The organism is Pseudomonas sp. UBA6310 (assembly GCF_002438225.1).
Classification (GTDB): domain Bacteria; phylum Pseudomonadota; class Gammaproteobacteria; order Pseudomonadales; family Pseudomonadaceae; genus Pseudomonas_O; species Pseudomonas_O kuykendallii.
The window spans coordinates 2,201-59,047 of sequence record NZ_DJTK01000035.1 but is presented as its reverse complement, the minus strand read 5'-3'; the positions used below and the strand labels follow the sequence as shown (position 1 = coordinate 59,047).

The following is a 56,847-nucleotide window of genomic DNA, read 5'->3' as shown; positions in this document are numbered from 1 at the left end:
TGGTGATGAGCAACGTCAACGTTTCCTATGATTCGGACCAATTGCCTGGAAGCGCCTTTTCCACCTCATTCACCAGCGACCTGAGTGGACTCGACGTTGCTGCTCAGGCAAACGCAATTACCGCGACCGAGCCCTCTATCCCCGGCCCCAAATTCATCGGCGCGGTTGGCGCTAACGAAGACTATGCCCCCACGGTGAAAACGGTGACGAGTCTTTCCAACTTGCGCGGCCTGGCTCCGGAAGAGCCCAGCAAGCAGGGAAGCTACTACTCGGCATCGGTTGCCCGATTCGGGGCCACTACCGACCTGAATACATCGCTCACTGGCGATCAGAAGACCGATACCTACGTCGTTGCGCTCGCCTCTCCACTTCCAAAGTTCGAGTTCACGGTCGGCGGCAGAAAAATCTCTCTTGTTCCATTCGCCAAGACGATCAATGGGTCGAGCACTAATAGATCCAAGAGCGCCTATCAGCCGACCGACCCAATCGTCGATCTTTATGTAGAACAGTACTCAGCGACAGGCGCCGTTTTCCGCGTCAATTACGAAGCAGATGAGCAAGGCAACGACTTCGACAGTGACGTCATCGTAAGTTACGCAATTGTCGTGAACGCCAACGGGACCATCACCGTCACGGTCAAACCGACTGCGCAATCCACTGGCAGTAACCAGAACCTGGGATACGTAATCTCTGGCACCAACAGGGATGGAACCTACCTGGTGGTTCAGGATAAACAGCAGAATCTGAAGTATTTTCTGAACGTGCCTCCAGACCAGAACGCCGGATACTGCGACTACACCAACGAAGCCAACATGCCCTCAGCCTGCGCCCAGCTCCCCTGGATTAACGGCACTCCGACAGCAACCAAAAGCGCAAGCACCCAGACATTTAGCCCAAGTACCTCAGCCGCAGCGACGGTACTAAACAATCCTCTGTGGTATGCCGCGAAATACGGGATTTCCGGTCGAGATACCACCACCATATCCGGTGACCCGGATAACTACTTTCTGGTAACCAACGCATCCACTCTGAAGGAACAATTACGCAGCGCTTTCAATAAAATTCTTCAAAACAACTTTTCCGTGAGCACGCCTTCAGTCACAGGGGCTACCACCACCGCTGACGGTTCCGCATTCATATATCGCACGGACTTCAAGACCGATAAGTGGACGGGGGATGTAATCAAACAGAAGCTGGTAACATCCCAAGGAACCACAACATCAACAACGTTATGGAAAGCTAGCGAGCATATTCCCGCACCCGACTCACGCTCGATCAAGATGGCTGACGCGGCGGGAACGGCGTTAACTAACTTCGCGTGGGGCAATCTGGCGAACAAGTCATTCGGCGGCCAAAACTTACAAGCGGCGCTTAATAAAGCCACTCCTAGCTCGAGCACAAGCGACAACTACGGGCAGGCCCGCGTGGATTTCGTCAGAGGTAGCTGCTCTGGCCAGAGCGGCTGCTCCACATTCAGAAGCAGGACATCGCTACTGGGCGACATCATCAATTCCTCGCCCATATTGGTGAAAGGCGCCCAATATCTCGCCTATCGAGCGGGCGCTCTGGATGGAACAATCGCCAAGTACACCACGTTCAAAAGCGGCGCCAGCACCCGAACCCCTGTGGTTTATGTCGGTGCCAACGATGGAATGCTGCATGCTTTCAATGCCACCACGGGCGCCGAAATCTTCGCATTCATTCCAACCCCAGTCATAGCAAACCTGAACCTGCTTACCGCCGCCAACTATGGCGCTAGCGGTGGGCAACACCAGTACTACGTTGACGGTTCAATCAGCGTCACCGACGTGTATTACGGTGATGATTGGCATACCGTTCTGGTCGGAAGCCTCGCCGGCGGCGGAAGAGGCGTTTTTGCACTGGACGTTACCAACCCTTCATCGCCGTCCCTTCTATGGGAATTCACCAGCGACACCGATAGTGACATGGGTTATAGCTTGCCGAAACCCGTAGTGGCTAGACTGCACAGCGGACAATGGGCGGCACTTATCCCTAATGGGTACAACAGTGGCTCAGGCAAGGCCGTACTGTTCGCACTTGATATCCAAACGGGCACGAGACTGGCAAAACTCGAAGCACAAACGTCCGCCACAGATAACTACACGGACACCACAGGTTCGAGCAACGGCCTCTCTAACATCCGCACCGCCGATTTCAACTCGGATGGAGTAGTGGACTACGTCTACGCGGGCGACATGCTCGGTAATGTTTGGCGTTTCGACCTTTACGACCGAAGTAACAGCACCATCTTCGGTAAATGCTCGTCGAACTGTAATACGATTAAGGAACAGTTCCGTGTGTCGTTTGGCGGCAACCCGCTGTACATAGCGAAAGACGCCGATGGCGCCCGCCAACCTATCACCGCCGCCCCGACATTAGTTCGCCACCCTACCAACGTAGGATATCTGGTGACCGTGGGAACTGGCCGTTATGTAAACCTCGCAGACAAGACCAGCCCGTTCCAGACTCAAACCCTCTACTCGATCTGGGACCGGCAAACTGCGGGTGAAAGTGCGAACAGCAGTGCGACCAGCGACAAGGCGCGCGATAGTCTGCAGGAGCAGACCATCAGCGAATCTGATATGACGATAAATGGCACTAGTACAGTGGTGCGACTCTTGAGCCAAGAGCCTTTCAAATGGTACGCAGAGGGGGCAGCAGGCACCGCAGATACGGATGTCAGTAAATGGGGCTGGTATATCGATCTTAAAACGGGGGATGCCTCCGCAGGGGAGCGCTTGATCAACCCCATGACCCTGTACGGTCAAGGCCTGATCTTTTCCACGATTCAGCCAGACAACAACGCCTGCGAAGCCGATCTTAAAGGCTTCACTTATGGCATTAACCCCTACACAGGTGGACGCACCGCCTTCAACCTGTTCGACATGAATGGCGATGGAGTGATCAATGCCAGTGACAGCCTAAACGGGGCGGTAGTTTCGGGTTACAGCTCCCCTGCCGGTGGATCGGCTATCAGTGGAGGCCTGCAATACAGTACGGACGGGAAGACCAAGGGTATCACTTCGGGCAGCGCAACCAGTGGTAGACAACTCTGGCGTCTGATGCCATCGAACGATGAACTTTGACATGGAGAAAAGACAATGAAGCGCGAAAGCGGCTTCACCCTGATTGAACTGATGACTACCGTAGTAGTTATCGGTATTTTGGCGTCCATTGCCTATCCGAGTTACCAGCAATATGTACTGCGCAGCAACCGCACCGAGGGGCAGGCGCTACTGAACGAAGCTGCTGCGCGGGAGGAGCGCTATTTCGCGCAGAACAATACTTATGTCAGTGCCTCTGGAGAACTTGGAAAGTTGAATCTTCCAAACACCACCACCAGTGGAACTGGCAACAACGCAACCTCATCGGCCCTGTCGTCCACTGGCAAATACCAACTCAGCGTGGGCAAGGTCAACAACGACGGCGGTTACACCTTGACCGCCACCCCTCAGGGCTCCCAGACCGCCGACACCAAATGCGGGAACCTCACCCTGAATGCAATCGGCACCCGCGGTGTCAGCGTTTCGGGGGCTAGCGTCAACGACTGCTGGAAGTGATTTGCGGAGCGGGTAAAGCGGTCAGATCGCCTTTACCCGCAACTCCTTCGGCATGGAGAACGTGATGTTTTCCGGCCTGCCGAGCAACTCCTCGGCGCCGCTGGCGCCCCAGGCGTGGAGTTGTTCGATTACCCCGCGCACAAGTACTTCCGGGGCCGAGGCGCCGGCGGTGATGCCGATCTTCTGGCAACCTTCGAACCACTCGCGCTTCATGTCTTCGGCACCATCGATGAGATAGGCCGGAGTGCTCATGCGTTCTGCCAACTCGCGCAGGCGGTTGGAGTTGGAGCTGTTGGGGCTACCCACCACCAGCACCAGGTCGCAGTCGGCAGCGAGCTGCTTGACCGCATCCTGGCGGTTCTGGGTGGCGTAGCAGATGTCGTCCTTGCGCGGACCGCCGATGGCGGGAAACTTCGTCCGCAGGGCGTCGATCACCCGGCTGGTGTCATCCATCGACAACGTGGTCTGGGTGACGAACGCCAGCGACTCGGGATCGCGCACGGTCAGGGAGGCGACGTCCTCCTCGTCTTCCACCAGGTAGATCGAGCCGCCGTTGGCGGTGTCGTACTGGCCCATGGTGCCCTCCACTTCCGGGTGACCGGCGTGGCCGATGAGGATGCACTCGCGGCCGTCGCGGCTGTAGCGGGCGACCTCAAGATGCACCTTGGTCACCAGCGGGCAGGTCGCATCGAACACCTTCAGGCCGCGTCTTTCGGCTTCCTGGCGCACCGCCTGGGATACGCCATGGGCGCTGAAGATGACGATGACGTTGTCCGGCACCTGATCCAGCTCGTCGACGAAGATCGCCCCGCGCGAACGCAGATCCTCCACCACGAACTTGTTGTGCACGACTTCATGGCGCACGTAGATCGGCGGACCGAACACCTCGAGGGCACGATTGACGATCTCGATGGCGCGGTCGACACCGGCGCAGAAGCCACGGGGATTGGCGAGTTTGATGAGCATGACGAATCTCGGCGCACGGGGCTTGGACGGGCAGTTTAACTGCCTCTGCTCCCCCTGGGTTCAAAGGGGCTGCGGCGGGGCGATCGCCCCACCGTCTCGTAAAGGTGTTACAGGGCGACGACGTCGATGATCTCGACATCGAAGGTCAGCTGCTTGCCGGCCAGGGGGTGGTTGAAATCGACGGTCACCTGCTTGTCGTCGAACGCTTTGACCACGCCCGGCAGTTCGGTATTGGCGGCATCGTTGAAAATCACCAGCAGCCCCTCGGACAGCTCCATGCCCTCGAACTGCCCGCGCGGCATGACCTGCACGTTCTGCACGTTGGGCTGGCCGAAGCCATGCTCGGGCTCCACGGTCAGGCTGCGCTTGTCGCCCGCCTTGAGGCCATAGAGCGCCTGCTCGAATCCCGGCAACAGGTTGCCGTCGCCGACGCTGAAGGTGGCGGGCTGCTTGTCGAAGGTCGTGTCCACCACATCGCCGCTCGCCAGCTTGAGGGCGAAATGTAGGGTGACGCGGGTGTCCGAGCCGATACGCTGCTCAGTCATGTACGGTTTCTCCAGACTTCTTGGTCTTGAACATGTCCAGCGCCAGCATGAGGGCGCCTACGGTGATCCCGCTATCGGCGAGATTGAAGGCCGGGAAGTACCAACGGTTCTGCCAGTGCACCAGGATGAAGTCGACCACGTGGCCGAGCAGCATGCGATCGAGCAGGTTGCCCAGCGCGCCGCCCAGCACTAGCGCGAGCGCGATCGCCAGCCAGGTTTCGTCGCTCTTCAGGCGTTTCATCCAGACCACCAGCACGGCGCTGACGCCGACCGCGATCAGCGCGAACAGCCAGCGCTGCCAGCCGGACTCGTCGGCGAGGAAACTGAACGCGGCGCCGGTGTTGTAGGCCAGGGTCCAGCTGAAATAGTCAGGGATCACCACGATCTGCTGATACAGCCGCAGGGTTCCCTCGAAGTAGAACTTCGTCGCCTGGTCCAGAACGAACACCAGCACGCTGATCCATAGCCAGGGAAGTTTGCCGAAGCGGGACGTCATACAGTCTCCAGATGCAACCAAGGGGCCTGGGGCACGCGGGCGCGCCCCGTCTATCGGACGATGTTCGATCAGGCGAAGTGCCGGACCTCACCCGAACCGAACGCATTGCTTGCGCAACGTCCACAGATGTCAGGATGCGCCGGGTCGACGCCGATGTCGTCGCGGAAGTGCCAGCAGCGCGGGCATTTCTCGAAGGTCGACTTACGCACCAGCAGCTTGAGGCCCGGCAATTCGCTCTGCACCGCATCGGCCGGCGCCTGCTCCAGCGGCTGCACCTCGACGCGCGAGGTGATCAGCACGAAGCGCAGGTCCTCGCCCAGCTTGTTCAGCACCTCGACCAGCGCCCCTTCACCGAACAGCACGATGTCCGCCTGTAGGTTGCCGCCAATCGTCTTGGCATTGCGCTGGTTTTCCAGCTCCTTGTTGACCGCGACCTTCACGGCCATGACCTGCTCCCAGAAGGCACGGTCCAGGTCGAAGCCCAGCGGCAATTCGGCAAGGCCCTCGTACCAGGTGTTGAGCATCACCGACTCGTTGCGCTCGCCCGGCAGGTACTGCCAGATCTCGTCGGCGGTGAAGGACAGGATCGGCGCGATCCAGCGCACCAGGGCTTCGGCGATGTGGTACATCGCGGTCTGGCAGGAGCGCCGCGCCACGCTGTCCGCCGCGGTGGTGTACTGGCGGTCCTTGATGATGTCGAGGTAGAAGCCGCCCAGCTCCTGCACGCAGAAGTTGTGCACCTTCTGGTAGACGTTCCAGAAACGGTACTCGTCGTAGGCTTCGACGATCTCGCGCTGCAGCAACAGTGTGCGGTCCACCGCCCAGCGATCCAGCGCGAGCATGTCCTCGGCCGGCAGCAGATGCTGCTGCGGGTCGAAGCCATTGAGGTTCGAGAGCAGGAAGCGCGCGGTGTTGCGGATGCGCCGGTAGGCGTCGGCGCTGCGCTGGAGAATCTGGTCGGACACCGCCATCTCGCCCGAATAGTCGGTGGACGAGACCCACAGGCGCAGGATGTCGGCGCCCAGGCTGTCGATGACTTTCTGCGGCGCAACCACGTTGCCCAGGGATTTGGATTGCTTGCGGCCCTGCTCGTCGACGGTGAAGCCGTGGGTCAGCAGCTCCTTGTACGGCGCGTGGCCGTCGATGGCGCAGCCGGTGAGCAGCGAGGAATGGAACCAGCCGCGGTGCTGGTCGGAGCCTTCCAGGTAGAGGTCGGCCGCCGGACCGTCGCGGTGCGCCAGGTCGGCATGCGAGCCGCGCAGCACGTGCCAGTGGGTGGTGCCGGAGTCGAACCACACGTCCAGGGTGTCGCGGCTCTTGTCGTACTGGGCGGCTTCGTCACCGAGCAACTCGGCGGCGTCGAGCTTGAACCAGGCCTCGATGCCTTCCTGCTCGACGCGCCTGGCGACTTCTTCCATCAGTTCGACGGTGCGCGGGTGCAGCTCGCCGCTCTCCTTGTGGGTGAAGAACGGGATCGGCACGCCCCAGTTGCGCTGGCGCGAGATGCACCAGTCAGGACGGCCGGCGATCATGCTGTGCAGGCGCGCCTGGCCCCAGGCCGGGACGAATTTGGTTTGCTCGATGGCTGCCAGGGAACGCTCGCGCAGCGTAGCGCCCTGGTTCGGCTGCTTGTCCATGCCGACGAACCACTGCGCCGTGGCGCGGTAGATCAGCGGCGTCTTGTGCCGCCAGCAGTGCATGTAGCTGTGGTTGATCACGTCGTGCCGGAGCAGCGCGCCGACTTCCTCGAGCTTGGCGACGACCGCCGGGTTGGCCTTCCAGATGAACTGGCCGCCGAAGAACGGCAGCGAGTCGACGTACACGCCGTTGCTCTGCACCGGATTGAGGATCTCGTCGTTGCTCATGCCGTAGCGCTTGCAACTGTAGAAGTCGTCCTCGCCATAGGCGGGCGCCGAGTGAACCACCCCGGTGCCGGCGCCCAGTTCGACATAATCGGCCAGGTACAACGGCGACAGCCGCTCGTAGAACGGATGGCGGAAGCGGATCAGCTCCAGCGCGGCACCCGGAGCCGTGGCGACGACCTCACCCTGCAGGCCATAGCGCTGCAGGCAGCTTTCGACCAGTTCTTCGGCGAGCAGCAGCAGACGATCACCGACATCCACCAGCGCATAGGTGAATTCGGGGTGCACGTTGAGCGCCTGGTTGGCCGGAATGGTCCAGGGCGTGGTGGTCCAGATGACGATGCTGGTCGGCTTCGACAGGCGCTCCAGGCCGAATGCGGCGGCCAGCTTGTCGGCGTCCTCGATCGGGAAGGCCACGTCGATGGCATCGGACTTCTTGTCCTGATATTCCACTTCGGCCTCGGCCAGCGCCGAGCCGCAATCGAAGCAGAAGTTGACCGGCTTCAGGCCCTTGAACACGAAGCCGTTGCCGACCATCTCGGCCAGCGCGCGGATCTCGCCGGCTTCGTTGGCGAAGTTCATGGTCAGGTACGGGTTGTCCCACTCACCCAGCACGCCGAGGCGGATGAAGCCGGCCTTCTGTTCGGCGACCTGCTCGGTGGCATAGGCACGGCAACGCTCGCGGGTGAGGTCGGCCGGCTGGTTCTTGCCGAAGGTGGTCTCGACCTTGTGCTCGATCGGCAGGCCATGGCAGTCCCAGCCCGGCACGTAGGGGGCGTCGAAGCCGCTCAGGGTCTTGGAGCGGGTGATGATGTCCTTGAGGATCTTGTTCAGCGCGTGACCGATATGGATGCTGCCGTTGGCGTACGGCGGGCCGTCGTGAAGCACGAACTTAGGACGCCCGGCGCCGATCTGGCGCAGCTTCTGGTACAGGCCGATCTCGTCCCAGCGCTGCAGGATCTGGGGTTCGCGCTGCGGCAAACCGGCCTTCATCGGGAATGCCGTTTCCGGCAGGTTCAGCGTCGCTTTGTAATCGGTCATGTCATCGGCCTGTTCAAATTCAGTTTTGCTTGCGCGGGGCCGCGGCCCCGCCGGTGCTGCTGATCGTGTGTATTGCGGATGCCAGCGCGCTCACTGCAGCGGCGCGCCCAGCCAGTAAACCTGGGCGGCGGCGACATCGGCGGCGATCGCCGTCTTGAGTTCGTCCAGCGAGGCGAACCTGCGCTCGTTGCGCAGCTTGTGGTGGAAGGCCACGCGCATGCGCTTGCCGTAGAGGTCGCCGGCGAAGTTCAACAGGTGCACCTCCAGGTGCGCGCGGCCGTCGCCGTCGACGCTGGGCCGCGTACCGATGTTGGCCACGCCCGGCCATTTGCGCCCGTCCACATAGGCGCTGACAAGATAAACCCCGGAAAACGGCGCCCGCACGCGCTTGAGCTGAACGTTCGCCGTCGGCCAGCCCAACTGCCGGGCTAGCTTCTGCCCGTGCAGCACGCGGCCGTCGATGACGTAATGGCGACCGAGCAGGCGCTGGGCCTGCGGGAAGTCGCCCTCGGCCAGCGCCTCGCGAACCCGCGTGCTGCTGACCCGCAGGCCGTCCACCTCGATGGTGGTCGCCGCCTCCACGGTGAAACCGGCCGCCGCGCCGGCACGCTGGAGAAACGCGAAGTCGCCGGCGCGATCGCAGCCGAAACGGAAATCGTCGCCGACCTCCAGATGGCGCACGCCGAGCCCGTCGATCAGCACCTGGCGGACGAACGCCTCGGCGCTCAGCTCGCGCAAGCGCGGGTTGAAGGCCAGGCACAGGACGCGGTCCACGCCTTCCGCGGCGAACAGCTCGAGCTTGTCACGCAGGCGGGCCAGACGCGGCGGCGCCGTATTCGGGGTGAAGAACTCACGCGGCTGCGGCTCGAAAATCACTACGCAGCTAGGCAGCGACAATTCCGCGGCGCGCTCACGCAAACGCATCAGGATGGCCTGATGGCCGCGGTGGACACCGTCGAAATTCCCGATCGTGGCGACGCAACCCCGATGTTGGGGCCGCAGATTGTGTAGGCCTCGAACCAGCTGCATAGCGCGCATCTTGCTCACAAAGTGGCCGATTATACGCACAGCGGGCGCCGGGTGACAGGCGCAGCGGCGGCATTCGGCCGGCTCGCCACCCAGGGCGACAACGCTTCAGTGCAGCGAGCGGCGCGCGAAGTGATGCAGACGGAAGCCGAGCAGCGCCAGGCTACCGAAATAGGCCAGCACCCCGGCGGCGACCAGTCCGCCGAGGCGCAGCAAGCGCACCAGCATGTCACCCTGGTCCCAGCCAGGCAGCAGCTGGATGCCCGCAAGCAACACCCCGCACATCACCCCCACCGCCACCACCAGCTTGACCAGGAACGGCATCCAGCCCGGCTGCAGGTCGAACATCCGCTGCTTGCGCATCTGCCAATACAGCAAGCCGGCGTTCAGGCAGGCACCCAGGCTGATGGCCAGGGCCAGCCCGGCATGCCGCAACGGGACGACGAACGCCAGGTTCATCAATTGCGTGACGACCAGAATGAAGATGGCTATGCGCACCGGCGTGCGGATGTTCTGCCGCGCGTAGAAGCCCGGCGCAAGAATCTTGATCAGGATGAGGCCGACCAGTCCTATCGAATAAGCGATCAGTGCGCGCTGGGTCATCGCGGCGTCGTGGGCGCTGAATGCGCCGTACTGGAACAACGAGGCGGTCAGCGGCTCGGCGATGATCGCCAGCGCCAGCGCGCACGGCAGCGCCAGCAACAGACACAGGCGCAGGCCCCAGTCGAGCAGCCGCGAATACTCGCCGCGGTCGCCCAGCGCATGGGTCTTGGAAAGTGCAGGGAGCAGGATGGTACCCAGCGCCACGCCGAGCACCCCGGTGGGCAGCTCCATCAGGCGATCGGCGTAGTACATCCAGGACACCGACCCGGTCGGCAGGAAAGAGGCGAATGCCGTATTGATGATCAGCGAGACCTGCGCCACGGACACCCCGAGGATCGCCGGCCCCATCTGCCGCATCACCCGCCACACGCCACTGTCGCGAAGGTTCAGCCGCGGCAGCACCAGCATGCCGATCTTCCTCAGGTGCGGCAGTTGGTAGAGCAGCTGCAACAGGCCGCCGGCAAGCACCGCCCAGCCGAGCGCCATGACCGGCGGATCGAAGTACGGCGTGAGGAACACGGCGAAGAAGATCATGCTCAGGTTGAGCAGCGTCGGCACGAAGGCCGGTACGGCGAAGCGATTCCAGGTATTGAGGATCGCTCCGGCCAGCGACGACAGCGAGATCAGCAGGATGTAGGGAAAGGTCACCCGCAGCAGCGAGCTGGTCAGCTCGAAGCGCTGCACATCGTCGGCGAACCCTGGCGCGCTGATCCACACCACCCAGGGCGCGGCGAGCACGCCGAGCGCCGTCACCAGCGCCAGCACCAGCGTGAGAAGGCCGGACACGTAGGCCACGAAGGTGCGTGCCGCCTCATCGCCGCGCTGGCTCTTGTACTCCGCGAGGATCGGCACGAACGCCTGGGAGAACGCGCCCTCGGCGAAGATGCGCCGCAGCAGGTTGGGCAGCTTGAAGGCGACGACGAAGGCGTCGGTAGCGACGCCCGCACCGAAGATCCTCGCCATGATGGTGTCGCGCACGAAGCCCAGCACACGGGACACCATGGTCAGCGAACTCACCGCAGCCAGGGATTTGAGTAGATTCATAGGGTATGGATAGCCATGCAGTTCGACCGCGCTGCGCAGCGCGAAACTCGCGACGCCGCGCCGAAAGAAGCCGCCGAGTTTAGGGCTGGCCTGGAAATAAAGCACCCGTTAGCGTGCCCACGCATCGCCAGTGCGCCGATCTCCAGACAAAGGCACGACCGACAGGCGACGCTCGTCGCCGAAGTCGAGACGGGCATCGAACAGGCTTGACAAGCGACCCCGGCGGCGGCAAGATTCGCGGCCTTATTTGTTTGCATCCCCCCAAAGTTTCGAGGAGTTCGACGGTGGCCAACAGCCCTTCCGCCAAAAAACGCGCAAAACAGGCTGAGAAGCGTCGCAGCCACAATGCCAGCCTGCGCTCCATGGTTCGCACCTACATCAAGAACGTAGTCAAGGCGCTCGACGCCAAAGACCTGGAAAAATCCCAGGCTGCCTACACCTTGGCTGTACCGGTAATCGACCGCATGGCCGACAAAGGCATCATCCACAAGAACAAGGCTGCTCGTCACAAGAGCCGCCTGAACGCTCACATCAAGGCACTCGGCGAAGCCGCTGCAGCCTGAGCGTGATGTTCTTGAAAAAACCGGCCACTGGCCGGTTTTTTTATGACCGCGCACATAGCCCTTGCGAGCAGAGCGAAGACAGGCGCTGGGCCTGAGCGAGCACCCTGTCGATCAATGCATCCCGAGAAACGTCGAGACCTGGGCAGCTCGCACCCGGCGAGCCAACGCCGAGACCGATCGACTCACTTCCAGGGAAGAATCGGAATGGCGGTCACCGCATTCTGCGGACTGCCTTCGATGATGCGGTCGCTGTAAACCAGGTAGACCAGCGTGTTGCGCTTCTCGTCGAAGAAACGCACCACCTGCATGCTCTTGAACACCAGCGAGGTGCGCTCCTTGAACACCTCCTCGCCATCCTTGAGCTCGCCCTTGAAGCGGATGGCGCCGACCTGACGACAGGCAATGGACGCCTCCGCACGATCCTCGGCCAGGCCCAGCCCACCTTTCACACCGCCGGTCTTGGCCCGCGACAGATAGCAGGTCACGCCCTCAACCTTCGGATCGTCGAAAGCCTCGACGACGATCTTGTCGTTGGGGCCAACCCACTTGAAGACGGTAGCGACTTCGCCGATCTGCTCGGCCGCCGCCAGGGCGGGAACCGCCAAAAACACAGCAAGCCACAGGCGCTTCATTCGGCACTCCTGAGCAGAATCAGGTTGTCGCGATGCACCAGCTCGGGCTCATTCACGTAACCGAGCAGCGACTCGATGGCGTCGGACGAGCGACCGAGGATCTTCTGCGCCTCGATCGCGCTGTAGTTGACCAGGCCACGAGCCACTTCGCGCCCTTCGAGATCGACGCAGACGACCATCTCGCCCCGGCGAAAGCTACCCTGGATCGCCTTCACACCCACCGAAAGCAGGCTCTTGTGATCCTGGCGCAGTGCCTTGACCGCACCGGCGTCCAGCACCAGCGTGCCACGCGTCTGCAGCTGGCCGGCCAGCCACTGCTTGCGCGCCGCCAGCGGATCACGCTCGGGCGCCAGCAGCGTACCGAGCAGCTCCCCCGCCTTGAGGCGCGCCAGTACCTGCTCGATGCGCCCGCCGACGATGACGGTGTAGGCACCCGAACGCGCCGCCAGACGCGCCGCGCGCAGCTTGGTCTGCATGCCGCCACGCCCCAAGGCGCCGCCGGTGCCGCCCGCGACGGCATCCAGCGCCGGATCGTCGGCACGGGCTTCGGAAATCAGTACGGCATCGGGATTCAGACGGGGATCGGCATCGAACATGCCGTCGCGGTCGGTGAGGATCACCAGTAGATCGGCCTCGACCAGGTTGGCGACCAGCGCCGCCAGCGTGTCGTTGTCGCCAAAACGGATTTCGTCGGTGACCACCGTGTCGTTCTCGTTGATCACCGGGATCACGTCGACGTCGACCAGAGTGCGCAGGGTGCTGCGCGCGTTCAGGTAACGCTTGCGGTCGGACAGATCGTCATGCGTCAGCAGGATCTGCGCGGTCTGCCGCTCGTGCTCGGCGAAGCTCGATTCCCAGGCGCGGATCAGGCTCATCTGCCCGACGGCGGCCGCCGCCTGCAGCTCGTTCATCGCCTTGGGACGAGCCGTCCAGCCGAGACGACTCATGCCCGCCGCCACCGCGCCGGACGACACCAGCACCAGCTCCACGCCCGCCGCCCGCAGCGCGACCATCTGCTCGACCCACACCGCCATGGCCGCGCGATCCAGTCCACGCCCGTCGGCGGTCAGCAGCGCGCTGCCGATCTTCACCACCCAGCGCTGCGCGCCGGTCACCTTGTCCCGCATGATTCCATCCCAGTCCAGATGCAAACAGCGGGAAGGACCGGCCATCCCGCTCCCGAGAAATCTCAGCGCACGTAGAAGATTTCCGGCCCGTCGCCGTCATCCTCGTCATCGTCGAAGTCGTCTTCGTCCTCGACGGTGCCGACACTCTTCAGCCCGGCACGGCGCAGGGCGCGCTGGTCGTCCAGCGCCTGCAGACGGGCGCGCGCCTCGTCCTCGATGCGCTGATCGAGCTCGGCCAGCGCCTCGGCGTATTCGGGCTCTTCGGCCAGGCGCACGGTGCGCTCGTCGAGGTAACGCATGATGTCCTGGCTGAGCGCCTCGGTTCCTTCGCGCTCCAGCGCGGAGATCACATACACCGGGCCTTTCCAGTCGAGCCGCTCGACCACCGCCTTGACCCGCGCCTCACGCTCCTCCTCGAGGATCTGGTCGGCCTTGTTCAGCACCAGCCAACGGTCGCGCTCGGCCAGCGACGGGCTGAATTTCTCCAGCTCGTGGATGATAACCGCAGCAGCCTCGGCCGGATCGCTCTCGTCCAGCGGCGCCATGTCCACCAGATGCAGCAGCAGACGCGTGCGCGCCAGGTGCTTGAGGAAGCGGATACCCAGACCGGCACCCTCGGCGGCGCCCTCGATCAGGCCGGGGATGTCGGCGATGACGAAGCTCTTGTAGCGACCGACGCTGACCACGCCCAGGTTCGGCACCAGCGTGGTGAAGGGGTAATCCGCCACCTTCGGCTTGGCCGCCGACACCGAGCGGATGAAGGTGCTCTTGCCGGCATTCGGCAGACCGAGCAGGCCAACATCGGCAAGCACCTTCAGCTCCAGCTTGAGATCGCGCATCTCGCCCGGCTTGCCCGGCGAAGTCTGCCGCGGCGCCCGGTTGGTGCTCGACTTGAAGCGGGTGTTGCCCAGACCATGCCAGCCACCCTGCGCCACCAGCAGCCGCTGACCGGGCTTGGTCAGGTCGCCGATGATTTCCTGGGTATTGGCATCGATGACCGTGGTGCCCACCGGGACCGGCAGCACCAGATCGTCACCCTTGTGACCGGTGCAGTCCTTGCTGCCGCCGTTCTCGCCACGCTGCGCGTCGAAACGACGGGTGTAGCGGTAGTCGACCAGGGTGTTGAGATTCTCGTCGGCTTCCATATAGATGGAGCCTCCATCGCCACCGTCGCCGCCGTTGGGGCCACCCTTCTCGATGAATTTTTCGCGACGAAAGCTCATCAAGCCATTGCCGCCGTCACCTGCTTTTACAACGATCGATACTTCATCGACGAATTTCATGGAACGCCTCCCGCCCTCGGGCGGGCTGAAAAAAACGATAGGATACAGAAACGAAAAAGCCCCGTCGCAAGACAGGGCTTCTTCAGCAACGCCGCGATCAGGCCGCGACGACGCTCACGTAGCGACGGCCGAACTCGCCCTTCACTTCGAACTTGACCACGCCAGCCACTTTCGCGAACAGGGTGTGATCCTTGCCCATGCCAACGCCATAACCGGCGTGGAACTGGGTACCGCGCTGACGCACGATGATGTTACCGGCCTTGATGACCTGGCCGCCGAACAGCTTAACGCCAAGGCGTTTGCTTTCTGAGTCGCGACCGTTGCGGGTAGAACCGCCAGCTTTTTTGTGTGCCATGAGTCATAGCCTCCTAAAAGGGATCAGGCCTGAATGCCAGTGATCTTGATTTCGGTGAACCACTGACGGTGGCCCTGACGTTTCATGTGGTGCTTACGACGACGGAACTTGATGATGCGGATCTTATCGTGACGGCCTTGGGAGACCACTTCAGCGACGACCTTGGCACCGTCGACTACCGGCGCACCGATGGTGACGTCGTCACCATTGCCGACCAGCAGAACGCGATCGAAAGTCACGGATTCGCCAGTGGCGATCTCCAGCTTCTCGACCTTGAGGAATTCACCTTCGGCGACTTTGTATTGCTTGCCACCGGTAACGATTACAGCGTACATGGAATATCTCCGTTGATCCTGCTCACCCAGCGCTTTGTAGGAAGAGTTGGCGGCTGGCATGGCTGCCTGGGGCCGGATAGACACCAGGCAATTGCGTAAGGCAGGGAAATGCCCAGGGAAGTTCGGGGTGCGCGATTGTACGCAAGCCAGGTTGTACGCGCAAGCACCGCCCGGCCTCGCCTTGACAGTGCCGGACCCGGCCCCTAGCATGCCGCGCAATCCATAGGAGTACGACTCGCCAATGCACCCCCAGGCCTTCTATAACGTGGTGGCGGACGATTTTACCGCTGTCGACGGAATCATCCGTAAACAGCTCAGCTCCCGCGTCCCCCTGGTGGAAAAGATCGGCGATTACATCATCTCCGCGGGCGGCAAACGCATGCGCCCCCTGCTGGTGCTGCTGTCCGGCAAGGCCCTCGGCCTGGAAGGCGACTCGCTGCGCCTGCTGGCAGCCACCATCGAATTCCTGCACACCTCGACCCTGTTGCACGATGACGTCGTCGACATGTCCGGCATGCGCCGCGGCCGCTCGACCGCCAACGCCATGTGGGGCAATGCGCCCAGCGTGCTGGTCGGCGACTTTCTTTATGCACGCTCCTTCGAAATGATGGTGGAGCTGGGCTCGATGCAGGTCATGCGCATCATCTCCCAGGCGACCCGCGTGATCGCCGAAGGCGAAGTGCTGCAGCTCTCGAAGATTCGCGACGCCAGCACCACCGAAGAGACCTACATGGAAGTCATCCGCGGCAAGACCGCGATGCTCTTCGAGGCCTCGACCCACAGTGCCGCCGCCCTGGCCGAAGCGAGCCCCGAGCAGAGCGAGGCCCTGCAGACGTTTGGCGATCATCTGGGAATCGCCTTCCAGTTGGTCGACGACCTGCTCGACTACAAGGGCGACGCCGAAACCCTCGGCAAGAACGTCGGCGACGACCTCGCCGAAGGCAAGCCGACACTGCCACTGATCTACACCCTGCGCGAAGGCACCGCCGAGCAGGCCGCCCTGGTGCGCCATGCGATCCAGAAAGGCGGCATCGAAGACCTCGACAGCATCCGTGAAGCCGTCGAAGCCTCCGGCGCCCTCGACTACACCGCCCGCCTCGCCCGCGAACACGCGGATCGCGCCATCGCCTGCCTGGAAGCGCTGCCCGCCAGCGTCTATCGCGATGCACTGGTCGAACTGACCCGCTTCGCCGTCGCCCGCACGCACTGAATCCAGCCGCTCATCACACCGCGCCAACTGGCACTCGCGCCCGGTATTTCCGGGCGTGACATCCGGGCGCACGCCCGAAAGCGCGCGCCTGCAAAGGGTTTGGCGCGCACGGACGGCGGATTGTGAAATAGGCGCTTGCTATTCCTGTAATAGGAATTATTCTCATCTCTAACCACTCACCGGAGATGAACCCATGACCTATCTGATCGATGCCTGGCTGGAACGCCCGCACCCCTACCTGCGCATCCTGCATTGGGAAACCGGGGAAGTCTGTGCGGTACTGGAGGAGGAGGCGCTCGACGAGCTGCGGGATCAGGGCGACCTCGATCTGGCCGGCCTGAATTCCTGCGAACCCATGATCGTCAAGGAGCTGGTGCGCAACCTGTTCCTGTTCTGCTACGCGCGAGCATTGCGCCCCAATAGCGAACTGAACTGCGCCAGTTGCGGCAAGCGCCAATGCAGGGAATCCGAAGGTGCTCTGCTGAGCCGCCTGCCTGCCTGAGCGATGACCGTCGGCGGACGGTCATCGGCGGATTCGACTCAGAGGATGTCGAGCAGCTCGACGTCGAACACCAGCACACTGTGCGGCGGAATGCTGCCCGCCGCCTGGCCGCCGTAGGCCAGCTCGCTCGGCACGTGCAGGCGCCATTTGCTGCCGGTGCCCATCAGTTGCAGCGCCTCGGTCCAGCCGGCGATCACGCCACCCACCGGAAACTCGGCCGGCTCGCCACGGGCGTAGGAGCTGTCGAACACGCTGCCGTCGATCAGGGTGCCGTGGTAGTGGGTGCGAACGCTGTCTTCACGCGTCGGCTTGGCACCCTCGCCCGCTGTCAGCACTTCGTACTGCAGCCCGGAAGGCAGCGTAATCACGCCTTCGCGCTTGGCGTTCTTCACAAGATAGGCACGACCTTCGCCAGCGGCGGCATCGGCCCTCGCCTGGGCCTCGGCCTGCATGCGCTCGCGAATCACCTTGAAGCTGGCGGCCATGGCAGCCTGGTCGACACGGCTCGGCTGGCCGGCGAAGGCGTCGGTCAGACCGGCGAGCACCGCGTCGATGCTCACGCCGGGCGGCGGGTTGTCACGCAGCTGGTCGCCGAGCTGGCGGCCGATGCCGTAACTGACGCGGGTTTCGTCGCTGTTCAGGTCCACTGTGCTCATCTGCTGTCTCCGTAAAAAAGGCCAGCAGACTACCACACCCGCCACGCGCGCTCAGCCGTCGAGGGCGCGGGCGCTGACTTTCACCTTGAGCGGCGACTCGCTGCGCGGAGCCATGCCGACCATTTCGTCGTAGGCGGAGAACTGCACCAGATACAGCGGCAGTTCGGGCACCTCGCGCAGCACGAAGCGCGCGTGGTCCAGCGAGCGCAGGTGCGACACGCGCCCCTGATCGTCCTCGAGACGCGCATTGCCGTCGGCGGTGAGTGCCTGCAGGACGTAGAAACCGCCCTCGAGCGAGAGCAGGTTCAGCTCATGGATGTCACCGGCCAAGGCCAGTTGCTGCAGTTGAGCGAGGGTCATCACGGTCTCCTGGCAGGTGGGACGATAGCTATGAGACCGGAGAAATCAGTGTTTGGTCAGTCGGTCCAGGTAACCCATGGCGAAGGCGGACAGGACGAAGGTCATGTGGATCACCACGTACCAGAGCAGCTTGTCGTTTTCGATCTTCTGCGCGTCCATGAAGACACGCAGCAGGTGGATCGAGGAAATCGCCACGATCGAAGCCGCCACCTTCATTTTCAGCGAGCTGGAGTCCATCTTGCCCAGCCAGTCGAGCTTTTCCTTGTCCTCGTCGATGTCCAGCTGCGAGACGAAGTTCTCGTAGCCGGAGATCATCACCATCACGATCAGGCCACCGACCAGCGCCATATCGATCAGTGAGAGCAGCACCAGGATCAGATCGGATTCGGCCTTCTCGAAGACGTTCGGGAGGATGTGATAGACCTCCTGGAAGAACTTCAGGCACAGCGCCAGCAGGGCGAACGACAGGCCGAAATAGATGGGCGCCAGCAGCCAGCGCGTGGCGTACATGGCATTCTCGAAAAAGCGTTCCATGGTGTTCTCAGCTCCGCGAAAAATGCCGCGAGTATACCCAGCGAAGCGCCAGCGGCAAGGCGTGCGGAGCGTCGCCTCGCCTCTCGCCGGGAGCGGTTATCGGGACGAACAAAATCGGCGGAGCGGAAACGGCTCCGCCCGAAGAGCTCGGAAGAAGATCAGTTTTCAGGCTGGACCGCGTAGCTCCCCGCCTGAGACTGGCGCGGCCGGGCGAGCTTGCGCAGCTCGCCCTGCATGTGCAGGCGCCAGATCTGCGGTTCCTCGCAGACGGCGTAGCCCTGAACCGCCAGGCATTCGGCGATGGCATCGAGCACGCCCTCGGCGACGAAGGGACCGTGGAACGGCCCCTGTACCTTGATGGCGGAAGGTTGTGCACCGGACACGCCGGCGGCGCAGAGAAGCGTCCAAAGCCCGTTGTCGCCGTTGAGGGGACGGATCACGCACTCGATGCGGGTCGTCATCCCAAGACATTCGCGGGTGAGGCAGAGGGTGCGCGACATGGCGGCGTTCCTCGCTGGGTCCTTGGTCTGCCATACACCGCGAACGGTGAATACATGGCGCAGAAGCGGCCCGCCGGATTATCCGCGCGGCCCTGATGAAACGGCGACGGACAGCTCCGTCGCCGCTTCATCCCTGTGACCAGCAATTGCGCCGAGCATTCCCAAGACAGCCGAACGTCGATCAGCCTTGCGTCGGTTTGTCCTTCTCCGCGGCGTCCTTGCTGTCGTCTTCCATGCCCATCTCGGCGATTTCCCGCAGCCGCTGGACCACGCGCGCGTTGACGCTGCCCGCCGGGAAGCGCCCGCGCTCGTCCGGTGCGCCGGCCGGCTCGCCGAGCAACAGGCTCAGCGCCTCGTCCACGTGGCGCACCGCGTAGACGTTGAACTGGCCGGAGCGCACGGCCTGCAGCACGCGCTCGTCGAGCATCAGGGTGGCGATGTTGGCGTAGGGGATGATCGCGCCCTGTTCGCCGGTCAGCCCGCGCGCTTCGCAGAGGCGGAAGAAGCCCTCGATCTTCTCGTTGACCCCGCCGACCGCCTGCACCTCGCCGAACTGGTTGATCGACCCGGTGATGGCGAAGCACTGCTTGAGCGGAGTCCGCGAGAGCGCGGATATCAGTGTGCAGACCTCGCCGAGCGAAGCGCTGTCGCCGTCGACATAGCCGTAGGATTGTTCCAGGGCGATGCTCGCGGAGATTTCCAGGGGAAATTCCTGGGCGTAGCGGCTGCCCAGGTAGCCGGTGAGGATCATCACGCCCTTGGAGTGGATCGGCTGGCCGAGGTTGACCTCGCGCTCGATGTCGACGATGCCGCTGCCGCCCGGGTAGACCGTAGCGGAGATCCGCGCCGGCACGCCGAATGCCGAATCGCCGACCTCCAGCACCGTGAGCCCGTTGCACTTGCCGATGGCCGCGCCTTCGGTGTCGATGAGGATGATCCCGGCGAGCATGTCGTCGAGAATCCGCGCCGAGACCCGCCCGGTGCGCGTCGCCTTGGCACGCAGCGCGCGCTCGATGTGGCCGGCGTCGGTGGTCGCCTCACCGGCCAGTTGACGGATGAAGTCGGCCTCGCTGACCAGCTGGAACAGGTCGCCGATCTTCGCCGAGAGCCGGCCCTGGTGCTCGGCGAGGCGCGCGCTGTAGGTCGCCAGGCGCGCGACGGCGGCGGCGGTCAGCGGCGCGAGACCTTCTTCCGAGGTGCGCGTCTTGAGCAACTGGGCGAACTGCTCGAGGCTCTCGTCGGCAAGCATGATGTCCTCGTCGAAGTCGACCAGCACGCGGAACATCTCCTGGAAGTCCGGATCGACGTCCTGCAGCGTGTAGTAGAGCTGGCGCGAACCGATGATGATCACCTTGAGCTGCAGCGGGATCACCTGCGGCGCCAGGGTCACCGTGGCCAGCCGGCCAAGCTCGGCCAGCGGCGATTCCATCTTCAGCTGGCGCGAATGCATGGCGCGCTTGAGCGCCTCCCAGACGAAGGGCTCGCTGAGCATCTTCTCCGCTTCCAGCACCAGGAAGCCGCCGTTGGCGCGGTGCAGCGCGCCCGGGCGCAACTGGCGGTAGCTGGTGTAGAGCGCGCCCTGATCGGTGCCGTACTCGATGCGGCCGAACAGGTTGTCATAGGTCGGATGCGGCTCGAACACCACCGGGGCGCCGCCGTTGGCGTGGTGCGCCACCACCAGGCTGGGGCTGTACTGGTCTTCCAGGCCCTGGCGGCGCTGCGCGTCGGTGCGGTTGTCGTCGATCAGCTGATCGACCACGGTTTTCAGCAGGTCGACCTGCATCGCCTGCAGATAGGCGCAGACACCGGCGTTCTCGGCGTACTTCTCCGACAGCGGCGCAAGCACCGGCTGCAGCGCCAGGGTAATGGTCTCTTCGTTGAGCTGGCGCAGCTGGTTGCTCGACTCGCGTTTCCATTGCGGCAGGCTGGCGAGCTCCTCGTTGAGGCGCTCCTCCAGCTCGGAGATGTCCTGGTGATAGCGCTCGCGCTCGGCTTCCGGCAACTGGGCGAACTCGGCTTCGTCCAGTGCCTTGCCGTCCTTCATCGGGGTGAAGGCGATGTTGGTGTTGTCGCGGTAGAGGGCGATGTCCTTCTCCAGCGACAGCCGCTCGATGACGTCCAGGGCGCGGTCGTAACGCTGGTTGAAGGCGCGGTCGATGGCGCTCTTCTTCTGCTGGTAGGCGGGGTGCTCGAAGACCGCGGGAAAGGTCGCCAGCAGGTTGTCGATCAGGTGGTCGAGGTCGCCGATGAAGGCGTCCGCACTGCCCGGTGGCAGCTGCAGCACACGCGGCTCGCGCGGCTCGTCGAAATGGTTGACGTACACCCAGTCGGCCGGTGTTTCCAGGCGCTTGGCCTCGGCCTTCAGGTAGCGCTGGACGAAGGAGAAGCGACCGGTGCCGGGCTCACCCATGACGAACACGTTGTAGCCGGCACGCGGCATGGCGACGCCGAACTGCAGTGCCTCGACGGCACGTTCCTGCCCGAGCACGCCGCGGAACGGCTCCAGGTCATCGGTAGTGGTGAAGTTGAACTGATCGGGAGCGAACGGACGGGTTAGCGCATCGGGCGCGAGACGCAGCACGGCAGCGAAGGGCTGGGGCATCGGGAATCCTTTTCGAGCGGCGCGCGCCGCGGGGAATGACGCCCGCATTCTGGCGCTGGGCGGACGACACTGGCAAGCGCCCGCCCAGCCGGCGCGCGTCATCCACCGGATAGTTGCCGTCGCACGGAACCGCAGCGCTCGGCTAACCTCAAAAGCGTGCGCCTCCGTCGGATTTCCGACGGTTGCGCCGTGTTGCCCGAGGGTGATCGCCTTCCCGTCGTAGCGATCGTCGTGCAGCTCAACCCGGTTCCATCCTTCCGATACGGTAGAGAAATAATCATGAATAAAATTCTGCTCGGTAGTCTGCTCGCTGCGGTTTCCTTCAACGCCCTGGCCGAAGCGCCCGGCGGCCCGAATTGCGGCTGGGGCAACATGCTCTTCGAAGGCCAGCGCGGCACGCCTTCGCACATCGTCGCCTCGATCACCAACGGCACCTCCGGCAACGCCACCTTCGGCATGACCTCCGGCACCAACGGCTGCTCCACCGACGGCAAGCTGACCTACGGCGGCAAGTCGCTGATCGCCCTGAGCGGCATGCTCGACGAAGTCTCCGAGGACATGGCCAAGGGCGAAGGCGAGGCGCTGACCAGCTACGCCGTCGTGCTCGGCATCAAGCCGGAGGATCGCGCCTACTTCTCCAGCGTCACCCACGAGCACTTCAACCAGATCTTCAGCAACGCCAATGCCACCGCGGCGGATGTCCACGCGGCCACACTGGAAGTCATGAAGAACGACCCGCGCCTGTCCAAGTACGTGGTCGAACAGGCCTGACGCCTGATGCTTGCCCCGCCCGCCCCTTCGGGCGGGCGCCTCTTTCCAGACAGGAAGTCGGATGCGTAAAGCCCTGCTGTCGAGCCTGCTGCTGTGCGCCTGCGCACCCTTCGCCCTCGCCGCCCCCCGGATAGCCCCCGAACGCCTGGCCGAACTGGCATCGGACGACTACTGGCTGGCCCTCGGTCATTACGAACGCAAAACGCTCGGCGGCTGGCGCAGCTACGTCGACGACGAAAAGTTCTTCCTCTCCTCCCAGGGCGAGCACGACCCCCGGGCCGAGCTGCGCGCCACGCTGGATGCGCTCTACCAGCCCACCGCCAGCGGCGACCGGCACGCCCAGTGCCGCTACCCGGCGCGCACCCGCTGGCTGCGGGAGAAACTGCAACTGACCGACCTGCCGCAGCCGAGCTGCGAGGAGTTCCGCACCTGGTACGCCGACGTCGCGCCGCATAGCGCGGTGCTGGTGTTCCCGGCCGCCTACCTGAACAGCCCGTCGTCGATGTTCGGCCACACGCTGCTACGCATCGATCCCGAAGGCGTCGATGACCAGGGCAGCCCGCTGCTCAGCTACGCGCTCAACTTCGGCGCGATGATCGAGGGGATGGACAACAGCATCCTCTACGCCTGGAAAGGCCTCGCCGGCGGCTATCCGGGCCTGTTCTCCCTGGTCCCCTACCGGGAGAAGCTCAGCGAGTACAACCGCCTGGAAAACCGCGACCTCTGGGAGTACCGGCTGAACCTGACGCCGCAGGAGACCGCGCGGATGATCGAGCACGTCTGGGAGCTCAACCAGATCCGCTTCGACTACTACTTCTTCGACGAGAACTGCTCCTACCGCCTGCTCGAACTGCTGCAGGTGGCACGCCCCGGGCTGCAACTGACCAATCAGTTCCCGCTCACCGCGATCCCCACCGACACCGTGCGCGCGGTCAAGGAGGCCGGCCTGGTCGAGCGCATCGACTACCGCCCCTCGCGGGAAAAGGAACTGCTGGCGCGCGCCGAACCGCTGTCGAATGAGGAACAGGAATGGGCGCTGCGCCTGGCCGAGGACGAAAAACGCCTCGACGATCCGCAGTTCACCGCCTTGCCCGTCGAGCGCCGGGCGCTGATCCAGGACGCCGCGTTTCGCCTGGTCCGCTACCGCGCCACCGGCGAGGAGCGCGACAGCGTGGGCGCCGCGCGCAGTTACGCCCTGCTGAGGGCGATCAACCGCATGCCACCGCCGGCGCTGACGGTCGAACGGCCGGGGCTTCCGGAAACCGGGCACGAATCGCGCACCTGGCAGCTCGGCGCCGGCAGCCGCGATGGCGAGGCCTTCGCCGAGTACGGCCTGCGCATGGCCTATCACGACCTGAACGACAACGGCGCCGGCTTCCCGATCGGCGCGCAGATCGAAATCCTCGACCTGCGCGTGCGCCAGTACGAGGACGAGCACTGGCAACTGCAGCGCCTGGACCTGGCCAGCATTCGCTCGCTGACACCGCGCAATCGCCTGCTGCAGCCGCTCTCCTGGCAGGTCTCCACCGGTCTGGAGCGGGTCGCCGGACGCGACGGCAAGCAGACCCTGGTGCGCCAGCTGAACGGCGGTGCCGGCGGCAGTTGGGTGCTGGGCGACGACCTGCTTGGCTTCGCCCTGGCGACCACACGACTGGAGAACAACCCGGACTTCGCCGGCTTCATCGCCCCCGCACTGGGCTTCGATACCGGCTTGCTGTGGCGCAACGCGCTGGGCAACCTGAGCCTGGAGGCGCGCGGCGACTACTTCCACAACGGCGAGGTCCGCCGTGCGCTGTCGCTCAACCAGCAGTGGGAGCTGTCGCGCAACCTCGGCCTGCGCCTCACCGCGCAGCGCGACTTCAGCCACTTCGACCAACCACGCAACGAACTGATGCTGGAGCTGCGCTGGTACCACTACTGACCATGACGAACGCCTCACGCGTTCTTGACGAATTCCTCACCCCCGCGCGCCGACAATGCCTCTGCCCGTCGCCCTTCTTCGACGGTGCCGGAGGCCATCGTGCGTCACGCTCTACTCCTCGCCCTGCTGCTCCTGGCGGGCTGCCAAACCACCCATGAACAGTTGCTCGCCGCCGGCTATCCACCGGCCTTCGCCGATGGCTTCCAGGACGGTTGCGGCAGCGGCCGACAGGCGGCCGGGGCGATCAGCGGCGAATTCCGCAAGGACGTGCCGCGCTTCCTCGCCGATGCCACCTACGCCACCGGCTGGTCCGACGGTTTCAACCAATGCCAGGCGCAGCGGATCAGCGAGGACCGCCAGGATGCGCTCGAGCGCATCGGCAGCGACCGCGATCGTGCGTGGCGCCAGCACGAGAGCCAGGCCATGGCCAAGGCGCTGAGCCACAACTGAGACAGGACCGACGGACCGCCGACCCGCTGTAAATCTGGCAGCATGTCGGCATTCGCCGTTTCCGGGACTCGCCATGAACCACGCCATCGCCGTCACGCCTTACACCTCCTCCACCCGCGCGCGCCGGGCGAACGGCACATGATCGTGATCGTCATGGGCGTTTCCGGCAGCGGCAAGACCACCATCGGAGCGCAGTTGGCGGCGCGCCTGCGCTGCGGGTTTTCCGATGCCGACGAATTCCACAGCGAGGCCAACAAGGCGAAGATGGCCCGCGGCGTACCGCTGGACGAGGAGGACCGCCGTCCGTGGCTGGCCAGCCTGCGGGCGGCGATCGATGAGAAGAAAGGCCAGGCGCGCGACTGGGTGTTCGCCTGTTCCGCGCTCAAGCACGCCTACCGCGATGCGCTCGGCGGCGACGATCCCGCGGTGCGCTGGGTGTTCCTCGACGGTTCGGAGGCGTTGCTGGCCAAGCGGCTGGCCGGTCGCGGCGGGCATTTCTTCGATCCGCGCCTGCTGCGCAGTCAGTTGCAGACGCTGGAGAAACCGCAGGAAGGCGAGGCGCTGCTGGTGGACATCGACGCGTCGCCCGAGCAGATCGTCGCGGACATCCTGCAGCGGCTCAACCGCGACACGGAAGGCGACGCCCAGGCCTGACTAGGCGTCAACCTCGACGCGATTGCGCCCGCTGCGCTTGGCGGAAAGCAGGGCGACGTCGGCGCGGTTGATGGTGCTGGAGTAGTTCTCGTCGGCATGCAGCGCGGCGACACCGACGCTCACCGTCACCGACAGCAGGTCGTTGTTCACCCGCACCGCCAGGGTGCCGATACTGGCGCGCACTCGTTCCATCACCTGCGCGGCGGTGGCGACGTCGGTCTCCGGCATCAGGATCAGGAACTCCTCGCCGCCCCAGCGGCCGCAGAGGTCCTGTTCGCGCACTTCGGCTTCCATGACGCGGGCGATCTCGATCAGCACGCGGTCGCCGATCTCGTGGCCGAAGTCGTCGTTGATCGCCTTGAAGCGGTCGATGTCGAGCATCACCACGCTGAGCGGGCGTTCATAGCGCTTGGCGCGATCGGCTTCGTCGCGCAGGCGCTCCATCAGCAGCCGGCGGTTGCCGATACCGGTCAATGCGTCGTGGGTGGAGGCTTCCTTCAGCGCGATGTTCAGGTCGCGCATCATCTGCTGGTAGCGATCGGAAATGCGCGCAACCTTCTCCAGTTGGCGCAACTGCTTGTCGAAGCGCGCGGAAAGGCTCAGCTCGCGCTCGCGGGCGATGCTCTGGTAGCCGTCCGAAACCCGGGTGATGCGCTCGATGCGCACCAGCAGATCGTTGTGCGACTCCCACAGCAGGTTCAGGGCATCGCGCAACGCGTGGTCCTTGTGCTGCGGGTCGGCGAGCAACTTTTCGATCATTTCCTCGAGCGCGCTTTGTCCACGCATAGGATGAACCCTGCTTAGTCGTGACTGAGGATCGCGAAGGGGAAACTGCAGTCTTCCTTGAACTCTTCGGCAAGCTCGACCACGCGCTCGTTGCGCCGGTCGTAATGCCAGTTCACCGCGACCTGCTTGCCCTCGCCATGCGCCGCCTCGAGCAGGTCGAAGATGTCCATCATCGCCTTGATGCTGCTGGTGTTGAGGTACAGCAGGCGCAGCTCCAGGGTCAGCGGGCGGTCGGCTTCGGCGAGGAAGCGCTCGATCCACTCGAACACCTGGCGGAACAGTTCGTAGGAATTCTCCGGGTAGGAGTCGCCCTGCATGGACAGGATGCCCTTGTCCCAGTCGGACTGGATGGAAGGGGAAGACTGGCTGCCCGGGATGGAAAAATTAGTCATTTGGCGGAGTGCTCTTAATGTCAGATAACGGCGCTCAAGCTGATGAAAGCACGGCCACCGGCGACATCCCGCAGGCTGGCCTGCAGGGGTTCGCTGGATTTTCGGGCAATGTCGATCAGCCCGAGGCCGGCACCGGATACCACGTTCTCGTCGCGCGGACGGCGCAACTGTTCCTTGTACATCGCCTTGAGCTGGCTCTTGTCCATCTCGGCCAACACCTTTACTGCGCTCATCAGGCTCTCGCCGTCGGACGATTCGATCAGGTTGCCCGCGGACACCACGTAGCGGCCCGCGTCATTGCGCGCCACCACCACGGTGGCACCGGCCTCCTGATCGGACCAGTTCTTCACCTTGGTGTAATGACGGATGTTCTGCGTCATCTCGATGTACACCGCGAACACGTCCATCGCGGAGGACGGGTGCGCGTGATCGGCGGTCAGGTAATTGCGCAAAGCATTACCGATTTCCTCGATCAGGCTGCGCGAGATGGGACCGTTGAAGCAGAGCATTATCTGCTGGCGGTTGTAGCTCTCGCGCATGGCAAAAAGGTCAAGGGATTCCATTTGGCAAGCTCCGGGTTGGACAACGCTCTCAATCGAAACGGAAACACAGCATCGTAATGTCGTCACGCTGGGGGTAGTCGCCCTGGTACTCGGCCAGGGTCGCACTGAAAGCGGCGCCCTGTTCGGCCAAAGGAAGACGCGCATGGCGGCGAATCATCTCGGCAAAGCGGCTGTTGCCGAAGCCATAGCCTAACTCACCACCGGCCTGATCGAGAAAACCATCGGTGGTCAGGTAGAAGGTGCGCCCGCTCTGCAAGGCGATCCGCGCATTGGTGTATTCGCCGACGCGCTTGTCGCCGATCGCGCGGCGCGCCGCCGGCAGCTCCTCCAGCGTCTCGCCGTCACTGTAGTAAAGGGCGATCTTGGCGCCGGAGAAGGTCACCTCGCGGGTCTGGAAATCCACGTAGGCGAGGCCGACGTCCATGTTGGTCGCCAGAGCCGGCTGCTCGACATCGTCACGCAGCATGCTGCGCACGATGCGGTCGGTGCGGGCCAGCACCACGGCAGGATCGGCCAGGCCGACATCGGCGATTGCCTGGTCGATGGCGGCGTGCGCGAGCATGGTCATCAGCGCGCCGGGAACGCCATGTCCGGCGCAGTCGACCACGCCGAAGAGACAACCGCCATCGCCAGCGCGGTAGACGTAGAAATCGCCACCGACCACGTCACGCGGACGCCAGAGCACGGCGTGACGCTCGCCGAGCGCGGTGACCAACTGCCGCTTGGGCAGGATCGCGTGCTGGATCAGACTCGCGTAGTCGATGGAGTCGTCGATCTTCTTGTGCGCGGCGGCCATCTCGCGGTTGGCCTGTTCCAGCGCCCGGGTACGCTCGCGCACGCGGCTTTCCAGCTCGCTGGTGTGGCTGCGGACCTTTTGCGCCATCACGCCGAAGGCCGCGCTCAGCTCGCCGATCTCGTCATCGCGATCGACCGGCAGCGGCGCGTCGTACTGTCCCGCGGCCATCGCCTGAGCGCTGTGGCGCAGCAGGCGCAGCGGCTTGAGCACGCGCTTCTCCACCAGCCAGGCGACGCCACCGATCAGCAGCAGCATGATGATGACGAAGGCGATCAGGGCCGGCACCAGCGAATCCAGCTCGATGACCTGCGCCACGCCCAGGTCGATGGCGCTGGCCACGTACCAGTCCAGCTCCGGAATCCAGGCCAGCGCCAGCAGCTGGGTGCGGCCGTCCATGCTCACCCAGAGGGTTTCGACGCTGCCCGGTTTGCTCTTCGCGTCGGCCAGCGCGCCGCGCACCGCAGCGGAATCGTCGACGTTGTCGAGCTGGCCATAGATGCTGGTGGCCACCGAGCGGCCGGTCGCCCCGTCGGCGTTCTCGGCGACCAGGCTCTCATCCGGGTGCACGAGGATCGACGCCTGCCCGTCCAGCACCATGGACAGCACGCCAGCGGTGTTGGCGGTGACGAAGTCGTCGAGGAACGAGGACAGGCTGATACCCGAACCGAGTACACCGATGCGCCGGTCGCCGTCGCTGACCGGGATGTTGAACCACACCTTGAGGTCGCGGGACTCCAGGTTGCGGTCCACGTTGAGCTTGTACGGCGCCGGGTCGTTGAGGCTGCGGAAGAACCAGTCGTCCTTGGCGTCGCCGTTGTTGAGCAGGTAGCGCGGCTGGTCGCTGAAGGGCTTGCTGCTGTCGTTGAAGTAGTAGCCCAGGTGTTCGGCGCCAACCACGAAATAGGTGCCCTCGGCGAACACCTTCTGGTATCCCGCGGCTTCGCGGAAGAACAGCGCGCGTTTCGCGGCATCGTTTTCGTCGAGCAGCCACTGGCGGGTGATTTCCGAATCGGCCAGGCGCATCGCCAGCGCCAGTTCCCGCGATACCGGGGCGGCGATCTTCTCCCGGTTGAGCTGGGCGACGTTGCGCCCATAGGCCTCGCCGTAGCGATTCTGCACGCCCTTGAGGGCCTGCCAGCCGACCAATCCGGCCATTCCCAGGGCCAACAGGCAGGTCAGCAGTAACGCCAGCAACGATTTTCCGCGCAAGCCAAGTGCCGCCATGTGAACTCCATTCAGTGCCGTGGCCGATCCGCGCATGCAGGTCGATGGGATGCGCGCGGGCGATTATCCCGTATAGGCAGCAACCGCCACCAGCGGAAAACGCTGGTGCAAACGAAGACGGAGCCTTTCGGCTCCGTCGTGGCTCGCGGCTACTGCGCCAGCTTCTTGTACTTCACCCGATGCGGCTGGGCGGCCGCGTCGCCGAGGCGTTTCTTGCGATCGGCCTCGTACTCGGTGTAGTTGCCTTCGAAGAAGGTCACGTTGGAGTCGTCTTCGTAGGCCAGGATGTGCGTGGCGATACGGTCGAGGAACCAGCGATCGTGGGAAATCACGATGGCCGCGCCGGGGAAGTCCAGCAGCGCTTCCTCGAGGGCGCGCAAGGTCTCGATGTCGAGGTCGTTGGACGGTTCGTCGAGCAGCAGCACGTTGCCGCCCTGCTTGAGGGTCAGGGCCATGTGCAGCCGCCCGCGCTCACCGCCGGAGAGGTCCTTGACGAACTTCTGCTGGTCGGCGCCCTTGAAGTTGAAGCGACCTACGTAGCCACGCGAAGGCACTTCGTAGCTGCCGACCTTGATCATGTCGAAGCCGTCGGACACCTGTTCCCAGACGGTCTTGTTGCCTTCGAGCATGTCGCGGCTCTGATCGACGCTGGCGATCTGCACGGTGTCGCCGATCTCGATGCTGCCGGAGTCGGGCTGCTCCTTGCCGGTGATCATGCGGAACAGGGTCGACTTGCCCGCGCCGTTGCCGCCGATCACGCCGACGATCGCGCCCTTCGGCACGCTGAAGCTCAGGTTGTCGATCAGCACGCGATCGCCGTAGCCCTTGGTCACGCCGTGGAACTCGATGACCTTGTCGCCCAGGCGCGGACCAGCGGGGATGTAGATTTCGTTGGTTTCGCTGCGCTTCTGGAATTCCTGCGACTGCATTTCCTCGAAACGCTGCAGGCGCGCCTTGGACTTGGCCTGACGCGCCTTGGCGCCCTGGCGCACCCATTCCAGTTCGGCCTTCATCGCTTTCGCGTGGGAGGCCTCCTGCTTGGCTTCCTGGGCCAGGCGGGCGGACTTCGATTCCAGCCAGCCGGAGTAGTTGCCTTCGTAGGGGATGCCATGGCCGCGGTCAAGCTCGAGGATCCAGCCGGCAACGTTGTCGAGGAAGTAACGATCGTGGGTGATCGCCACCACGGTGCCGGGGAAGTCGTGGAGGAAGTGCTCCAGCCAGGCCACCGAATCGGCATCCAGATGGTTGGTCGGTTCGTCGAGCAGGAGCATGTCCGGCGCCGACAGCAGCAGACGGCACAGCGCCACGCGGCGCTTCTCGCCACCCGACAGGTGTTCGATGGTGGCGTCCCACGGCGGCAGGCGCAGCGCGTCGGCGGCGACTTCCAGCTGGCGCTCCAGGTTATGCCCGTCGGAGGCCTGCAGGATGGCTTCCAGCTTGGCCTGCTCGGCGGCCAGCGCGTCGAAGTCGGCATCCGGCTCGGCATAGGCGGCGTAGACCTCGTCCAGCCGCGCCTGGGCGTTCTTGATCTCACCCACGGCCTCTTCGACGATGTCACGAACAGTCTTCGTCGGGTCAAGCTGCGGCTCCTGCGGCAGATAACCTACCTTGATGCCGGGCATCGGGCGGGCCTCGCCGTCGATCTCGGTGTCGACGCCGGCCATGATCCGCAACAGGGTCGACTTGCCCGCGCCGTTGAGGCCAAGCACGCCGATCTTGGCGCCGGGGAAGAAGGACAGCGAGATGTCCTTGAGGATTTCGCGCTTCGGGGGAACGACCTTGCTCACCCGGTGCATGCTGTAAACGTACTGAGCCATGACGGACCTTGGACTGGAAGAGGATTCGATGAGGGCGGGAGCCCTGGGGCGAAGCAGGGAGGCTTCGCCGAGGAACATTTTGCAGGCTGGCCTAACCTAACGATAAAGCCCTTGCCGGACCTTCGATGAAAGCCGCCGAACAGGCGCCAGCGTCACCCCCGCGCGTGCCGGCAAAGCTACCGGAACACGCGGGCGAGGGCAAACCACGCTCGTCGGCCATACTGGCAGTTTGCCTTCTTTCCGGGCATGCTAGCCGCCCGCGCCAGCCCGCCTTTTTTCCGGGAGACGCCGGTTCTCTATAGTGTTGATTTTGCAGGAATAGCCGGTGTTGAAGCTGCCCTCATCCCTCGCGCATGCCGTCGACGGCGCTCGGCGAGGTTCGGTCAAAGGCATTCTGGTCGCGTTGGTGCTGGTGGTTCTGAGCCTGCTGCTCTGGCAGTTGCGCCAGGAGTTCCAGCAAGGCCAGGCCAGTGAGCGGCAGCGCAGCCTTGAATCGGGCATCCAGCTCGCCGACCACCTCGCCGCCAGCATGGACCTCAAGGCCCACGCCGCGCTCGCGCTGCTGCACCAGCGTGGGCCCGCGCCGCTCTCCCGGCTCGGCGATCCCGGCCTGCTCGGCGACCTGCAACGCATCTATCCGTCCCTGCGCAGCCTCGCCTGGCTGGACGAGCAAGGCCGGCTGCTGGAAGACACCGAGGGCGAGTCGGGCGATATGGCCGCTTTGCCTGCCCTGCTACGCCGCGCCGGGGATGATCCTTTCCACTACCTGTATGCCGAAACCGAGGGTGGCACCGTCTACCTCGTGCTGCGCCAGAGCGCGGACGACCAGCCGCGCGGGCACTGGCTGTTGCGCCTGAGCGGCGACTCGATGCACCGCTGGCTGCTGCAGCAGAACGCCCACGGCTGGCTGCTGGAGGACAAGGTCGAGCAACGCGCCATCGCGCGCCGATCACGGAACGCCAACCCGGACCCACGAATCGCGCCGCTCAGCGCCGAAGAACGCTCGCTGAGCATCCGCGTGCTCCCGTTGCCGGGCAGTGACTGGCAACTGCGGGTGCTCTTCGATGCCGCCGAGGCCCGCGCGGCACAGTGGCCGGCCCTTTCCGGCAAGCTCCTGCTGTTCCTCGTCTGCAGCCTTCTGGTACTCGGCGCGCTGGTCGGCCTGCTGCGTGAACAGCGCGCGCTGCGCGAACTCAACGATGCCTCTCGCCGCTCGTTGCGGCAGGCCGCCAGCGCCTTGCGCACCATCGAGGAGCGCGTCCTGCTGACCCATGCCGACGGTCGCGTCAACTACCTCAACCCGCAGGCCGAGGACCTCTTCGGCCTCAGCGACGAGGAAGCCCAGGGGCTGCATATCCTCGACCTGCTGCCCGGTCTCGACCCGCTGCTGATCAACGTCGCCGATATGCACCGCGACCTCGGCACCGACCTGGTGGAGCTGGCGCAACACGGCGAGACGCGCCTGTTCGCGGTGACCCGCAGCGAGCTGAGCGAGGGCGAGCGGCACCAGGGCTTCGTCTGGGTGATGCGCGACGTCACCGAAGAGCAGCAGAGCATGCGCGTACTGCAGGAAACCCGGCGCCGCTACCAGGACATCTTCGAGGGCACCGGCATCGCCCTCTGCGTCCTCGACCTGGCCGGCCTGCCGCCGTTCCTGCGCGACCAGGACATCGTCGACACCGAGTCGCTGCAGGCCTGGATCCAGGCCAACCCGCAGCGTCACACCGAGCTGGTGGCGCAGATGCGCATCACCGAAGCGAACCAGGTGGCGCTGCAGTTGGTGGGTGTGAACAGCATCGAAAGTGCCTGGCAGCATCTGCTCGGGGATTCGCCGCTGCACGCCGAAGGCCTGCGCTTCCAGCTGATTGCCGCACTGCTCGAAGGACAACGGCGGCTCGAGATGGAAGCCCGCATCCTCACGTCCGAGGGAGACGAACGCCACCTGTGGATGGTGCTGCGCCTGCCGGAGCAGGAACAGGACTACCACGCCGTCACCCTGAGCGTCAGCGACATCACCCGCCGCAAGCGGGTCGAACTGTCGCTGACCGAGCGCGAGCGATTCTGGTCGGAGGTGGTGCGCGCGGCGCCGGACATGCTCTACGTGCACGACATGCTCAGCCGCGAGGTGGTCTACAGCAACCACAGCCTCGGCCTCAAGCTCGGCTACAGCAAACCGGAACTGCGCGCCATGGGCGAGCACTTCTGGGAGCAGATCCTGCATCCCGACGACAGCGACTACTACTGGCGAGTGCGCGCCTTGCAGCAGGTGGTCGGGCAGAACCAGCTGCTCGAATCGCAGCTGCGCTGGCGCCACCGCAATGGCCGCTGGCACTGGTTCAGCATCCGCGAACAGGCGCTCTCGCGGACCGCCGACGGCCGCGTGAAGCACCTGATCGGGGTGGCCAAGGACATCACCGAACAGATCGAGGCCAGCGAGTCGCTGCGCGACAGCGAGCGCCGCTACCGGCTGCTGGCGGAAAGCATCAGCGACGTGATCTTCACCACCGACGACGACCTGCGCCTCAACTACCTGAGCCCGTCGGTGCGCGAGCTGCTCGGCTACGACAGCGACTGGATCATGCGCAACGGCATGGGCAGCCTGGTCGCCAACCCGTCGCAGCTGGGCGGCTTCGAGGCCCTGCTCGAACGCATCCGCGAGGCGCAGCGCAATCCGCTGCTGATGATCGAACTGCGCAACGAACACCAGATGCAGATGTTCGTTCTCGACTGCCTGCGCGCCGACGACCGCAAGATCACCGTGGAACTGCGCGCGATGCCCATGTGGGATGAGCACGGGCGCTTCGAGGGCATGCTCGGCATCGTCCGCGACATCAGCCCGCAACGCCGCGCGGAGAAAGAGCTGCGCATGGCGGCGACGGTGTTCGAGCACTCGACCGCGGCGATCCTGGTCACCGACCCGGCCGGCTACATCGTCCAGGTCAACGAAGCCTTCAGCCGCATCAGCGGCTACGCCAGCGCCCAGGTGCTCGACCAGCTGCCCAACCTGCTCACCGCGGAAAGCCAGCAGAGCGGGCACATGCAGTACATCCTGGCCCAGCTCAACCAGCACGGCAGCTGGGAAGGCGAGGTCTGGCTCAAGCGCTACAACGGCGAGAACTACCCGGCCTGGGTGGGCATTACCGCGGTCCACGACGACGAGAAGGACCTAGTCAGCTACGTCTGTTTCTTCAGCGACATGAGCGAGCGCAAGGCCAGCGAGCAGCGCATCCACCGCCTGGCCTACTACGATCCGCTGACCCACCTGCCCAACCGCACGCTGTTCCAGGATCGCCTGTACACCGCGCTGCAGTCCGCGGAGCGGCGCGAGGACTGGGTGGTACTGATGTTCCTCGACCTGGACCGCTTCAAGCCGATCAACGACTCCCTCGGCCATGCCGCCGGCGACCGCATGCTCCAGGAAGTGGCGCTGCGCCTGGCCGCCTGCGGCGACGACTCGGACACCGTGGCGCGCATGGGCGGCGACGAGTTCACCCTGCTGCTGCGTGCCCAGGATTGCCGCGAAAGCGCGCTGAAACGGGCGATCCACGTGGGCGAGCAGATCCTCGCCAGCCTGGCCCGGCCGTTCATTCTCGAAGGCCGCGAGTTCTTCGTCACCGCCAGCATCGGCATCGCCCTCAGCCCGCAGGATGGCGAGGAACTGAGCCAGTTGATGAAGAACGCCGACACCGCGATGTACCACGCCAAGGAACGCGGCAAGAACAACTTCCAGTTCTACCAGGCCGAGATGAACGCCAGCGCCCTGGAACGCCTGGAGCTGGAAAGCGACCTGCGCCACGCCCTGGAGCAGGGCCAGTTCGTCCTTCACTACCAGCCGCAGCTGTCCGGCGACGGCAAGCGCCTGACCGGTGCCGAGGCCCTGTTGCGCTGGGAGCACCCCACCCGCGGGCTGGTGCCGCCGAACGACTTCGTCCCGGTGCTGGAGGAGATCGGCCTGGTGGTGCCGGTCGGCGACTGGGTGCTCAAGGAAGCCTGCCGCCAGCTCAAGGCCTGGCACCAGGCTCGCGTGCGCCTGCCGAAGATCTCCGTGAACCTCTCCGCGCGGCAGTTCTCCGACGGCCAGCTCGGCGAGCGCATCGCCTGCATCCTCAAGGACAGCGAGGTGCCGGCCGCCTGCCTGGAGCTGGAGCTGACCGAGAGCATCCTGATGCGCGACGTCGCCGAGACCATGCAGATCCTCGACAACCTCAAGCGCCTCGGCCTGTGCATCGCGGTGGACGACTTCGGCACCGGCTACTCGTCGCTGAACTACCTCAAGCAGTTCCCCATCGACGTGCTGAAGATCGACCGCAGCTTCGTCGACGGCCTGCCGGAGGGCGAACAGGACGCGCAGATCGCCCGCGCGATCATCGCCATGGCCCACAGCCTCAACCTCTCGGTGATCGCCGAGGGCGTCGAGACCCAGGCGCAGCTGGATTTCCTCCGCCAGCATGGCTGCGACGAAGTGCAGGGCTACCTGTTCGGCCGACCGATGCCGGCCGCGCAGTTCGAGTCGATGTTCAGCGGCGCGGCGCTCTTCGTGCTCAGTTGAACCCCGCGTCGCAGAGGGCCGCCACGGCATTCGCCGCGCATCGATGAACCCCGCTCGTCCTGCGCATGACGCCGCCTCATGTGCCAGCCCGCGCCGCTTCAGGTAGAATTCGCGCCTCTCCACCACCTCCCAGACGATCCAGGGGATTGCCATGTTCAGCCGAGATTTGACCCTTGCCCGCTTCGATGCCGAGCTTTTCGCCGCCATGGAGCAGGAAGCCCAGCGCCAGGAAGACCACATCGAGCTGATCGCCTCGGAGAACTACACCAGCCCGGCGGTGATGGAAGCGCAGGGTTCGGTGCTGACCAACAAGTACGCCGAAGGCTATCCGGGCAAGCGCTACTACGGCGGTTGCGAGTACGTCGACGTGGTCGAGCAGATCGCCATCGACCGCGCCAAGGAACTGTTCGGCGCCGATTACGCCAACGTCCAGCCGCACGCCGGCTCGCAGGCGAACGCCGCCGTCTACCTGGCCCTGCTCAGCGCCGGCGACACCATCCTCGGCATGAGCCTGGCCCACGGCGGCCACCTGACCCACGGCGCGTCCGTCTCCTCCTCCGGCAAGCTGTACAACGCGGTGCAGTACGGCATCACCGACGCCGGCCTGATCGACTACGACGAAGTCGAGCGCCTAGCCGTCGAGCACAAGCCGAAGATGATCGTCGCCGGCTTCTCCGCCTACTCGCAGGTGCTGGACTTCGCCCGCTTCCGCGCCATCGCCGACAAGGTCGGCGCCTACCTGTTCGTCGACATGGCCCACGTGGCCGGCCTGGTCGCCGCCGGCGTCTACCCGAACCCGGTGCCGTTCGCCGACGTGGTCACCACCACCACCCACAAGACCCTGCGCGGCCCGCGCGGCGGCCTGATCCTTGCCAAGGCCAATGCCGAGATCGAGAAGAAGCTCAACTCCGCCGTGTTCCCCGGCGCCCAGGGCGGCCCGCTGGAGCATGTGATCGCGGCCAAGGCCGTGTGCTTCAAGGAAGCCCTGCAACCGGAGTTCAAGGCCTACCAGCAGCAGGTGGTGAAGAACGCCCAGGCGATGGCCGAAGTGTTCATCGAGCGCGGCTTCGACGTGGTTTCCGGCGGCACCCAGAACCACCTGTTCCTGCTCTCGCTGATCAAGCAGGACATCACCGGCAAGGACGCGGACGCCGCCCTCGGCCGTGCCCACATCACCGTGAACAAGAACTCGGTACCCAACGATCCGCGCTCGCCGTTCGTGACCTCCGGCCTGCGCATCGGCACTCCGGCCGTGACCACCCGCGGTTTCGTCGAGGCCGACTGCCGCGAACTGGCCGGCTGGATCTGCGACCTGCTGGGCAACCTCGGCGACGAAGCTATCGAAGCCAGCGTGCGCGAGAAGGTCCAGGCGATCTGCACGCGCCTGCCGGTCTACGGCAAGTAACACGCAACCGCGACAGAAGAGCCCGGCCGATGCCGGGCTTTTTCTTGCCCGGCATTCGGGCCAGCGCGCGGGAGGCGACGCCCGGGCCCCGCGGCACGCGGCACGCGGCGCTGCCGGGAGCGCGGCAACTGCGAGACGTGATATGATCCTGCGCTGTTTTGTCGCGCCCCTCACCCCCGGTGGCCGAACAGAACCTGCTGATCGACAGGCGTACAGCCCGATCCAGCACACAGAATGTCACTCAAGCAGCAGATTCCAACGACGAACAACAAGTCAGCGCGGGAGAGACAGGAAGTTGGAGGCCAGGGCGAACGCCGACCTCCATATGTCCATGTCCAGTCGATGCGGCCATGTCCGCGCTGACCATCGTGAGCGAGCGAGGCTGATTGCCCCGTCAGGCTGGCGTGGATGCTCGTTCAACATGGGAATCTGAAGATGTTCAAGAAACTCAATCCTGCCCTGCTCGGCCTTGCGATCGCCATGGGCACTCCTTGCGCATTCGCCGAGGAGGCGAAGAAAGTCGATGTCCTGCTCATCGGCGGCGGCATCATGAGCTCCACCCTGGGCATCTGGCTCAGCGAACTGGAACCGGACTGGACCATGGAAATGGTCGAGCGCCTGGACGGCGTCGCCGAGGAAAGCTCGAACGGCTGGAACAACGCCGGCACCGGCCACTCGGCCCTCGCCGAACTGAACTACACCCCCGAGGACAAGAACGGCAAGATCGACATCTCCAAGGCGATCGAGATCAACGAGTCGTTCCAGGTCTCGCGGCAGTTCTGGTCCTGGCAGGTCCGCCAGGGCGTGCTGAAGAATCCGCGCTCGTTCATCAACTCCACCCCGCACATGAGCTTCGTCTGGGGCGACGACAACATCGCCTTCCTGAAGAAGCGCTATGAGGCGCTGCAGGCCAGCCCGCTGTTCAGCGGCATGCAGTACTCCGAGGACCCGGCGCAGATCAGGCAGTGGGTTCCGCTGATGATGGAAGGCCGCGACCCGACGCAGAAGATCGCCGCGACCTGGACGCCGATCGGCACAGACATGAACTTCGGCGAAATCACCCGCCAGTTCGTCGCCAACCTCCAGAGCAAGAAGAACTTCTCGCTCAAGCTGTCCAGCGAAGTCGAGGACATCACGCGCAACCCGGACGGCAGCTGGCGCGTGACCTACAAGAACCTGAAGGACAACAGCGAGACGCAGACCGACGCCAAGTTCGTCTTCATCGGCGCCGGTGGCGGCGCGCTGCACCTGCTGCAGAAATCCGGCATTCCGGAAGCACGCGAATACGGCGCCTTCCCGGTCGGCGGCTCGTTCCTGGTCACCGAGAACCCCTCGATCGCCCAGCAGCACCTGGCCAAAGCCTACGGCAAGGCGTCGGTCGGCGCACCGCCGATGTCGGTTCCGCACCTGGACACCCGGGTGCTGGACGGTAAGCGCGTGATCCTGTTCGGGCCCTTCGCCACCTTCTCCACCAAGTTCCTCAAGCAGGGTTCCTACCTGGACCTGCTGACCAGCACCAACACCCACAACGTCTGGCCGATGACCAAGGTCGGCATCGCCGAGTACCCGCTGGTCGAGTACCTCGCCGGTCAGCTGATGCTGTCGGACGACGACCGCATGGCCGCCCTGCGCGAGTACTTCCCCAACGCGAAGAAGGAAGACTGGCGTCTGTGGCAAGCCGGCCAGCGCGTGCAGATCATCAAGCGCGATGCCGATAAAGGCGGCGTGCTGAAGCTCGGCACCGAGATCGTCGCCTCCGAAGACCGCAGCATCGCCGGCCTGCTGGGCGCCTCGCCGGGCGCGTCGACCGCCGCGCCGATCATGCTGGGTGTGCTGGAGAAGGTGTTCCAGGACAAGGTCGCCACGCCCGAGTGGCAAGCCAAGATCCGCCAGATCGTGCCGAGCTACGGCACCAAGCTCAACGACAGCCCGGATCGCGTGGCCGAGGAATGGAACTACACCGCGGGTGTCCTGCAACTGACCACGCCGCCGCCGGTCAACAAGGCCAGCGTCGCGCCGAGTCCGAGCGGAGACGAGGCGCCGCGCAAGGAAGACGCGGCGAGCGACATGGCACTCTGATCGCCAGTTCGTTCGGCTGAAACAGACAGGCTCCCTCGGGAGCCTGTTTTTTTATGCGCCGAGTTCGGCGAACCCCTGGCGAATCTCGTCTTCCGGCAGGTTGTCGCCGATGAACACGATCACGCTCTCGCGCTTTTCGTCGGCGCCCCACTCGCTGTCGAAGTCGAAGCCGTACAGGCGCAGCACGCCCTGGAACACCATCCGACGGTCCTCGCCGGCAATGTCCAGCACGCCCTTGTAGCGCAGCAGCGAGTTGCCGTGGGTCTCCAGCAGGCGCTCCATGAAAGCGCTTAGCCGGTCGATGTCCAGCGCCCGTTCGCTCCTGAGCACCAGCGTGGCGATACGGTCCGGCGTCGCGCCGGAGGGCGTCAGCGGGCGCAGGGTCAACGACGGGCCGATGTCGGCGTTGAGGTTGAAGCCACGGATATCCAGCAGCTCGGCGAGATCGATGCGGCCATGCTCGACCACGCGGATCGGCGCGCGGCGATTGATCCGCTGCAGGCGCTGCTCCAGCGCCTCGACCGTGGCGGCATCCACCAGGTCGGTCTTGCTCAGCAGAATGCGGTCGGCGAACCCGACCTGGGCCTGGGCGATGGTTTCCTGCAGGTGGCGCGCGGCGTTGGCGGCGTCCACCAGGGTGACGATGCCGTCGAGCACGTAGCGCTCGCACAGCTCGTCGCCGGCGAAGAAGGTCTGCGCCACCGGCGCCGGGTCGGCCAGGCCGGTGCATTCGATCACCAGCCGGTCGAACGCCAGCTCGCCGCTGTCGAGCTTGTCCAGCAGCAGATAGAGCGCCTTCTCCAGCTCGACATGGATCGAACAGCAGACGCAGCCGTTGGCCAGCGTCATCACCTGCACCGGCTCGCTGCCGAGCAACTGGCTGTCGATCGGCGTGTCGCTGTACTCGTTCTCGATCACCGCCAGCCTGAGGCCGTGCTCGGCGTCCAGCATGTGGCGCAACAGGGTGGTCTTGCCGGCACCGAGAAAACCGCTAAGTACGGTTACAGGGATGGGAACGGAGGTGGGTATGGATGACATCGGATCGTCCTGCGGAGGGTGGACCACGTCTTGTCGATCCACCGAGCGGTTTACCGGAGGATGAACAAGCCGTCATCCACCCGAAAAAAGAACGCGCCACGACGAGGCGTGGCGCGCGGATACATCTGAATCGCCGGTCGTGCCAGGCACGCGGCCTGGCACGGTGGGCTCAACAGCAGCGGATGGGTCGCCCCTTGCCGCCGCCGTAGCGCGCCTCCTGGCGTTCACGGAAGAACGCCTCGTAGCTCATCACCGGCAGATCGGGGTGCTTGCTGCCCATGTGCGCGACGTAGGTGTCGTAGTCGGGCATGCCGACCAGCATCCGGGCGGCCTGCCCGAGGTATTTCCCCATACGACTCAGGTCATTGAACATGGGCGTCTCCTCAAGCGTCCGGGATCGGCTGGAACGGAGCCTCGCGGTCGCTGCGCTCGGGCTTGACCCAGGCGGCGCGGCCGACCTTGATCGCGTAGAACAGCACGCTGAGCACGACGAACAGGAACAGCACGGTCAGGGTCGCGTTGGTGTAGGCGTTGAAGATCACGTGCTGCATCTGCGTGATGTCCTTGGCCGGGGCGATGACCTGGCCGGCGTCCAGCGCGGTCTGGTACTTCTTGGCCAGCGCCAGGAAGCCGACCGCCGGGTTCGGGTCGAGCAGCTTGATCATGCCGGCCGTGGTGGTGCAGATCAGCAGCCAGAGGGCCGGAATCATCGGCACCCAGGCATAGCGCTGGCGCTTCATCTTGATCAGGACCACGGTGCCGAGCATCAGCGCGATACCGGCGAGCATCTGGTTGGAGATGCCGAACAGCGGCCACAGGGTGTTGATGCCGCCCAGCGGGTCGATCACGCCCTGATACAGCAGCCAGCCCCACATCGCCACGCAACCTGCGGTGGCGATGACGTTGGCGGCCCAGGACTCGGTGCGCTTCAGCGCCGGCACGAAGTTGCCCAGCAGGTCCTGCAGCATGAAGCGCCCGGCACGGGTGCCAGCGTCCACCGCGGTGAGGATGAACAGCGCCTCGAAGAGGATCGCGAAGTGGTACCAGAACGCCATGGTGTTCTCGCCCGGCAGCACGCTGTGGAGAATCTGCGCGATCCCCACGGCCAGGGTCGGCGCACCGCCGGCGCGGGCCAGGATGGTGTTCTCGCCGATGTCGTGGGCGACCGCCTGCAAGGCTTCCGGGGTGATGGCGAAGCCCCAGCTAGTGACCGTCGCGGCAACCGCCTGAACGTCACCGCCGACCACCGCCGCGGGGCTGTTCATGGCGAAGTACACGCCCGGCTCGATCACCGAGGCGGCGACCATGGCCATGATGGCGACGAAGGACTCCATCAGCATGCCGCCGTAACCGATGTAGCGGGCGTGGGATTCGTTGGCCAGCAGCTTCGGCGTGGTGCCCGAAGAGATCAGCGCATGGAAGCCGGACACCGCGCCGCAGGCGATGGTGATGAAGAGGAACGGGAACAGGGTGCCCTTCCACACCGGGCCGGTGCCGTCGGTGAACTGGGTCAGCGCCGGCATTTTCAGCTCGGGCATGACCACCAGGATGCCGATGGCCAGCGCGATGATGGTGCCGATCTTGAGGAAGGTGGACAGGTAGTCGCGCGGTGCGAGGATCAGCCAGACCGGCAGCACGGCGGCCACGAAGCCATAGCCGATCAGCATCCAGGTGATCTGCACGCCGGTGAAGGTGAAGTGCGGCGCCCACTCGGGGCTGGCGGCGATCTGCCCGCCGAGCCAGATCGAACCGAGCAGCAGGGCCACGCCGACCACCGAGATCTCGCCGATGCGGCCGGGGCGGATGTAGCGCATGTAGATCCCCATGAACATCGCGATCGGGATGGTCGCCATCACGGTGAACATGCCCCACGGGCTTTCGGCCAGGGCCTTCACCACGATCAGCGAGAGCACCGCGAGGATGATGATCATGATCAGGAAGGCGCCGAACAGCGCGATGGTGCCGGGCACCTGGCCCATTTCCTCGCGCACCAGCTCGCCCAGGGAGCGGCCGTTACGACGGGTGGAAATGAACAGCACCATGAAGTCCTGCACCGCGCCGGCGAGGACCACGCCGGCGATCAGCCAGAGCGTGCCGGGCAGGTAGCCCATCTGCGCCGCGAGCACCGGGCCGACCAGAGGGCCGGCGCCGGCGATGGCGGCGAAATGGTGACCGAAGAGGATGTGCTTGTTGGTCGGAACGTAGTCCAGACCGTCGTTGTTGAGCACCGCCGGCGTCGCGCGGGTCGGGTCCAGCTGCATCACGCGGTTGGCGATGAACAGGCTGTAGTAGCGATAGGCGACCAGATAGAGGGCGACCGCCGCCACGACTATCCACAAGGCATTGATGGCTTCACCGCGGCGCAGGGCCACGACACCAAGGGCACACGCGCCCACCACGGCCAGCACTGCCCAGGGCAGATGGCGCAGGAGGCTATTGTTATTGTTCATGAGGGACTCCCAACGAGAGAACTGACGACTGCCGCAACAGTCTAGACCCGGCCCGAACAAATCCCTATTCGACCAAATCGCTACGCGCGGCAGCATGATCCTGGCTGTCGCCCGCGCCTGTTGCCAGTAAGCGAAACGACGGGCCGAAGTGTTGCCGGCCTGGGCGCCGAGCACAAGCCTTTCCGATGATCCGCGAGCCCCGCCCTTGAGCCACCGCGAGGTCCATTCGGACGGAAGGCGCGCGGCACCGTTCACACCCGCGATCGACCGGCCGCGCAGGTTGGCCGCAGGGTCGCTATAGTGTGGAAAACCCGAGGAGCCCGAGATGACTAGCGATAACAACGAACGTCGGCGTTTCCAGCGCATCGCATTCGACGCCGTGACCGAGATTGCCCAGGGCGATCAGCGCTGGGTGGGCGCATTACAGGACGTGTCCCTGCATGGGCTGCTGATCAAGCAGCCGGCTCACTGGTCAGGCGATCCGGAACAGCCGTTCCGCGCGCTGATCGACCTGGGCGGCGACATCCAGGTGCACATGGAAATGCGCCTGGCCCGTGAACAGGGCGGTTATCTGGGATTCATCTGCCAGCACATCGACCTCGACTCCATCAGCCACCTGCGCCGGCTGGTCGAACTGAACCTCGGCGACGAAGCCCTGCTCGAGCGCGAGCTGGCGGCACTCGGCGGGGTGTAAGGCCGCGCCCGTCTATTCGAACAACGCATCCAGCGCCTGCTCCAGGCGCGTCACCGCGATCACCTGCAAGCCCGGCGGCGCCTCCTTCGGCGCATTGCCGCGCGGCACGATGGCGCGCTTGAAGCCGTGCTTGGCGGCTTCCTTCAGGCGCTCCTGACCGCTCGGCACCGGGCGGATCTCGCCGGACAGGCCGACCTCGCCGAACACCAGCAGGTCATGTTCCAGCGGGCGGTTGCGCAGGCTGGAGATGACCGCGGCCATCAGCGCCAGATCGACCGCCGTCTCCAGCACCTTGACCCCGCCAACCACGTTGATGAACACGTCCTGATCGTAGGTCGGGATGCCGCCGTGCCGGTGCAGCACGGCAAGCAGCATCGCCAGTCGGTTCTGGTCGAGGCCGAGGGTGACGCGTCGCGGATTGGCCAGGTGGCTGGTGTCGACCAGCGCCTGCACCTCCACCAGCATCGGCCGCGAGCCTTCCCAGGTGGCCATCACCACGCTGCCGGGCACCGCCTCCTGCGCGCGGGTAAGAAAAATCGCCGAGGGGTTGGAGACTTCCTTCAGGCCCTTGTCGGTCATGCCGAACACGCCCAGTTCGTTGACCGCGCCGAAGCGGTTCTTCACCGCGCGCAGCAGGCGCAGGCGGCCGTCGGACTCGCCCTCGAAATACAGCACGGTATCGACCATGTGCTCCAGCACGCGCGGCCCGGCCAGCGCGCCTTCCTTGGTGACGTGGCCGACCAGGAAGATCGCCGTGCCGCTCTGCTTGGCGAAACGCACCAGCAGCGCCGCGCTCTCGCGGACCTGGGCGACGCCGCCGGGTGCCGATTGCAGCTGCTCGGTGTAGATGGTCTGGATCGAATCGATCACCATCACCTTGGGCCGCTCGCGCCGCGCGGTATCGATGATCGACTCGATGCAGGTTTCGGTCATCACCTTGAGCTTGTCCTGCGGCAGCTCCAGGCGCCGCGCCCGCATCGCCACCTGCTGCTGCGACTCCTCGCCGGTGACGTACAACGCCGGCAACCGCGCGGCGATGTTGCACAGCGTCTGCAGCAGAATGGTCGACTTGCCGATACCCGGATCGCCACCGATCAGCACCACCGAGCCATCGACCAGGCCACCGCCGAGCACCCGGTCGAGCTCGGCGGAGGCGGTGGAGAAGCGCGGCATTTCCTCGATGCTGACTTCGGCCAGGGTCTTCAGCTGCGCCTGTTCGCCGGCCCAGCCGGCACGCCCGGAGGTCGAGGACGGTGCGCCCTCGATCATGGTTTCCACCAGCGTGTTCCAGGCGTTGCATTCCGCGCATTGGCCGGCCCATTTGGGGAAGGTGGCGCCGCACTCGGTGCAGCCGTACATGCGCTTGGCCTTGGCCATGGATAACTCCCGCGAAAAAGAATGCGCCATCATACCCGCTGCGCATGCCTCGACCGCGTACAGGGCCGACAGGGAATCTCCGCCCATAAAAAAGCCCGGATCGATCGCTCGGTCCGGGCCGGAGGCTTGCGCTGGAATCAGGCGCTGCAGGCCTTGCCGCAGTTGCAGCACTCGCCGGCGGCTTTGCGCAGCTGGCTGCTGAGGTCCTTCTGCAGGCCGACGCGTTGCATCTTCAATGCGGAAAGCTGGGTGTCGTCCAGTTTCTCGACGCCGCTCTCGACACGAAGGATGCGCTTGTCGACGTCGTCGAACTGGTCGGCCAGGCGGGCGAAACGCGGGTTGGCCTTGCGCAGTTTCAGGGAATCGGAACGTTGCCGATCGAACTCACTGGGCTGAGAATAGTATTCGATGTGCATGATTGCGCTTCCATAGTTGAAAATTTGGCGCAACGTAAACCACCGCTACCGGTCCGCCCTTGACCCCGATCAAACCCATTCAAGCCCTCTGCAAGTGAATTTGACGCAGCCCTCCGCGTCTACCGGAATGACTGCTCGCCGCCCCTGGAGCCCCGATGAACAATGACCTCTCACGCTGCACCGCCTGTCGCGAAGGAGAGACTTTCGAGCGGCCGGTGAGCATGGCCTTCCAGCCGATAATCGACATCCGCGACCGCAGCATTTTCGCCCATGAGGCGCTGGTGCGCGGCCCCGCCGGCGAGGGCGCGGGCAGCGTGCTGCAGCAGGTGGATGCGTCCAACCGCTACGGTTTCGACCAGTTGTGCCGGATCACCGCGCTGCGCCAGGCGGCCCGGCTGCCGCTGCCGGGAAAGCTGTCGATCAACTTCATGCCCAACGCCGTGTACAAGGCCGAGACCTGCATCCGCGCGACCCTGGAAACCGCCCGCCAGCTGGACTTCCCGGTGCAGCGGATCATCTTCGAGGTCACCGAGCAGGAACAGGTGCAGGACCTCGACCACCTGGCCGGCATCCTGCGCGCGTATCGCAAGATGGGTTTCTCCACCGCCATCGACGACTTCGGCGCCGGCTATGCGCACCTCAATCTGCTCGCCGACTTCCAGCCCGACCTGATCAAGCTGGACATGCAGCTGCTGCGCGGCATCGACGGCGACGCCGTGCGCCAGGTGCTGGTGGAAAGCGTGGCGCAGATCTGCCGCAAACTGCGTATCGGGCTGATCGCCGAAGGCGTGGAAACCGCTGGCGAATATGCCGCGCTCAAGGCGATGGGAATCTACCTCTACCAGCGCTATCTGTTCGCCAAACCGGCCTTCGAGGCGCTTCCCGACGTAAACTGGCCTTAACTCCGCCGGAACTGCCGGGCCTGGAGTGCAGTCCCTCTTAACACCTTGCATGTCCGCGCCCGGAGCCAGCGCCCCGAGTGCGGAGAATCCGTTTCCCCGATCAGAAGGAGCAGCCCATGAGCTTTGTCCAAGAGTTCAAGTCATTCGCCATGAAAGGCAACGTCGTCGATATGGCCGTCGGCATCATCATCGGCGCCGCGTTCGGCAAGATCGTCTCGTCGTTCGTCGGCGACGTGGTCATGCCACCGCTGGGCCTGCTGATCGGCGGCGTGGATTTTTCCGACCTGGCGGTGATCCTCAAGCCGGCGCAGGGCGATGCGCCCGCGGTGGTGCTGGCGTACGGGAAATTCATCCAGACGGTGTTCGACTTCCTGATCGTCGCCTTCGCGATCTTCATGGCGGTCAAAATGATGAACAAGCTGCGCAAGCACGAAGAGGTCAAGCCGGCCGCGCCGCCGGCCCCGACCAAGGAAGAGGTGCTGCTGACCGAGATTCGCGACATCCTCAAGGAGCAGCGCAGCCCGGCGATCGACACGAAACCGCCGCTCTGAACCAATCCGCAATGAAATGAAAACGGCGCCCTCGGGCGCCGTTTTCATGCCTGGAGACTCAGGCCGCCGGCGGACGCAGCTCCAGCCGGGCGATGCGCCGGTCCTTCACCTCCAGCACGCGCAGTTGCCAGCCCGCGTACTCGAGCCGGTCGCCGCTGACCGGCAGGCGATCGAGCAGGCTCATCGCCAGGCCCGCGAGGGTCTGGTAATCGTCGGTGGCGCTGGCCTGGAAGCCCAGGCGCCGGCGCAGCACCGCCAGGTTCAGCGCGCCGCTGACCTGATAGCCGTCGTCCGCCTCGAGGATGTCCGGCCCCTGCACTTCACTGGCATCCGGCAGCTCGCCGGCGATCGACTCGAGGATGTCGGTGAGCGTCAGCAGCCCCTCGAAATGGCCGAATTCGTTGACCACGAAGGCCACGTGGGTGGACGCCTGGCGCATCTGCTCCAGCGCGTTGAGCACCGAGCAGCTCTCCGGCAGGTTGATCGGTACGCGCACCAGGCGCTCGATATCGGGCTGTTCGCCCTGCAGCAGCTCGCGCAACAGTTCCTTCTTCTGCACGTAGCCCAGCGGCTCGTCGATGGCCGCGCCGCGCGCCACCACCAGGCGCGAATAGGGGGAATCCAGCAGCCTGCGACGCTGCTCCTCCGGCGGCGCCAGCAGGTCGAGGTGGGCGACGCGCATGCGGTCGGTCATCACCGTGCGGATCGAGCGTTCGGCGAGGTTCAGCACGCCGCTGATCATCACCCGCTCGCGGCGGCCGAACAGCGCCGCCTCGCCGTCACCGGCATCGAGCATGTCGGCGATCTCCTCGTCGACCTCCTCGGCATCCAGCCGGCGCCCGCCGAGCAGGCGCAGCACGGCGTGGGCGGTGCGTTCGCGGATGTTGCGGCGGCCCTGCAGGTGGCGCTTGCGGCGCCAGCGGGCGAGCTGGTTGAACAGCTCGATGAGGATCGAGAAGCCGATCGCCGCGTACAGGTAGCCCTTGGGAATGTGGAAACCCAGGCCTTCGGCCGTGAGGCTGAAGCCGATCATCATCAGGAAGCCCAGGCACAGCATGATCACCGTCGGGTGGGCGTTGACGAAGGTGGTCAGCGGCTTGCTGGCGATGATCATCAGGCCGATGGAGATCACCACGGCGATCATCATCACCTGCAGGTGTTCGACCATCCCCACCGCGGTGATCACCGCGTCCAGCGAGAACACCGCGTCGAGCACGACGATCTGCGCCACCACCGGCCAGAAGGCCGCGTAGGCACGCGCGCCCTGCTGTACGTGGGTGCGCCCCTCGAGGCGCTCGTGCAGCTCCATGGTCGCCTTGAACAGCAGGAAGATGCCGCCGAACAGCATGATCAGGTCGCGCCCGGAAAACGCGTGACCGTACACCTCGAACAGCGGTGCGGTGAGGGTGACCAGCCAGGAAATGCTCGCCAGCAGGCCTAGGCGCATGATCAGCGCCAGCGACAGGCCGATCAGTCGCGCGCGGTCGCGCTGCTCGGGGGGCAGCTTGTCGGCAAGGATGGCGATGAACACCAGGTTGTCGATGCCCAGGACGATTTCCAGGACGATCAGCGTGAGTAGGCCCAGCCAGGCCGTCGGATCGGCGATCCATTCCATCAGTGCGACCCTCCGCGGCGAACGAAGGGGTGGAAGGGTGATCGGCAAACGGTCTGGCAGGGTGAGTCACTGTCCATCGAGGGGCGGATTCCAGGGAAAGGAATCCAGATGCTAGTGGCCGGCGCGGCGGATGCTAAGCGGAAAAACGTAACAGCGCGTTCGCGCCTACCAGTAGTTCTCCACCGCCACCTGCCCCGGCCGACGGCTCAGCGAGAGCTGCATGTCGCGGGTTTTCAGCAGCGCGCGGGTGTCCTCGATCATCTGCGGATTGCCGCACAGCATGACCCGCGAATGCCCCGGCTGCAGCGTTTCTCCGGCAGCGCGCTCCAGCTCGCCGTTCTCGATCAGCGTGGTGATGCGCCCTTGCAGTGCGCCGGGATGCGCCTCGCGGGTGACCACCGGGATGAAGCGCAGCTTGTGCGCATGCTCCTGCAGGTAGTCGCGGCCGGCGAGACCGGCGATCAGCTCGCGGTAGGCCAGCTCGCGCGCCTCGCGAACGCTGTAGACGAGGAAGATCCGCTCGAAGCGCTCCCACACCTCGAAGTCCTGGAGGATCGAGACGAAGGGCGCGACGCCGGTGCCGGTGGCCAGCAGCCAGAGGTCACGGCCGTCGACGAAGCGGTCGAGGGTGAGGAAACCGAAGGCCTGCTTGTCCACCAGCAGCTCGTCGCCGACCCGCAGGCGGCTCAGCTCGCTGGTGAATTCGCCGCCGGGCACGACGATGGAGAAGAAGTCGAGGAACTCGTCGTGCGGCGCCGAGACCATGGAGTAGGCCCGCCACACCGTGCTGCCGTCGGCCTTGGTCACGCCGAGCCGGGCGAACTGACCGGCGCGGAAGCGGAAACCCGGATCGCGCGTGGTGCGCAGGCCGAACAGACTCGGGGTCAGCGGCTGCACGTCGAGCAGCGTCTGGCGGGTGAACTTGTCGTCGCTGGCGGTCATGGCTCGCTCTCGTCTGGCAATGCGCGCCTAGTGTCGCGCATTGCCACTGGCATAAACACCGGCGGGCGGCAGGTGTATAGCCCGCGCTGGGGCATAGGTTGCGCCTCTGCGCCGGAGCGCGCCCGCGACTTACGGCTGGCCGACGGCGCCGGCGGTGTTCTCCTTGAGGCTGCGGGTGGCGGTCTGGATGAAGGCGTCGAGGCTGTCCTTCATCTGCGCTTCGGCCGCCGTATCGGTGGCCAGGCTGACCTTCGCATCGTGGCCGAGCCGGTAGTCGTACAGCCGCGCCGGCAGGTCGCGCGGCTGCACGAGGATCTGCCCGCCCTTCACCAGCGCCACGGTCTGTTCACCGCCGGACGGCTTGATCATGCCGATGCCCTGGTCGCCGGCCGGCAGGTTGAGCAGGTCGCGGCCCCAGCACTGCTGGCGGGTGGTGCCGCCGAGCCGGCCCATGATGGTGGGCACCACGTCGATCTGCGTGCCGACGGTGTCGCGCAGGCTGCCGAACTTCTCCTTCACGCCCGGACCGATGAGCAGCAGCGGCACGTTGAAGCGGAACAGGTCCATCTCGGTGAGCTGTTCGGTGCTGCCGAAACCGTGGTCGCCGAGCACCACGAACAGGGTGTCCTTGAAGTACGGCGCCTTGCGCGCCTTCTCGAAGAACTGGCCCAGCGCCCAGTCGGCGTAGCGCATCGCGGTGAGGTGCAGATCGTTCGAGCCGAACCCGGTGACCGGCTCCACCGGCAGGTCCTTGGGCAAGGCGTAAGGCGTGTGGTTGGAGAGGCTCTGCAACAGCGCGTAGAAGGGTTTTCCTTCACGGCCCAGCTTGAGCAGTTCCTCGGCGCCGCGATCGAACATGTCCTGGTCGGACACGCCCCAGGTCGGGTCGATGAACACCGGGTCGACGAAATCCTCGCGGCCGACGAAGCGGCTCATGCCCTGGTTGCTGAAGAACCCGGACTGGTTGTCCCACTGGAAATTGCCGTTGTAGACGTACACGTCGCGGTAACCGCGGGCATTCAGCTGCTGCGGCAGCCCGGAGAAGCGATGCGCGCCCTCCGGCATGCGCATCAGGTATTCGAAGCCCGGCAGGTTGGGGAAGCAGGCCATGGTGGCGAACATCCCCTGATGGGTGTGGGTGCCGTTGGAGAAGAAACGGGTGAACAGCAGCCCCTCCTTCGCCAGGCGGTCGAAGTTCGGCGTGATGTTGCCCGGCTCGCCCAGCGCGCCGACGTAACGCCCGGCGAAGCTCTCCAGCAGGATCACCACCACGTTGCGGATCGGCAGCGTGCCGGCTTCTGGCGGCGTGGTGTCGCGACGCAGCGCGGCGCTGTCGGCATCGACCAGGCGGTCGTTGGGCGTCAGCAGCATCTCGCGCACCACCTGCAGGGCCCTATCCGCGGGCAGGCTGGCCTTCCAGGTATTCTGCCGGTGCGAGGAAAAGCTGTGCTTGGCGGCGTCCACCAGGGTCAGGGTGCCGTTCAGGCCGAGGTGGTTCACGAACATCGATTCGGTGGTGTAGGCATCGCCCCAGCGCAGCGGCGGCCCCTGGCGCAGATTGCCGCGCGCGGCGATCACGCAGATCACCAGACACAGCGCGAACACCGGCAGGCGCCAGTACCAGGCGGCGCCCCGGCCCGACGACTGCGGCGCGGCGCGGGTCGCCACGTCCAGGCGCTTGAACAGCCAGGCCAGCAGCAGCGTTCCCAGCGCCCAGGCCAGCAGGTAGCGCGCCACCGGAAAGCCGTGCCAGAGCATGCTGGCGACGGTGGTCGGGTCTTCCTGCAGGTACTGGAACACCAGCGCATTGAGGCGCTGGTGGAACTCGCGGTAGAAGTCCATCTCCAGCAGTCCGAGGAACAGCGTGAGGCTGGCGAACAGCACCAGCCAGGCGCGCATCGCCCCGCGCAGGCGCATCGCCGGCGCCCACAGCAGACACAGCACCAGCGGCGCGCAGGCGTAGACCGCCAGGCGCAGGTCGAAACGCAGGCCATTGAAGAAGGCCTCGCCGAACATCTCGGGCGTCGCGCTGCCGATCAGCTCGCGGTTGTACACCAGCAAGGCCACGCGCAGCAGCGAATAGAGGACGAGCAGGACGAGCCCACTCCCCAGGGTGAACGCCAGGTGGCGGGCGATGGATGCGCGCGGCGCGGGCAGGCGGGAACGGGATGACGACAACGGCATGGACACTTCCTGTGGATACGGCGACAGGTGGGAGGCGTCCGGCGAGGGAGCCGGGCGCGCGCATCCTAGCCGCGCCCTCATCAACGCCAGGTCAAGCCGATGTGAAAGACGCGTCAAATGAAGCAGGTACCGGGCGCTTCGGCCGGCGTCGCTTGCAGGTAGAATGCCGGGCCCAGCCGCCAGCGCCCGCGATCCGCCGATGAACACCTTCACCACGCCCTTCGCCCGACTCGAGCTGATCCGTCAGCCGGAGCAGAACCACGAGCCGCTGCAGGCCTTCGATGCCGCCGACGAGTACCTGTTGAACCATCTGCACCAGCTGGGGCTGGCCGCCGACGCCCGGGTGCTGCTGCTCAACGACGGTTTCGGTGCCCTCGCCTGCTCCCTGGCCGGCAAGGCCCGCGTGGTCAGCAGCGGTGATTCGCACCTGGGCCATCTGGCGCTGCAGAAGAACCTCGCCCGCAACGGCCTGCCCGCCGACGCCGTCGCGTTCGTGCCCGCCAGCCAGCGCGCCGAAGGTCCGTTCGACTGGGTGCTGATCCGCGTGCCGAAGACCCTGGCGCTGCTCGAAGAACAGCTGATTCGCCTGCACCACCAGTTGGCGCCGGGCGCGCGGGTGGTCGCCGGGGCAATGATCAAGCATTTGCCGCGCGCCGCCGGCGAGCTGATGGAGACATACATCGGCCCGCTGCAGGCTTCGCTGGCGGTGAAGAAGGCGCGGCTGCTGTTCGCCACGCCGGAGCAGAAAGCGGCGCCGCGCTCGCCCTACCCCAGCCGCTACCGCCTGGAGCAGCCGCCGCTGGAACTGCTCAATCACGCCAACCTGTTCTGCCGCGAAGGCCTGGACATCGGCACCCGCGCGTTCCTCGCGCACCTGCCGCGGCAACTGGGCGAACTGCGCGTGGCCGACCTCGGCTGCGGCAACGGCGTGCTCGGCATCGTCTACGCGCTGGGCAATTCCCAGGCGCAGCTGACGCTGGTGGACGAGTCGTACATGGCCGTGCAGTCGGCGGCGGACAACTGGCGCGCGGCGCTGGGCGAGCGCCCGGTGGACATTCGCGCCGACGACGGCCTCGCCAGCCAGCCGGCGGATTCGCTGGACCTGGTGCTGTGCAACCCGCCCTTCCACCAGCAGCAGGCGGTCGGCGATTTCCTCGCCTGGCGGATGTTCCAGCAGGCCCACGCGGCGCTGGTGCAGGGCGGCGAACTGTGGATCGTCGGCAACCGCCACCTGGGCTATCACGTCAAGCTCAAGCGCCTGTTCCGCGGCGTGGAGCAGGTCGCGGCGACGCCCAAGTTCGTCATCCTCAAGGCGCGCAAGTAGCGCCTCCGACGGCGCTCTAAGCGTGCCGCACGACGCCGCTCAGAAGTCGACGGTGGCCGAGACCTTCAACGTGCGTGGCGCGCCCTGGGTCAGGTAACCGCCGTTCGCCGAGGCCCAGTAGTCCTCGTTGGCGACGTTCTCCAGGCCGGCACGCAGGGTGACGTCGCGTGCCTCCACCGTGAACCGGTAGCTCGCGCCCAGATCGATACGCGTCCAGGCCGGAATGCTCAACGTGTTGGCGGAATCGTAGAACTGGCCGCCGGTACGCAGCAGCAGCCCGTTGACGCTCACCCCCGGCATGCCCGGCACGTCCCAGTCGGCGCCGAGGTTGAACTGGAACTCCGGGACCCCGACCGCACGATTGCCGTCGTTCGCGCCCCCGGATGTACCGCTCAGCTCGGTATCGATCCAGGTGCCCCCGGCCAGGACACGCAGCCCGACCAGCGGTTCGCCGAACAGACTCAGCTCGACGCCGCGGTTTCGCTGTTCGGCATCCACCCGGTAGAAGTTGTCCGGGCCGGTGACGCCTTGCGGTTGCTCGATGCGGTAAACCCCCAGGCTGGCGCCGTAGGTGCCCCAGTCGAGCTTGACTCCCGCCTCGAGCTGCTTGCTGCGATAGGGCGCGAACATCTGCCCGGCTGGATTGCTCGAAGCGCCGGGGGCCGTAGGTCCCTGCTGAAGAGACTCGATGCGATTGGCGTAGAACGACAGGTACTCGGTGGGCTTGATGACCAGCCCGTAGACCGGCGTGGTGATGCTGTCGTCGTAGTTGGAGGTACGCAGGCCGGTTGCCGCGCTCCAGGCATCCGCCGCGATGGACTGACGGCGCACGCCGAGGGTGAGCAGTGCCCGGTCGTCGAAGAAGCCCAGGGTGTCGGAGATCGCCGCGCTGCGGTTCTTCACCTTGCCGGTGGTGTCCGGGTCGTGGATATCGCCGCTGACGCCCGCCACGGGCTCCGGGCTGGGGAACGGATCGTAGAGGTTTCCGGGCAGCCGATTGGTAGCGGAAGTCGACTCGAACGCATTGCGCTTCTCCTGCCAGATGCCGTTCACCGCGACGTTCAGCTGGTGACTGACCGGCCCGGTGGTCAGCTTGCCGCGCAATCCGGCCACCGTGCTGTAGGTCTCCTGATCGAGTGGCGAATACAGGCGCCCGACCGTCGCGGCGCCGCTCGGCGAGGTGACGTAGAGCGAGGAGTACACGCCATTTTCGCGGGTGTACTTGCCACCCGCCGCGCCGTAGAGCGTCCAGTCGTCATCGAGGTCGTACTCGGCATTGAACATGCCGTAGGTGTCTTCCAGCTGGGAGTAGGCCCAGGGCTGCGAGTAGTTGTCGTTGGCGTCGGGGACCTTCGGCACCTTCCCGCCGAGCCCGGCGCTAGTCAGGTAGACCACCGACCGCCCTTCGTTGACGCGCTGTTTCTGGTAGCCGAAATCGGTCGACAGGCGCAAACGGTCGCCGCGGTAGTCCAGACCGAACGCCGCCAGAGTGAAGTGCGAGTTCTCCCCATCGACGGCCGACTCGCCGTCGCGCTGGGCAATGTTGGCGCGCACCCCGAAGCGATCGTCCTCGCCGAAGCGCCGCCCGAGGTCGAGGTGGACGCCCGTCTTGCTGTCGCTGGTGTAATCCAGCGTCACACTGCGCGTCGGCGTGTCTTCGGCGCGCTTGGACACGACGTTGATCGCCCCGCCCACGCCGCTGCCGCCGGGCGCCACGCCGTTGAGAAAGGCGTTGGCGCCCTTGAACACCTCGACCCGCTCGACGGCTTCGGCGGAGATGATCTGCCGCGGCAGTATCCCGTAAAGCCCGTTGAAGGCGATGTCGTCGGAGTAGAGCTGAAATCCGCGAATCACGAAGACCTGCGAAAAATTGCCGAAGCCGTAGGACTGGCGCACGGCCGGGTCGCTGGCGAGCACGTCGCCGAGGGTTTGCGCCTGGCGCTTCTCGATCAGCTCGGAGGTGTAGCTGGAGAAGCTGAACGGCACGTCCTGCATGTCCTGGTTGCCCAGGATGCCCATGCGCGCGCCGCGGGCCACCTGGCCGCCGGCGTAGGCTTCCGGCAGGCCATCAGCGGCGGCCGAGCGTGCGCTAACGATAGCGGTGCCGAGTTCCAGGGCCGCGCCCTGCGGGTTGCGCACCAGGGTGATGGTGCCGTCGCCGGCGGCCTGGTAGCCCAGCCCGGAGCCCTGCAGCAGGCGCTGCAGGCCTTCGGCCACGGAGTAATCGCCCTGCAGGGGCTGCGCGGTGCTCAGCCCTTCGGTCATCTCGGCGCTGTAGAGCAGGCGGATGTCGGCCTGCTCGGCGAAGGTGGTGAGCGCGGATTCCAGGCTCTGGACGGGAACATCCAGCGGCACGGCCCAGGCGGCCGGCAGGGCGATGGCGAAATGAGCGACGAGAAGGGCGCGGGCGAGAGGATGGCGATGTGGCCGCATGGTTCGATTCCTGATCACTGCAAAGGACGATGCGAGAAATTCGCATTTGCAGGAGGAAGACGAAACGCCCTCTCTTTTCTGAACCTGGCACGCCACTTTTTTTCGCGCCCGCGAAAACCGGGACGCGTCCGGCTATCGGGCCGGGTCCTGCGCGCCCTTGGCGGAGACCAGCAGGAGGCCGGGAAGGCGGGTCAGCCTGACGGGCAGGGTCGCTTCGATGGCGTCGAAGACCGCCTGCGGCTGCTGCCGGGAGAACACTCCGGTGACCGCCAGGCGCCGGGCCTGGTCGTAGAGGAACAGCACGCGGCCATCCTGGTAACGCGCGAGCTCGGCGAACACCTCTTCCAGCGGTCGCGACCTGAACACCAGCCGTCCGCGCTGCCAGGCCAGCGCCTGGCTGGCATCCAGCGGCCGGACCGCCTGCAGCACGCCGTGTTGCCAGAGCACCTGCTGCTGCGCGGTCACCGCCACCGCCGGCTGCCCGTCCTGGCTCGCCTCGACGTGCCCTTCGGTGACCGACAGCAGCACCCGGTCGCCGCTGTAGTTGACGTCGAAGCGCGTGCCGGTGACGCGGATGCGCGCCGGCCCGGCCTGGATGACGAACGGATGCTCGGCATCCTTGGCGACCTGGAAATCCGCCTGGCCCTGATACAGCCGGACGTGGCGCTCGCCACCGTGCATGTCCCAGTCCAGCGCGGTATTGCCGTTGAGCATCAGGATCGAGCCGTCCTCCAGCGCCACTTCACGCAGCTGCCCCGCGCCCGTGTGGATGTCGGCGTACCAGCCGACCCAGTGTTCCTGCGGTAGCCACAGGGCGATCACCAGGCACGCGGCCGCTGCCAGCGGCGCGGCCCAACCTAGCCGCCAACGACGGCGTGGTGCGGGCAATGGCGCTGGGTCGACCACCGCGGCGCTGCTGCCCAGTTCGCCGATCAGGCCCCACAGGCGCTGCGCGCGGTTCCAGGCCTCGGCATTCGCCGCCGACGCCTGGCGCCAGACTTCCGCCTCGGCGCGCTGGGCGGCGCTGGCGCGGCCGGAGTTGAGCAGCACCAGCCATTCGCGGGCACGGGTGGCGGGCTCATTCATGACGGGTCATCCATGCGGCTCTGGCAGTACTCGAGGGCCCTCAGGATATAACGCCCGGCCATGCTTTCGGAGACGCCGAGGCGCTCGCCGATTTCGCGCTGGGTCAGCCCGTCGAGGCGATTCCACAGCAGGGCCTTGCGCACGTGCGGCGGCAGTTCCTGCAACAGCGCGTGCAACTGCGCCAGTTGCTGGCTGCCGGAGGCGTAGCGTTCGGGTCCGGGCATGGGGCTTTCCAGTTGCTCGTCCATCGGCTCCTGCGGCGCGCGGGCGTCCAGCTGGCGGCGATGGTCGATGACCAGGTTTCGCGCGATGCGGTAGAGAAAGGCCCGCAGGTTGCCGATCTCCCCCGGCTGGGCGCGACGGAAACGCAGCCAGGTTTCCTGCCGCAGGTCCGCCGCCAGTTCCGAGCAATTCAGCTGGCGCGTGAGAAAACGCAACAGCTCGCCGGCATGGCGTTGGAACTGGCCGTCGGGGGACGGGGAATCGGAGGGCGACGACACGTCGAACACTCGAGGCTCGGGAAGAGGCGGACCATATATTTATCGAGAATAATTTTCAAATGAAAACCGATGCGATGCGCAACCTCCCAGCCGCGTACCCGTTCG

At 65.2% G+C, this 56,847-nt stretch carries 49 protein-coding genes (1 of these 49 running past the window's edge); 17 read left to right on the top strand and 32 right to left on the bottom strand.

Going from position 1 to position 56,847, the window contains the following annotated elements:
* Together B3E91_RS08185 and B3E91_RS08180 are read left to right on the top strand one after the other, a co-directional pair.
* Positions 1 to 3,107, top strand: the 3' portion of a protein-coding gene (locus B3E91_RS08185; protein WP_287029010.1) for a pilus assembly protein. 1,303 nt of this gene lie to the left of the window's left edge; only the last 3,107 of its 4,410 coding nucleotides appear in the window; the start codon falls outside the window, past its left edge; its stop codon occupies positions 3,105 to 3,107.
* A 15-nt stretch (positions 3,108 to 3,122) separates the two neighbouring features.
* A complete protein-coding gene (locus B3E91_RS08180) occupies positions 3,123 to 3,581 on the top strand; it encodes a type IV pilin protein (protein WP_287029008.1) in 459 nt (152 codons plus the stop codon).
* A gap of 21 nt (positions 3,582 to 3,602) precedes the next feature.
* Here the strand turns inward: B3E91_RS08180 and ispH are convergent, their stop codons facing one another.
* The 6 genes from ispH to murJ form a co-directional block, all read right to left on the bottom strand.
* A complete protein-coding gene (gene ispH, locus B3E91_RS08175) occupies positions 3,603 to 4,547 on the bottom strand; it encodes a 4-hydroxy-3-methylbut-2-enyl diphosphate reductase (protein WP_287029006.1) in 945 nt (314 codons plus the stop codon).
* Positions 4,548 to 4,654: 107 nt separating this feature from the next.
* Positions 4,655 to 5,092: an FKBP-type peptidyl-prolyl cis-trans isomerase gene (locus B3E91_RS08170; protein WP_273230212.1), complete on the bottom strand. Its 438-nt coding sequence runs from the start codon at positions 5,090 to 5,092 to the stop codon at positions 4,655 to 4,657.
* The gene (lspA, locus tag B3E91_RS08165) at positions 5,085 to 5,588 is read right to left on the bottom strand and encodes a signal peptidase II (RefSeq protein WP_273230210.1); all 504 of its coding nucleotides are present in this window, start codon (positions 5,586 to 5,588) and stop codon (positions 5,085 to 5,087) included. The genes B3E91_RS08170 and lspA overlap by 8 nt, the downstream gene beginning before the upstream one ends.
* A 68-nt stretch (positions 5,589 to 5,656) precedes the next feature.
* Positions 5,657 to 8,491 carry an isoleucine--tRNA ligase gene (ileS, locus tag B3E91_RS08160; protein WP_287029004.1) on the bottom strand — a complete coding sequence of 945 codons (2,835 nt, stop codon included), beginning with the start codon at positions 8,489 to 8,491 and terminating at the stop codon, positions 5,657 to 5,659.
* 90 nt (positions 8,492 to 8,581) lie between these two features.
* Entirely contained in the window at positions 8,582 to 9,520 is a 939-nt protein-coding gene (ribF, locus tag B3E91_RS08155; RefSeq protein WP_287029003.1) for a bifunctional riboflavin kinase/FAD synthetase, read from the bottom strand.
* A 105-nt stretch (positions 9,521 to 9,625) separates the two neighbouring features.
* Positions 9,626 to 11,164, bottom strand: coding sequence for a murein biosynthesis integral membrane protein MurJ (murJ, locus tag B3E91_RS08150; protein ID WP_287029002.1), 1,539 nt, complete (start codon positions 11,162 to 11,164; stop codon positions 9,626 to 9,628).
* Positions 11,165 to 11,179: 15 nt separating this feature from the next.
* On the opposite strand from murJ, the gene B3E91_RS08145 reads away from it, so the two are divergent.
* Both B3E91_RS08145 and rpsT read left to right on the top strand, forming a co-directional pair.
* Entirely contained in the window at positions 11,180 to 11,374 is a 195-nt protein-coding gene (locus B3E91_RS08145; protein ID WP_273230201.1) for a hypothetical protein, read from the top strand.
* A 74-nt stretch (positions 11,375 to 11,448) separates the two neighbouring features.
* A complete protein-coding gene (rpsT, locus tag B3E91_RS08140) occupies positions 11,449 to 11,727 on the top strand; it encodes a 30S ribosomal protein S20 (protein WP_090226234.1) in 279 nt (92 codons plus the stop codon).
* Positions 11,728 to 11,909: 182 nt separating this feature from the next.
* Here rpsT and B3E91_RS08135 read toward each other — a convergent pair whose 3' ends face one another.
* From B3E91_RS08135 to rplU, 5 genes are all read right to left on the bottom strand, one after another.
* Positions 11,910 to 12,359 carry a CreA family protein gene (locus B3E91_RS08135; protein ID WP_286786151.1) on the bottom strand — a complete coding sequence of 150 codons (450 nt, stop codon included), beginning with the start codon at positions 12,357 to 12,359 and terminating at the stop codon, positions 11,910 to 11,912.
* The gene (gene proB, locus B3E91_RS08130) at positions 12,356 to 13,486 is read right to left on the bottom strand and encodes a glutamate 5-kinase (RefSeq protein ID WP_273230197.1); all 1,131 of its coding nucleotides are present in this window, start codon (positions 13,484 to 13,486) and stop codon (positions 12,356 to 12,358) included. Before proB ends, B3E91_RS08135 begins: the two co-directional genes overlap by 4 nt.
* A 62-nt stretch (positions 13,487 to 13,548) precedes the next feature.
* A complete protein-coding gene (gene cgtA, locus B3E91_RS08125; RefSeq protein ID WP_287029001.1) occupies positions 13,549 to 14,769 on the bottom strand; it encodes an Obg family GTPase CgtA in 1,221 nt (406 codons plus the stop codon).
* 97 nt (positions 14,770 to 14,866) lie between these two features.
* On the bottom strand, positions 14,867 to 15,124 hold the full coding sequence (gene rpmA / locus B3E91_RS08120) for a 50S ribosomal protein L27 (protein WP_090226226.1): 258 nt from the start codon (positions 15,122 to 15,124) through the stop codon (positions 14,867 to 14,869).
* A gap of 23 nt (positions 15,125 to 15,147) precedes the next feature.
* The gene (gene rplU, locus B3E91_RS08115; RefSeq protein ID WP_090226225.1) at positions 15,148 to 15,459 is read right to left on the bottom strand and encodes a 50S ribosomal protein L21; all 312 of its coding nucleotides are present in this window, start codon (positions 15,457 to 15,459) and stop codon (positions 15,148 to 15,150) included.
* A 241-nt stretch (positions 15,460 to 15,700) separates the two neighbouring features.
* On the opposite strand from rplU, the gene B3E91_RS08110 reads away from it, so the two are divergent.
* A complete protein-coding gene (locus B3E91_RS08110) occupies positions 15,701 to 16,669 on the top strand; it encodes a polyprenyl synthetase family protein (RefSeq protein WP_287029000.1) in 969 nt (322 codons plus the stop codon).
* A 193-nt stretch (positions 16,670 to 16,862) separates the two neighbouring features.
* A complete protein-coding gene (locus B3E91_RS08105) occupies positions 16,863 to 17,171 on the top strand; it encodes a hypothetical protein (protein WP_287028999.1) in 309 nt (102 codons plus the stop codon).
* A 38-nt stretch (positions 17,172 to 17,209) separates the two neighbouring features.
* Here the strand turns inward: B3E91_RS08105 and B3E91_RS08100 are convergent, their stop codons facing one another.
* The 5 genes from B3E91_RS08100 to B3E91_RS08080 all read right to left on the bottom strand — a co-directional run bounded on the left by B3E91_RS08100 (position 17,210) and on the right by B3E91_RS08080 (position 21,823).
* Positions 17,210 to 17,827 carry an FKBP-type peptidyl-prolyl cis-trans isomerase gene (locus B3E91_RS08100; RefSeq protein ID WP_287028998.1) on the bottom strand — a complete coding sequence of 206 codons (618 nt, stop codon included), beginning with the start codon at positions 17,825 to 17,827 and terminating at the stop codon, positions 17,210 to 17,212.
* A 51-nt stretch (positions 17,828 to 17,878) separates the two neighbouring features.
* Positions 17,879 to 18,187, bottom strand: coding sequence for a DUF6482 family protein (locus B3E91_RS08095; RefSeq protein WP_090226218.1), 309 nt, complete (start codon positions 18,185 to 18,187; stop codon positions 17,879 to 17,881).
* A 45-nt stretch (positions 18,188 to 18,232) separates the two neighbouring features.
* Positions 18,233 to 18,721 carry a TIGR00645 family protein gene (locus tag B3E91_RS08090; RefSeq protein ID WP_287028997.1) on the bottom strand — a complete coding sequence of 163 codons (489 nt, stop codon included), beginning with the start codon at positions 18,719 to 18,721 and terminating at the stop codon, positions 18,233 to 18,235.
* 158 nt (positions 18,722 to 18,879) lie between these two features.
* A complete protein-coding gene (locus B3E91_RS08085; RefSeq protein WP_287028996.1) occupies positions 18,880 to 19,221 on the bottom strand; it encodes a hypothetical protein in 342 nt (113 codons plus the stop codon).
* A gap of 181 nt (positions 19,222 to 19,402) precedes the next feature.
* Positions 19,403 to 21,823, bottom strand: a complete 2,421-nt coding sequence (locus B3E91_RS08080) for a Lon protease family protein (RefSeq protein WP_287028995.1) — start codon at positions 21,821 to 21,823, stop codon at positions 19,403 to 19,405.
* A gap of 279 nt (positions 21,824 to 22,102) precedes the next feature.
* Here B3E91_RS08080 and B3E91_RS08075 point away from each other — a divergent pair, with 279 nt between their 5' ends.
* The 4 genes from B3E91_RS08075 (at position 22,103) to B3E91_RS08060 (ending at position 25,619) form a co-directional block, all read left to right on the top strand.
* Complete coding sequence (locus tag B3E91_RS08075; protein WP_090226208.1) at positions 22,103 to 22,594, top strand: DUF3015 domain-containing protein; 492 nt, start codon at positions 22,103 to 22,105, stop codon at positions 22,592 to 22,594.
* 61 nt (positions 22,595 to 22,655) lie between these two features.
* Positions 22,656 to 24,515 (top strand): DUF4105 domain-containing protein, encoded by a 1,860-nt coding sequence (locus tag B3E91_RS08070; RefSeq protein ID WP_287028994.1) that lies wholly within the window; start codon positions 22,656 to 22,658, stop codon positions 24,513 to 24,515.
* 96 nt (positions 24,516 to 24,611) lie between these two features.
* Positions 24,612 to 24,965, top strand: coding sequence for a hypothetical protein (locus B3E91_RS08065; RefSeq protein WP_090227404.1), 354 nt, complete (start codon positions 24,612 to 24,614; stop codon positions 24,963 to 24,965).
* Between the two features lie 138 nt (positions 24,966 to 25,103).
* On the top strand, positions 25,104 to 25,619 hold the full coding sequence (locus B3E91_RS08060; RefSeq protein ID WP_273230180.1) for a gluconokinase: 516 nt from the start codon (positions 25,104 to 25,106) through the stop codon (positions 25,617 to 25,619).
* On the opposite strand, the gene siaD is transcribed toward B3E91_RS08060, so the two are convergent.
* The 5 genes from siaD to ettA form a co-directional block, all read right to left on the bottom strand.
* Entirely contained in the window at positions 25,620 to 26,405 is a 786-nt protein-coding gene (gene siaD, locus B3E91_RS08055) for a biofilm regulation diguanylate cyclase SiaD (RefSeq protein ID WP_287028993.1), read from the bottom strand.
* Between the two features lie 14 nt (positions 26,406 to 26,419).
* The gene (siaC, locus tag B3E91_RS08050) at positions 26,420 to 26,797 is read right to left on the bottom strand and encodes a biofilm regulation phosphoprotein SiaC (protein ID WP_273230176.1); all 378 of its coding nucleotides are present in this window, start codon (positions 26,795 to 26,797) and stop codon (positions 26,420 to 26,422) included.
* A 20-nt stretch (positions 26,798 to 26,817) separates the two neighbouring features.
* Entirely contained in the window at positions 26,818 to 27,360 is a 543-nt protein-coding gene (gene siaB, locus B3E91_RS08045) for a biofilm regulation protein kinase SiaB (protein WP_090226198.1), read from the bottom strand.
* A gap of 28 nt (positions 27,361 to 27,388) precedes the next feature.
* Positions 27,389 to 29,380, bottom strand: a complete 1,992-nt coding sequence (gene siaA / locus B3E91_RS08040) for a biofilm regulation protein phosphatase SiaA (protein ID WP_273230173.1) — start codon at positions 29,378 to 29,380, stop codon at positions 27,389 to 27,391.
* 149 nt (positions 29,381 to 29,529) lie between these two features.
* A complete protein-coding gene (gene ettA / locus B3E91_RS08035; protein ID WP_282344202.1) occupies positions 29,530 to 31,197 on the bottom strand; it encodes an energy-dependent translational throttle protein EttA in 1,668 nt (555 codons plus the stop codon).
* Positions 31,198 to 31,525: 328 nt separating this feature from the next.
* Here ettA and B3E91_RS08030 point away from each other — a divergent pair, with 328 nt between their 5' ends.
* The 3 genes from B3E91_RS08030 to mqo all read left to right on the top strand — a co-directional run bounded on the left by B3E91_RS08030 (position 31,526) and on the right by mqo (position 39,230).
* Complete coding sequence (locus B3E91_RS08030) at positions 31,526 to 35,746, top strand: bifunctional diguanylate cyclase/phosphodiesterase (RefSeq protein ID WP_414708219.1); 4,221 nt, start codon at positions 31,526 to 31,528, stop codon at positions 35,744 to 35,746.
* Between the two features lie 151 nt (positions 35,747 to 35,897).
* Positions 35,898 to 37,151, top strand: coding sequence for a serine hydroxymethyltransferase (glyA, locus tag B3E91_RS08025; protein WP_287028992.1), 1,254 nt, complete (start codon positions 35,898 to 35,900; stop codon positions 37,149 to 37,151).
* A gap of 435 nt (positions 37,152 to 37,586) precedes the next feature.
* Positions 37,587 to 39,230 (top strand): malate dehydrogenase (quinone), encoded by a 1,644-nt coding sequence (gene mqo / locus B3E91_RS08020; protein ID WP_287028991.1) that lies wholly within the window; start codon positions 37,587 to 37,589, stop codon positions 39,228 to 39,230.
* A 51-nt stretch (positions 39,231 to 39,281) separates the two neighbouring features.
* Here the strand turns inward: mqo and yjiA are convergent, their stop codons facing one another.
* From yjiA to B3E91_RS08005, 3 genes are all read right to left on the bottom strand, one after another.
* The gene (yjiA, locus tag B3E91_RS08015; RefSeq protein WP_287028990.1) at positions 39,282 to 40,268 is read right to left on the bottom strand and encodes a GTPase; all 987 of its coding nucleotides are present in this window, start codon (positions 40,266 to 40,268) and stop codon (positions 39,282 to 39,284) included.
* Positions 40,269 to 40,437: 169 nt separating this feature from the next.
* A complete protein-coding gene (locus B3E91_RS08010; protein ID WP_090226186.1) occupies positions 40,438 to 40,641 on the bottom strand; it encodes a YbdD/YjiX family protein in 204 nt (67 codons plus the stop codon).
* A 10-nt stretch (positions 40,642 to 40,651) separates the two neighbouring features.
* Positions 40,652 to 42,718: a carbon starvation CstA family protein gene (locus B3E91_RS08005; protein WP_287028989.1), complete on the bottom strand. Its 2,067-nt coding sequence runs from the start codon at positions 42,716 to 42,718 to the stop codon at positions 40,652 to 40,654.
* Between the two features lie 325 nt (positions 42,719 to 43,043).
* Between B3E91_RS08005 and B3E91_RS08000 the strand changes: the two genes are divergently transcribed.
* Positions 43,044 to 43,412, top strand: coding sequence for a PilZ domain-containing protein (locus tag B3E91_RS08000; protein ID WP_282343895.1), 369 nt, complete (start codon positions 43,044 to 43,046; stop codon positions 43,410 to 43,412).
* A gap of 12 nt (positions 43,413 to 43,424) precedes the next feature.
* Here the strand turns inward: B3E91_RS08000 and radA are convergent, their stop codons facing one another.
* Together radA and B3E91_RS07990 are read right to left on the bottom strand one after the other, a co-directional pair.
* Positions 43,425 to 44,789, bottom strand: coding sequence for a DNA repair protein RadA (radA, locus tag B3E91_RS07995; protein WP_273230164.1), 1,365 nt, complete (start codon positions 44,787 to 44,789; stop codon positions 43,425 to 43,427).
* Positions 44,790 to 44,926: 137 nt separating this feature from the next.
* Complete coding sequence (locus tag B3E91_RS07990; RefSeq protein ID WP_090226175.1) at positions 44,927 to 45,205, bottom strand: YdcH family protein; 279 nt, start codon at positions 45,203 to 45,205, stop codon at positions 44,927 to 44,929.
* Positions 45,206 to 45,360: 155 nt separating this feature from the next.
* On the opposite strand from B3E91_RS07990, the gene B3E91_RS07985 reads away from it, so the two are divergent.
* Positions 45,361 to 46,107: an EAL domain-containing protein gene (locus B3E91_RS07985; RefSeq protein ID WP_287028988.1), complete on the top strand. Its 747-nt coding sequence runs from the start codon at positions 45,361 to 45,363 to the stop codon at positions 46,105 to 46,107.
* 116 nt (positions 46,108 to 46,223) lie between these two features.
* Entirely contained in the window at positions 46,224 to 46,658 is a 435-nt protein-coding gene (mscL, locus tag B3E91_RS07980) for a large-conductance mechanosensitive channel protein MscL (RefSeq protein WP_282343902.1), read from the top strand.
* Between the two features lie 58 nt (positions 46,659 to 46,716).
* Here mscL and B3E91_RS07975 read toward each other — a convergent pair whose 3' ends face one another.
* From B3E91_RS07975 to B3E91_RS07965, 3 genes are all read right to left on the bottom strand, one after another.
* Entirely contained in the window at positions 46,717 to 48,273 is a 1,557-nt protein-coding gene (locus B3E91_RS07975) for a TerC family protein (protein ID WP_287028987.1), read from the bottom strand.
* Between the two features lie 165 nt (positions 48,274 to 48,438).
* On the bottom strand, positions 48,439 to 49,215 hold the full coding sequence (locus tag B3E91_RS07970) for a ferredoxin--NADP reductase (protein WP_287028986.1): 777 nt from the start codon (positions 49,213 to 49,215) through the stop codon (positions 48,439 to 48,441).
* A 129-nt stretch (positions 49,216 to 49,344) separates the two neighbouring features.
* On the bottom strand, positions 49,345 to 51,399 hold the full coding sequence (locus B3E91_RS07965; RefSeq protein ID WP_287028985.1) for an LTA synthase family protein: 2,055 nt from the start codon (positions 51,397 to 51,399) through the stop codon (positions 49,345 to 49,347).
* 199 nt (positions 51,400 to 51,598) lie between these two features.
* On the opposite strand from B3E91_RS07965, the gene B3E91_RS07960 reads away from it, so the two are divergent.
* Positions 51,599 to 52,723 carry a methyltransferase gene (locus tag B3E91_RS07960; RefSeq protein WP_287029100.1) on the top strand — a complete coding sequence of 375 codons (1,125 nt, stop codon included), beginning with the start codon at positions 51,599 to 51,601 and terminating at the stop codon, positions 52,721 to 52,723.
* 39 nt (positions 52,724 to 52,762) lie between these two features.
* Here B3E91_RS07960 and B3E91_RS07955 read toward each other — a convergent pair whose 3' ends face one another.
* The 3 genes from B3E91_RS07955 to B3E91_RS07945 all read right to left on the bottom strand — a co-directional run bounded on the left by B3E91_RS07955 (position 52,763) and on the right by B3E91_RS07945 (position 56,742).
* The gene (locus tag B3E91_RS07955) at positions 52,763 to 55,156 is read right to left on the bottom strand and encodes a TonB-dependent receptor (RefSeq protein ID WP_287028984.1); all 2,394 of its coding nucleotides are present in this window, start codon (positions 55,154 to 55,156) and stop codon (positions 52,763 to 52,765) included.
* Between the two features lie 132 nt (positions 55,157 to 55,288).
* Complete coding sequence (locus B3E91_RS07950) at positions 55,289 to 56,242, bottom strand: FecR family protein (RefSeq protein ID WP_287028983.1); 954 nt, start codon at positions 56,240 to 56,242, stop codon at positions 55,289 to 55,291.
* On the bottom strand, positions 56,239 to 56,742 hold the full coding sequence (locus tag B3E91_RS07945; RefSeq protein ID WP_273230148.1) for an RNA polymerase sigma factor: 504 nt from the start codon (positions 56,740 to 56,742) through the stop codon (positions 56,239 to 56,241). The genes B3E91_RS07950 and B3E91_RS07945 overlap by 4 nt, the downstream gene beginning before the upstream one ends.
* Positions 56,743 to 56,847: the final 105 nt, after the last annotated feature.

What these genes read in the sequence shown, in the direction of transcription:
- B3E91_RS08180 (WP_287029008.1), top strand. Translation starts at nt 3,123, where the DNA reads ATGAAGCGCGAAAGCGGCTTCACCCTGATTGAACTGATGACTACCGTA.
- ispH (WP_287029006.1), bottom strand. Translation starts at nt 4,547, where the DNA reads ATGCTCATCAAACTCGCCAATCCCCGTGGCTTCTGCGCCGGTGTCGAC.
- B3E91_RS08170 (WP_273230212.1), bottom strand. Translation starts at nt 5,092, where the DNA reads ATGACTGAGCAGCGTATCGGCTCGGACACCCGCGTCACCCTACATTTC.
- lspA (WP_273230210.1), bottom strand. Translation starts at nt 5,588, where the DNA reads ATGACGTCCCGCTTCGGCAAACTTCCCTGGCTATGGATCAGCGTGCTG.
- ileS (WP_287029004.1), bottom strand. Translation starts at nt 8,491, where the DNA reads ATGACCGATTACAAAGCGACGCTGAACCTGCCGGAAACGGCATTCCCG.
- ribF (WP_287029003.1), bottom strand. Translation starts at nt 9,520, where the DNA reads ATGCAGCTGGTTCGAGGCCTACACAATCTGCGGCCCCAACATCGGGGT.
- murJ (WP_287029002.1), bottom strand. Translation starts at nt 11,164, where the DNA reads ATGAATCTACTCAAATCCCTGGCTGCGGTGAGTTCGCTGACCATGGTG.
- B3E91_RS08145 (WP_273230201.1), top strand. Translation starts at nt 11,180, where the DNA reads ATGCAGTTCGACCGCGCTGCGCAGCGCGAAACTCGCGACGCCGCGCCG.
- B3E91_RS08135 (WP_286786151.1), bottom strand. Translation starts at nt 12,359, where the DNA reads ATGAAGCGCCTGTGGCTTGCTGTGTTTTTGGCGGTTCCCGCCCTGGCG.
- proB (WP_273230197.1), bottom strand. Translation starts at nt 13,486, where the DNA reads ATGCGGGACAAGGTGACCGGCGCGCAGCGCTGGGTGGTGAAGATCGGC.
- cgtA (WP_287029001.1), bottom strand. Translation starts at nt 14,769, where the DNA reads ATGAAATTCGTCGATGAAGTATCGATCGTTGTAAAAGCAGGTGACGGC.
- rpmA (WP_090226226.1), bottom strand. Translation starts at nt 15,124, where the DNA reads ATGGCACACAAAAAAGCTGGCGGTTCTACCCGCAACGGTCGCGACTCA.
- rplU (WP_090226225.1), bottom strand. Translation starts at nt 15,459, where the DNA reads ATGTACGCTGTAATCGTTACCGGTGGCAAGCAATACAAAGTCGCCGAA.
- B3E91_RS08110 (WP_287029000.1), top strand. Translation starts at nt 15,701, where the DNA reads ATGCACCCCCAGGCCTTCTATAACGTGGTGGCGGACGATTTTACCGCT.
- B3E91_RS08105 (WP_287028999.1), top strand. Translation starts at nt 16,863, where the DNA reads ATGACCTATCTGATCGATGCCTGGCTGGAACGCCCGCACCCCTACCTG.
- B3E91_RS08100 (WP_287028998.1), bottom strand. Translation starts at nt 17,827, where the DNA reads ATGAGCACAGTGGACCTGAACAGCGACGAAACCCGCGTCAGTTACGGC.
- B3E91_RS08095 (WP_090226218.1), bottom strand. Translation starts at nt 18,187, where the DNA reads ATGACCCTCGCTCAACTGCAGCAACTGGCCTTGGCCGGTGACATCCAT.
- B3E91_RS08090 (WP_287028997.1), bottom strand. Translation starts at nt 18,721, where the DNA reads ATGGAACGCTTTTTCGAGAATGCCATGTACGCCACGCGCTGGCTGCTG.
- B3E91_RS08085 (WP_287028996.1), bottom strand. Translation starts at nt 19,221, where the DNA reads ATGTCGCGCACCCTCTGCCTCACCCGCGAATGTCTTGGGATGACGACC.
- B3E91_RS08080 (WP_287028995.1), bottom strand. Translation starts at nt 21,823, where the DNA reads ATGCCCCAGCCCTTCGCTGCCGTGCTGCGTCTCGCGCCCGATGCGCTA.
- B3E91_RS08075 (WP_090226208.1), top strand. Translation starts at nt 22,103, where the DNA reads ATGAATAAAATTCTGCTCGGTAGTCTGCTCGCTGCGGTTTCCTTCAAC.
- B3E91_RS08070 (WP_287028994.1), top strand. Translation starts at nt 22,656, where the DNA reads ATGCGTAAAGCCCTGCTGTCGAGCCTGCTGCTGTGCGCCTGCGCACCC.
- B3E91_RS08060 (WP_273230180.1), top strand. Translation starts at nt 25,104, where the DNA reads ATGATCGTGATCGTCATGGGCGTTTCCGGCAGCGGCAAGACCACCATC.
- siaD (WP_287028993.1), bottom strand. Translation starts at nt 26,405, where the DNA reads ATGCGTGGACAAAGCGCGCTCGAGGAAATGATCGAAAAGTTGCTCGCC.
- siaC (WP_273230176.1), bottom strand. Translation starts at nt 26,797, where the DNA reads ATGACTAATTTTTCCATCCCGGGCAGCCAGTCTTCCCCTTCCATCCAG.
- siaB (WP_090226198.1), bottom strand. Translation starts at nt 27,360, where the DNA reads ATGGAATCCCTTGACCTTTTTGCCATGCGCGAGAGCTACAACCGCCAG.
- siaA (WP_273230173.1), bottom strand. Translation starts at nt 29,380, where the DNA reads ATGGCGGCACTTGGCTTGCGCGGAAAATCGTTGCTGGCGTTACTGCTG.
- ettA (WP_282344202.1), bottom strand. Translation starts at nt 31,197, where the DNA reads ATGGCTCAGTACGTTTACAGCATGCACCGGGTGAGCAAGGTCGTTCCC.
- glyA (WP_287028992.1), top strand. Translation starts at nt 35,898, where the DNA reads ATGTTCAGCCGAGATTTGACCCTTGCCCGCTTCGATGCCGAGCTTTTC.
- mqo (WP_287028991.1), top strand. Translation starts at nt 37,587, where the DNA reads ATGTTCAAGAAACTCAATCCTGCCCTGCTCGGCCTTGCGATCGCCATG.
- yjiA (WP_287028990.1), bottom strand. Translation starts at nt 40,268, where the DNA reads ATGTCATCCATACCCACCTCCGTTCCCATCCCTGTAACCGTACTTAGC.
- B3E91_RS08010 (WP_090226186.1), bottom strand. Translation starts at nt 40,641, where the DNA reads ATGTTCAATGACCTGAGTCGTATGGGGAAATACCTCGGGCAGGCCGCC.
- B3E91_RS08005 (WP_287028989.1), bottom strand. Translation starts at nt 42,718, where the DNA reads ATGAACAATAACAATAGCCTCCTGCGCCATCTGCCCTGGGCAGTGCTG.
- B3E91_RS08000 (WP_282343895.1), top strand. Translation starts at nt 43,044, where the DNA reads ATGACTAGCGATAACAACGAACGTCGGCGTTTCCAGCGCATCGCATTC.
- radA (WP_273230164.1), bottom strand. Translation starts at nt 44,789, where the DNA reads ATGGCCAAGGCCAAGCGCATGTACGGCTGCACCGAGTGCGGCGCCACC.
- B3E91_RS07990 (WP_090226175.1), bottom strand. Translation starts at nt 45,205, where the DNA reads ATGCACATCGAATACTATTCTCAGCCCAGTGAGTTCGATCGGCAACGT.
- B3E91_RS07985 (WP_287028988.1), top strand. Translation starts at nt 45,361, where the DNA reads ATGAACAATGACCTCTCACGCTGCACCGCCTGTCGCGAAGGAGAGACT.
- mscL (WP_282343902.1), top strand. Translation starts at nt 46,224, where the DNA reads ATGAGCTTTGTCCAAGAGTTCAAGTCATTCGCCATGAAAGGCAACGTC.
- B3E91_RS07975 (WP_287028987.1), bottom strand. Translation starts at nt 48,273, where the DNA reads ATGGAATGGATCGCCGATCCGACGGCCTGGCTGGGCCTACTCACGCTG.
- B3E91_RS07970 (WP_287028986.1), bottom strand. Translation starts at nt 49,215, where the DNA reads ATGACCGCCAGCGACGACAAGTTCACCCGCCAGACGCTGCTCGACGTG.
- B3E91_RS07965 (WP_287028985.1), bottom strand. Translation starts at nt 51,399, where the DNA reads ATGCCGTTGTCGTCATCCCGTTCCCGCCTGCCCGCGCCGCGCGCATCC.
- B3E91_RS07960 (WP_287029100.1), top strand. Translation starts at nt 51,599, where the DNA reads ATGAACACCTTCACCACGCCCTTCGCCCGACTCGAGCTGATCCGTCAG.
- B3E91_RS07955 (WP_287028984.1), bottom strand. Translation starts at nt 55,156, where the DNA reads ATGCGGCCACATCGCCATCCTCTCGCCCGCGCCCTTCTCGTCGCTCAT.
- B3E91_RS07950 (WP_287028983.1), bottom strand. Translation starts at nt 56,242, where the DNA reads ATGAATGAGCCCGCCACCCGTGCCCGCGAATGGCTGGTGCTGCTCAAC.